Origin of the sequence: Mammaliicoccus sp. P-M59, from assembly GCF_022386135.1 — a bacterium.
GTDB lineage: Bacteria > Bacillota > Bacilli > Staphylococcales > Staphylococcaceae > Mammaliicoccus > Mammaliicoccus sciuri_A.
Window position 1 is genome coordinate 57,672 of the sequence record NZ_JAJNJJ010000007.1, and the last position, 57,671, is coordinate 115,342.

At 32.2% G+C, this 57,671-nt stretch carries 56 protein-coding genes (2 of these 56 cut by a window edge); 36 read left to right on the forward strand and 20 right to left on the reverse strand.

The features are described 5' to 3' along the window. Together LQ617_RS11400 and LQ617_RS11405 are read left to right on the forward strand one after the other, a co-directional pair. Positions 1–642, forward strand: partial view of an ROK family protein gene (locus LQ617_RS11400; protein WP_239740442.1) — the 3' portion only. It extends 228 nt beyond the left edge of the window; the window shows 642 of its 870 coding nt (coding positions 229–870); its start codon lies off the left edge, out of view; the stop codon is at positions 640–642. A 13-nt stretch (positions 643–655) separates the two neighbouring features. Next, a complete protein-coding gene (locus tag LQ617_RS11405) occupies positions 656–1,222 on the forward strand; it encodes a GNAT family N-acetyltransferase (protein ID WP_204168086.1) in 567 nt (188 codons plus the stop codon). 616 nt (positions 1,223–1,838) lie between these two features. Here LQ617_RS11405 and LQ617_RS11410 read toward each other — a convergent pair. After that, positions 1,839–2,021: a hypothetical protein gene (locus LQ617_RS11410; RefSeq protein WP_025906889.1), complete on the reverse strand. Its 183-nt coding sequence runs from the start codon at positions 2,019–2,021 to the stop codon at positions 1,839–1,841. Positions 2,022–2,105: 84 nt separating this feature from the next. Next, a complete protein-coding gene (locus LQ617_RS11415) occupies positions 2,106–2,708 on the reverse strand; it encodes a nitroreductase family protein (protein WP_037589109.1) in 603 nt (200 codons plus the stop codon). 186 nt (positions 2,709–2,894) lie between these two features. Here LQ617_RS11415 and LQ617_RS11420 point away from each other — a divergent pair, with 186 nt between their 5' ends. Next, positions 2,895–3,611, forward strand: coding sequence for a tyrosine-protein phosphatase (locus tag LQ617_RS11420; protein WP_239740443.1), 717 nt, complete (start codon positions 2,895–2,897; stop codon positions 3,609–3,611). A gap of 69 nt (positions 3,612–3,680) precedes the next feature. Here the strand turns inward: LQ617_RS11420 and LQ617_RS11425 are convergent, their stop codons facing one another. Then, positions 3,681–4,871 carry an MFS transporter gene (locus LQ617_RS11425; protein WP_239740444.1) on the reverse strand — a complete coding sequence of 397 codons (1,191 nt, stop codon included), beginning with the start codon at positions 4,869–4,871 and terminating at the stop codon, positions 3,681–3,683. A gap of 119 nt (positions 4,872–4,990) precedes the next feature. Between LQ617_RS11425 and LQ617_RS11430 the strand changes: the two genes are divergently transcribed. Further along, positions 4,991–5,362, forward strand: coding sequence for a winged helix-turn-helix transcriptional regulator (locus tag LQ617_RS11430; protein WP_025906885.1), 372 nt, complete (start codon positions 4,991–4,993; stop codon positions 5,360–5,362). A gap of 53 nt (positions 5,363–5,415) precedes the next feature. Here LQ617_RS11430 and iadA read toward each other — a convergent pair whose 3' ends face one another. Continuing rightward, positions 5,416–6,561 carry a beta-aspartyl-peptidase gene (gene iadA / locus LQ617_RS11435; protein WP_239740445.1) on the reverse strand — a complete coding sequence of 382 codons (1,146 nt, stop codon included), beginning with the start codon at positions 6,559–6,561 and terminating at the stop codon, positions 5,416–5,418. A gap of 206 nt (positions 6,562–6,767) precedes the next feature. Here iadA and LQ617_RS11440 point away from each other — a divergent pair, with 206 nt between their 5' ends. The 3 genes from LQ617_RS11440 to LQ617_RS11450 are packed head-to-tail and all read left to right on the forward strand — an operon-like array spanning position 6,768 to position 9,370. Then, a complete protein-coding gene (locus tag LQ617_RS11440; protein ID WP_159315478.1) occupies positions 6,768–8,315 on the forward strand; it encodes a M4 family metallopeptidase in 1,548 nt (515 codons plus the stop codon). Between the two features lie 52 nt (positions 8,316–8,367). Further along, entirely contained in the window at positions 8,368–8,508 is a 141-nt protein-coding gene (locus tag LQ617_RS11445) for a hypothetical protein (protein ID WP_159315477.1), read from the forward strand. 22 nt (positions 8,509–8,530) lie between these two features. Next, entirely contained in the window at positions 8,531–9,370 is an 840-nt protein-coding gene (locus LQ617_RS11450) for a helix-turn-helix domain-containing protein (RefSeq protein WP_037589104.1), read from the forward strand. Positions 9,371–9,425: 55 nt separating this feature from the next. On the opposite strand, the gene LQ617_RS11455 is transcribed toward LQ617_RS11450, so the two are convergent. Next, positions 9,426–10,061, reverse strand: a complete 636-nt coding sequence (locus tag LQ617_RS11455; protein ID WP_239740446.1) for a hypothetical protein — start codon at positions 10,059–10,061, stop codon at positions 9,426–9,428. Positions 10,062–10,220: 159 nt separating this feature from the next. On the opposite strand from LQ617_RS11455, the gene LQ617_RS11460 reads away from it, so the two are divergent. Then, positions 10,221–11,522 carry a Na+/H+ antiporter NhaC family protein gene (locus LQ617_RS11460; RefSeq protein ID WP_107577495.1) on the forward strand — a complete coding sequence of 434 codons (1,302 nt, stop codon included), beginning with the start codon at positions 10,221–10,223 and terminating at the stop codon, positions 11,520–11,522. A 96-nt stretch (positions 11,523–11,618) separates the two neighbouring features. Here LQ617_RS11460 and LQ617_RS11465 read toward each other — a convergent pair whose 3' ends face one another. Both LQ617_RS11465 and LQ617_RS11470 read right to left on the reverse strand, forming a co-directional pair. Beyond that, on the reverse strand, positions 11,619–12,854 hold the full coding sequence (locus tag LQ617_RS11465) for an ammonium transporter (protein ID WP_206166763.1): 1,236 nt from the start codon (positions 12,852–12,854) through the stop codon (positions 11,619–11,621). A 117-nt stretch (positions 12,855–12,971) separates the two neighbouring features. Then, on the reverse strand, positions 12,972–14,162 hold the full coding sequence (locus tag LQ617_RS11470; protein WP_239740447.1) for a M20 family metallopeptidase: 1,191 nt from the start codon (positions 14,160–14,162) through the stop codon (positions 12,972–12,974). Positions 14,163–14,356: 194 nt separating this feature from the next. Between LQ617_RS11470 and LQ617_RS11475 the strand changes: the two genes are divergently transcribed. Further along, positions 14,357–14,758, forward strand: coding sequence for a MarR family winged helix-turn-helix transcriptional regulator (locus tag LQ617_RS11475; protein ID WP_239740448.1), 402 nt, complete (start codon positions 14,357–14,359; stop codon positions 14,756–14,758). After that, positions 14,758–15,948, forward strand: a complete 1,191-nt coding sequence (locus LQ617_RS11480) for an MFS transporter (protein ID WP_239740449.1) — start codon at positions 14,758–14,760, stop codon at positions 15,946–15,948. Before LQ617_RS11475 ends, LQ617_RS11480 begins: the two co-directional genes overlap by 1 nt. A 540-nt stretch (positions 15,949–16,488) precedes the next feature. Here the strand turns inward: LQ617_RS11480 and LQ617_RS11485 are convergent. The 5 genes from LQ617_RS11485 to LQ617_RS11505 form a co-directional block, all read right to left on the reverse strand. Then, positions 16,489–17,961, reverse strand: a complete 1,473-nt coding sequence (locus LQ617_RS11485; protein WP_037589095.1) for a catalase — start codon at positions 17,959–17,961, stop codon at positions 16,489–16,491. A 325-nt stretch (positions 17,962–18,286) separates the two neighbouring features. Further along, positions 18,287–18,748 (reverse strand): NUDIX domain-containing protein, encoded by a 462-nt coding sequence (locus tag LQ617_RS11490; protein ID WP_037589094.1) that lies wholly within the window; start codon positions 18,746–18,748, stop codon positions 18,287–18,289. A gap of 24 nt (positions 18,749–18,772) precedes the next feature. Continuing rightward, entirely contained in the window at positions 18,773–19,705 is a 933-nt protein-coding gene (locus LQ617_RS11495; RefSeq protein WP_126477734.1) for a DMT family transporter, read from the reverse strand. Beyond that, on the reverse strand, positions 19,702–21,000 hold the full coding sequence (locus tag LQ617_RS11500; protein WP_239740450.1) for a D-serine ammonia-lyase: 1,299 nt from the start codon (positions 20,998–21,000) through the stop codon (positions 19,702–19,704). Before LQ617_RS11500 ends, LQ617_RS11495 begins: the two co-directional genes overlap by 4 nt. Positions 21,001–21,277: 277 nt before the next feature. Then, positions 21,278–22,723: a carbon starvation CstA family protein gene (locus LQ617_RS11505; protein WP_239740473.1), complete on the reverse strand. Its 1,446-nt coding sequence runs from the start codon at positions 22,721–22,723 to the stop codon at positions 21,278–21,280. Between the two features lie 220 nt (positions 22,724–22,943). Between LQ617_RS11505 and fdhF the strand changes: the two genes are divergently transcribed. From fdhF to LQ617_RS11525, 4 genes are all read left to right on the forward strand, one after another. Continuing rightward, positions 22,944–25,883 (forward strand): formate dehydrogenase subunit alpha, encoded by a 2,940-nt coding sequence (gene fdhF, locus LQ617_RS11510; protein WP_239740451.1) that lies wholly within the window; start codon positions 22,944–22,946, stop codon positions 25,881–25,883. Beyond that, positions 25,883–26,353, forward strand: coding sequence for a helical membrane plugin domain-containing protein (locus tag LQ617_RS11515; RefSeq protein WP_037589089.1), 471 nt, complete (start codon positions 25,883–25,885; stop codon positions 26,351–26,353). The genes fdhF and LQ617_RS11515 overlap by 1 nt, the downstream gene beginning before the upstream one ends. 123 nt (positions 26,354–26,476) lie before the next feature. Further along, positions 26,477–27,244: an N-acetylglucosaminidase gene (locus LQ617_RS11520; RefSeq protein ID WP_159315495.1), complete on the forward strand. Its 768-nt coding sequence runs from the start codon at positions 26,477–26,479 to the stop codon at positions 27,242–27,244. Between the two features lie 105 nt (positions 27,245–27,349). Next, positions 27,350–28,477, forward strand: a complete 1,128-nt coding sequence (locus LQ617_RS11525) for an FAD-dependent monooxygenase (protein WP_239740474.1) — start codon at positions 27,350–27,352, stop codon at positions 28,475–28,477. A 402-nt stretch (positions 28,478–28,879) separates the two neighbouring features. Here the strand turns inward: LQ617_RS11525 and LQ617_RS11530 are convergent, their stop codons facing one another. Together LQ617_RS11530 and LQ617_RS11535 are read right to left on the reverse strand one after the other, a co-directional pair. Further along, complete coding sequence (locus LQ617_RS11530) at positions 28,880–30,427, reverse strand: solute symporter family protein (protein ID WP_037589087.1); 1,548 nt, start codon at positions 30,425–30,427, stop codon at positions 28,880–28,882. Next, the gene (locus LQ617_RS11535; protein ID WP_037589086.1) at positions 30,424–30,735 is read right to left on the reverse strand and encodes a DUF485 domain-containing protein; all 312 of its coding nucleotides are present in this window, start codon (positions 30,733–30,735) and stop codon (positions 30,424–30,426) included. The genes LQ617_RS11530 and LQ617_RS11535 overlap by 4 nt, the downstream gene beginning before the upstream one ends. Before the next feature lie 261 nt (positions 30,736–30,996). Here LQ617_RS11535 and LQ617_RS11540 point away from each other — a divergent pair, with 261 nt between their 5' ends. Genes LQ617_RS11540 through gmpC form a run of 3 tightly spaced genes read left to right on the forward strand, consistent with a single transcriptional unit; the run spans position 30,997 to position 33,545 of the window. Next, a complete protein-coding gene (locus tag LQ617_RS11540; protein ID WP_037589085.1) occupies positions 30,997–32,016 on the forward strand; it encodes a methionine ABC transporter ATP-binding protein in 1,020 nt (339 codons plus the stop codon). After that, entirely contained in the window at positions 32,016–32,675 is a 660-nt protein-coding gene (locus LQ617_RS11545; protein WP_025906863.1) for a methionine ABC transporter permease, read from the forward strand. The genes LQ617_RS11540 and LQ617_RS11545 overlap by 1 nt, the downstream gene beginning before the upstream one ends. 27 nt (positions 32,676–32,702) lie before the next feature. Next, on the forward strand, positions 32,703–33,545 hold the full coding sequence (gene gmpC, locus LQ617_RS11550) for a dipeptide ABC transporter glycylmethionine-binding lipoprotein (RefSeq protein WP_037589083.1): 843 nt from the start codon (positions 32,703–32,705) through the stop codon (positions 33,543–33,545). A 46-nt stretch (positions 33,546–33,591) separates the two neighbouring features. Here gmpC and LQ617_RS11555 read toward each other — a convergent pair whose 3' ends face one another. The 3 genes from LQ617_RS11555 to LQ617_RS11565 form a co-directional block, all read right to left on the reverse strand. After that, positions 33,592–34,881, reverse strand: coding sequence for a cation:dicarboxylate symporter family transporter (locus LQ617_RS11555; protein WP_239740475.1), 1,290 nt, complete (start codon positions 34,879–34,881; stop codon positions 33,592–33,594). 232 nt (positions 34,882–35,113) lie between these two features. After that, positions 35,114–35,512: a DUF4870 domain-containing protein gene (locus LQ617_RS11560; RefSeq protein WP_037589082.1), complete on the reverse strand. Its 399-nt coding sequence runs from the start codon at positions 35,510–35,512 to the stop codon at positions 35,114–35,116. Between the two features lie 144 nt (positions 35,513–35,656). After that, positions 35,657–36,217, reverse strand: coding sequence for a CHAP domain-containing protein (locus tag LQ617_RS11565; protein WP_025906859.1), 561 nt, complete (start codon positions 36,215–36,217; stop codon positions 35,657–35,659). Positions 36,218–36,596: 379 nt separating this feature from the next. On the opposite strand from LQ617_RS11565, the gene nhaC reads away from it, so the two are divergent. After that, a complete protein-coding gene (gene nhaC / locus LQ617_RS11570) occupies positions 36,597–37,997 on the forward strand; it encodes a Na+/H+ antiporter NhaC (protein ID WP_126477738.1) in 1,401 nt (466 codons plus the stop codon). Between the two features lie 45 nt (positions 37,998–38,042). Here nhaC and LQ617_RS11575 read toward each other — a convergent pair whose 3' ends face one another. Further along, positions 38,043–38,822 carry a CHAP domain-containing protein gene (locus tag LQ617_RS11575; protein WP_037589080.1) on the reverse strand — a complete coding sequence of 260 codons (780 nt, stop codon included), beginning with the start codon at positions 38,820–38,822 and terminating at the stop codon, positions 38,043–38,045. A gap of 488 nt (positions 38,823–39,310) precedes the next feature. Here LQ617_RS11575 and LQ617_RS11580 point away from each other — a divergent pair, with 488 nt between their 5' ends. From LQ617_RS11580 to LQ617_RS11645, 14 genes are all read left to right on the forward strand, one after another. After that, on the forward strand, positions 39,311–41,323 hold the full coding sequence (locus LQ617_RS11580) for a helix-turn-helix domain-containing protein (RefSeq protein ID WP_239740452.1): 2,013 nt from the start codon (positions 39,311–39,313) through the stop codon (positions 41,321–41,323). Between the two features lie 14 nt (positions 41,324–41,337). After that, positions 41,338–42,084 carry a transcriptional regulator, SarA/Rot family gene (locus LQ617_RS11585; RefSeq protein WP_037589077.1) on the forward strand — a complete coding sequence of 249 codons (747 nt, stop codon included), beginning with the start codon at positions 41,338–41,340 and terminating at the stop codon, positions 42,082–42,084. Between the two features lie 30 nt (positions 42,085–42,114). Then, a complete protein-coding gene (locus LQ617_RS11590; RefSeq protein WP_126477740.1) occupies positions 42,115–42,663 on the forward strand; it encodes a tubby C-terminal domain-like protein in 549 nt (182 codons plus the stop codon). Positions 42,664–42,689: 26 nt separating this feature from the next. Beyond that, on the forward strand, positions 42,690–43,052 hold the full coding sequence (locus tag LQ617_RS11595; protein WP_239740453.1) for a hypothetical protein: 363 nt from the start codon (positions 42,690–42,692) through the stop codon (positions 43,050–43,052). Between the two features lie 148 nt (positions 43,053–43,200). Continuing rightward, the gene (locus tag LQ617_RS11600; RefSeq protein ID WP_239740454.1) at positions 43,201–44,253 is read left to right on the forward strand and encodes an LLM class flavin-dependent oxidoreductase; all 1,053 of its coding nucleotides are present in this window, start codon (positions 43,201–43,203) and stop codon (positions 44,251–44,253) included. After that, entirely contained in the window at positions 44,253–44,606 is a 354-nt protein-coding gene (locus LQ617_RS11605) for a DoxX family protein (RefSeq protein WP_025906850.1), read from the forward strand. Before LQ617_RS11600 ends, LQ617_RS11605 begins: the two co-directional genes overlap by 1 nt. Before the next feature lie 418 nt (positions 44,607–45,024). Beyond that, entirely contained in the window at positions 45,025–45,381 is a 357-nt protein-coding gene (locus LQ617_RS11610) for a transcriptional regulator, SarA/Rot family (protein WP_037589073.1), read from the forward strand. A 147-nt stretch (positions 45,382–45,528) separates the two neighbouring features. Beyond that, positions 45,529–46,137 carry a C39 family peptidase gene (locus LQ617_RS11615; protein ID WP_037589072.1) on the forward strand — a complete coding sequence of 203 codons (609 nt, stop codon included), beginning with the start codon at positions 45,529–45,531 and terminating at the stop codon, positions 46,135–46,137. 77 nt (positions 46,138–46,214) lie between these two features. Beyond that, positions 46,215–47,714, forward strand: coding sequence for a DUF6583 family protein (locus LQ617_RS11620; RefSeq protein ID WP_239740455.1), 1,500 nt, complete (start codon positions 46,215–46,217; stop codon positions 47,712–47,714). An 18-nt stretch (positions 47,715–47,732) separates the two neighbouring features. Then, entirely contained in the window at positions 47,733–48,899 is a 1,167-nt protein-coding gene (locus tag LQ617_RS11625) for an ABC transporter permease (RefSeq protein WP_204175177.1), read from the forward strand. Further along, positions 48,896–49,816 (forward strand): ABC transporter permease, encoded by a 921-nt coding sequence (locus LQ617_RS11630; protein WP_239740456.1) that lies wholly within the window; start codon positions 48,896–48,898, stop codon positions 49,814–49,816. The genes LQ617_RS11625 and LQ617_RS11630 overlap by 4 nt, the downstream gene beginning before the upstream one ends. Before the next feature lie 11 nt (positions 49,817–49,827). After that, a complete protein-coding gene (locus LQ617_RS11635; protein ID WP_037589065.1) occupies positions 49,828–50,496 on the forward strand; it encodes an ABC transporter ATP-binding protein in 669 nt (222 codons plus the stop codon). Positions 50,497–50,812: 316 nt separating this feature from the next. Beyond that, complete coding sequence (locus LQ617_RS11640) at positions 50,813–52,204, forward strand: L-cystine transporter (RefSeq protein ID WP_198471877.1); 1,392 nt, start codon at positions 50,813–50,815, stop codon at positions 52,202–52,204. Positions 52,205–52,348: 144 nt separating this feature from the next. Next, on the forward strand, positions 52,349–53,518 hold the full coding sequence (locus tag LQ617_RS11645) for an acyl-CoA dehydrogenase family protein (protein WP_204188425.1): 1,170 nt from the start codon (positions 52,349–52,351) through the stop codon (positions 53,516–53,518). 46 nt (positions 53,519–53,564) lie between these two features. On the opposite strand, the gene LQ617_RS11650 is transcribed toward LQ617_RS11645, so the two are convergent. Further along, positions 53,565–54,503: a DMT family transporter gene (locus tag LQ617_RS11650; RefSeq protein ID WP_037589061.1), complete on the reverse strand. Its 939-nt coding sequence runs from the start codon at positions 54,501–54,503 to the stop codon at positions 53,565–53,567. Between the two features lie 146 nt (positions 54,504–54,649). Here LQ617_RS11650 and LQ617_RS11655 point away from each other — a divergent pair, with 146 nt between their 5' ends. The 4 genes from LQ617_RS11655 to LQ617_RS11670 all read left to right on the forward strand — a co-directional run bounded on the left by LQ617_RS11655 (position 54,650) and on the right by LQ617_RS11670 (position 56,953). Next, the gene (locus LQ617_RS11655; RefSeq protein ID WP_025906841.1) at positions 54,650–55,024 is read left to right on the forward strand and encodes a YbaN family protein; all 375 of its coding nucleotides are present in this window, start codon (positions 54,650–54,652) and stop codon (positions 55,022–55,024) included. A 191-nt stretch (positions 55,025–55,215) separates the two neighbouring features. Then, on the forward strand, positions 55,216–56,148 hold the full coding sequence (locus LQ617_RS11660; protein ID WP_126477747.1) for an ABC transporter substrate-binding protein: 933 nt from the start codon (positions 55,216–55,218) through the stop codon (positions 56,146–56,148). A gap of 137 nt (positions 56,149–56,285) precedes the next feature. Continuing rightward, positions 56,286–56,471: a type II toxin-antitoxin system HicA family toxin gene (locus tag LQ617_RS11665; protein ID WP_232174430.1), complete on the forward strand. Its 186-nt coding sequence runs from the start codon at positions 56,286–56,288 to the stop codon at positions 56,469–56,471. Between the two features lie 65 nt (positions 56,472–56,536). Then, positions 56,537–56,953: a type II toxin-antitoxin system HicB family antitoxin gene (locus LQ617_RS11670; RefSeq protein ID WP_191836509.1), complete on the forward strand. Its 417-nt coding sequence runs from the start codon at positions 56,537–56,539 to the stop codon at positions 56,951–56,953. A gap of 68 nt (positions 56,954–57,021) precedes the next feature. On the opposite strand, the gene LQ617_RS11675 is transcribed toward LQ617_RS11670, so the two are convergent. Further along, on the reverse strand, positions 57,022–57,671 hold the 3' end of the coding sequence (locus LQ617_RS11675) for a sodium:solute symporter family protein (RefSeq protein WP_037589058.1). It continues 859 nt past the right edge of the window; 650 of the gene's 1,509 nt are visible here — the last part of the coding sequence; its start codon lies beyond the right edge, outside the window — the gene reads right to left on this strand; its stop codon occupies positions 57,022–57,024.

A 57,671-nucleotide genomic window follows, 5' to 3' on the forward strand; every position in this document is an offset into this window, starting at 1 on the left:
TCGACACCAAAAATTGCGTGGCAAAATTTTGATTTTATAGGAGCAGTTCAAGAACATTTCGACGTACCTGTAGCATTTACAACAGATGTAAATGCCTCTTTATACGGTGAGTATAAAAAAGGAATCGCAAAAAATATTGACTCAGCGGTTTACTATACAGTAGGTACTGGTATCGGTGGCGGTGCGATCGTTAAAGGGAAAATTGTACAAGGGTTAAGTCATCCTGAAATGGGACATATGTCTATTAAAATTCATAAAGATGATCAAGACTTTGAAGGTAATTGTCCGTACCACGGTAATTGTTTAGAAGGTTTAGCTTCAGGTCCAGCAATCGAAAAAAGAGCAGGTATTTCTGCCAAAGAAATTCATGAAAATGATAAAGATTGGGACATCGTTGCTTATTATATTGCACAAGCAGCACTTAATACTGCACTTATGTTGTCTCCTGAAAAAATCATTTTTGGCGGTGGTGTGATGCATCAAACACATTTATTAAAAAAAGTGCATGAGCAATTTGAACGATTGAATAACAACTATATTGCAGTGCCACCAGTTGAAGAATATATTGTTACACCAAGTTTAAATGATGACCAAGGTATAATCGGTTGTCTAGCATTAGCGTTGAACGAATATCAATCATAAGTAGGTGTTAAGTATGGATGTATTAGTAGAATTAGCAGAAAATCAAATATTAGAAACAGAAAGACTTATATTAAGACCTATTAATTTAAATGATGTTGAATCATTATTCGAATATGCATCTGATGTTGAAAATACAACACATGTATTTCCAACACACTTATCTAAAGAAGAAACTAAAAGTGTAATTGCGGGTTATTATATGAGAGCGCCATTAGGAAAGTACGGTATCGAATTAAAATCCGAAGATAAATTAATAGGTACAATTGATTTAAGAGTTGAGCAAGAACATAAGCGAGGAGAACTCGGTTATGCCCTTAACTTAAAATATACAGGTAATGGCTATATGACAGAAGCGGGATTAGCATTGCTATCACTTTCATTTGAAACATTAGGACTTAATCAAGTAAAAGCAATGCACAGTACAATTAATCCGAAATCAGGCGAAGTGATGAAAAGACTTGGTATGAAGAAAATAGGTGTTATGCCTAAAAACAGAATTCATAAAGAAAAAGTAGTAGACGATGTCATTTATACCATAACGGATACAGAATATGCAGAAATGGTAAAAAGTGAGAAGTAGTAGTGTGTAATAGTGTGGGTGGTGTAGGTTAGAGTCTTGGGTCTTGGCTTAAGTACTGAATAAAGCCAAGAGATCGTCCAAGTCATGGCTTAAGTGTTGAATAAAGCCAAGAGATCGCCCAAGTCATGGCTTAAGTACCGAATAAAGCCAAGAGATCGTCCAAGTCATGGCTTAAGTGATGAATAAAGCCAAGAGATCGCCCAAGTCATGGCTTAAGTACCGAATAAAGCCAAGAGATCGAGTAAGTCTTGGCTTAAGTACCGAATAAAGCCAAGAAATCGTCCAAGTCATGGCTTAAGTCCCAAGTAAAGCCAAGAGATCGAGTAAGTCATGGCTTAAGTACCGAATAAAGCCAAGAGATCGTCCAAGTCATGGCTTAAGTGATGAGTAAAGCCAAGAGAATGCCCAAGTCTTGGCTTAAGTACCGAATAAAGCCAAGAGATCGAGTAAGTCTTGGCTTAAGTACAGAGTAAAGCCAAGAGATCGTCCAAGTCATGGCTTAAGTACCGAATAAAGCCAAGACTTTCCCACCATCCACCCCCCAAACAAAAAAACAAACTGAACTTACATAAGTTCAGTTTGCTCATATTGCTCCTAATCGGAAAGCAGCTTATGGTTAAGCTGCTTTTTTCATTTTTGTTAAAACTTTGAGTCCATATGCAAAGATACCGTATCCTACTAATGAACTTGGTAACCAAGTTTTAGTTAATGTGCTATCATTTTTTCTACTGAATAATGCATATGGCACGAACGTTGAAATTAAGTAAAGTACTAGAACCTTTTGATAACGTTTGTTCATCTTAAACACCTCACTTTGTTACTTTCATTATAATACTTTTTTATGCATGAATGAGGTGAGTTTTTTACAAATTTAGAACATTCTTTATTCGAATTTCGCAAATGCTGATGCTGGTATGCGTGAGGCTCTATCATTATTCATTTCACCTTTACCAATTGAGATAAGCATTGCTGGTACTAAGTTATCTTCAATATTAAATGCATCAATTACTGCTTGTTTGTCAAAGCCTATCATTGGGCAAGTTGCGAGTCCTGCGTCTTCACTGACTAACATTAAACTCATTGCAAATAATGAAGCGCCACGTATTGCTTCGTCTCTTCTGTTTGTATCACTTTCAAAGAATTGGTGGACACTTTGTATTAATCCTGATTTCTTATCAGCTGGTATATGTTTATGGTCTATCCAGTCATCTGCGATATCACCAATTGTTTCATGTGCATTTAAGTCACCTAAAATGATAAATGTCGCGCTAGATTCTTTTATTTTAATTTGTTTATTAGCTGCGTTATATAATTTTTCTTTTGCTTCGTCTGTATCAACAACGATTACTTTCCATTGTTGTAAGTTCCAAGCTGAAGGTGATAATGCAGCTTGATCTAATAAATTATAAATTGTTTCTCTATCTAAATCGTATGGCTCATAAGATTTAACAGAGCGTCTTTTTTCTAATGCTTTTGCTAATTCCATGTTTTTTCCACTCCTTATATGTCGATATTTTTATGTTCATATAAAATAGTTTTAAAAACAACTTTTCTGCTTATTTACAAAAATCAGTCATTTTAATACTGGTTACAAACAGTTATTTGTTACAATATAGGTAATAAGGGAATAAAGTTGTATGATTATAGTTGCGTAATAAAAGGAGAGGTGCACATGATAGATATTCATAATCATTTATTATATGGATTAGATGATGGTCCATTAGATGAGGAAAGTATGCTTGAACTTGCAAGAGAAGCTGAGAAAATTGGTATAACAGATATAGTTGCAACACCTCATTATATAAAACATCGGTTTAGAAATAATGCCGATATCGTTAAAAGTAGAACTGAAGAAGTACAATCTCTATTAAATGATCATCATATTGATATTAAAGTTTATCCTAGCCAAGAAATTCATATGTTTGGCGAAGAACTTGAAGGATTAGAATCCGGTGAATTGTTACCTATTACTGAAGGTTCAAGATATGTGTTAATTGAGTTTCCATTTTTCTCGATACCAGAATTTGCTGAACAAACATTTGAAAAGTTATTTAATGCCGGATACCGTCCAATATTAGCTCATCCAGAACGTATCATTCCTATTCAAGATGATCCACAAATTTTATTTGATTTAATTGATAGAGGCGCATTATGTCAAGTTACAGCAGGCTCTTTAGTGAATAAATATGGTGAAGATGCTAAAAGAGTAGCTGAATATTTATTAGAACAAGATGCGATTCATATTCTTGGAAGTGATGCCCATAATACATCCAATAGAAACTTTCATATTAAAGAAGCATATGAATTTTTAGAACGTACGAAAGGTATTGAAACTGTCACACGATTGAAAGAGAATGCACGAAAAATATTAAAAAATGAAGAAATATGAAGTATTTAAAAAGCGAGAAACGCATGAGATACCGGTTGATATCTCATACATTTCTCGCTATTTTTATACCTAAGTTGTTTGTAAAGGTTCAGTTGTTTCATGCTTGTTGACGACAAACATTAAGATACTTGCTACAAGCACCATGATGAATGCGAAATAAGGCGTGCTAGATAATGTTAAATGATTTAATATAAATCCGCCGATAACAGATCCAAGTGTAATACCTATGTTAAATGCAGATATATTTAAACTTGAAGCGAAATTGACAGTTTCTTTACTATTACGTTCAGCAAAAAGTACGACAATGAGTTGTAATCCGGGAACATTCATAAATGCGAATAGTCCCATTAATAATATGCTGATAAGACCAGCGACATGAAAATGTATCGTAAATCCAACAAGTAATAACGTTAATGCTTGTAATAGAAAAATAATCGTTAATGATTTCGTTGGCGCATGGTTCGTTAATTTTCCACCTAATGTATTACCAATCGCAACCATTACACCATACAATATTAAAATCATAACAATACTATTTGAGTCATAACCTAATATATTCGTTAAAATTTCAGTCATATAAGTGTAAACAACAAATGTACCACCATAGCCAAGCGCTGTAATTAAATAAATAGACATAAGCGGTTTGTTTTTAAAGACAGCAAGTTGATTAATAATAGGTGCTTGCTCATATTCTGTTAAATTTTTTGGAACGAATGATATATTTGCGATTAAACTAATGAGTCCTATCAAAGCAATCGTATAGAATGACATTTCGTAACCGAAGTTTTGACCGACCCAAGTACCAAATGGGACACCTGTAATCGTTGCAACTGTTAAACCTGTAAACATCATGGCGATGGCACTTGAACGTTTATGCGCAGGGACTAAGTCAGCTGCAATGGTTGTTGCAATAGACATGAATACACCATGTGAGAAAGCACTAAGCACTCTCATAGCAAGTAATAAACTAAATGATGTTGCAAGTCCTGCAAATACATTAGCAATAATAAACACAACCATAATGAGTATCAAAACAGTCTTTCTTTTCATATTATTTGTTAAAGGCGTTAAAATAGGGGCACCAACTGTAACACCAATAGCATATAAAGATACAGTAAGTCCTGCTAATGGGATCGTCACATCAAAGGCGTCTTTAATTAATGGGAGTAATCCTACGCTAATAAATTCCGTAGAACCAATAGCAAAAGCTGAGATAGCAAGTGATATAAGTGCGAGTTGATTCGAAAATTTGTTTTTCAATTTTTATATTCCTTCCTTTGTTATAAGATATGTGATATTTTAAAACGTAATAAGACAAATAGGAAGTACGCACTTTAAAGTCATATAGGTACTAAAAAGTGCCTTAGGGAGGAATCATGATGGAAGTTACGGAATATAATATTGGTGTAGAAGCAACAATAGATGTCATTGGCGGTAAATGGAAGCCAGTGATACTGTGTCATTTAAAGCATGGAACAATGCGAACATCTGAACTTAAAAAAGCTATTCCGCATATTACACAAAAAATGTTAACGCAACAATTAAGAGAATTAGAAAAAGATGGCATTATTAATCGAATTGTATATCAACAAGTACCACCAAAAGTTGAATACGAGATATCAGAATATGGTAGTACACTAAATGAATTACTAGAGCACTTATGTAAATGGGGAGAATTCCATATTAAAAAACGTAAAGAAGACGGCGAGCAAATAGAGCTTGATTCCGTAGAATTTATAGATGGAATTTAAGTAGAAAGTGTAAACAAGCAGGGACAAATTTTTGTCCCTGCTTGTTTTGTATCTTATTCAAACATACCTTTTCTAATCATTTGATAATCTGAAAGCATATGTTGTCCTTTTGCAAATACATCTTTTATTTGTTTCTTTTTCGGATCAATTATTAATATATCTGCATCATAGTGTTCTTCGATATGACCTTTATGATGTAGTGTTAATACGTTTGCGACATTTGAAGTAAATAAAGCAATCACTTCTTCCCAGTTCGAGTCTTGTACCAATAAATTAAATAATTGGTCTGTTAGCGTACTGCAGTTTGCAACGTCATAACCTACAAGTTGATTGTGTTCATCGAATTTAGGTAAACTGCCATGTCCATCTGAAGAAACGGTTAATTTTGAAATGTCTCCTCCATGTGCTCGGTAATAATTGACGTATTCTATTGTATTTGAACTTGCTGTTAAGTCAACATACACACCTTTATGACTTAATGAAATACCTTCTTCTAACAAATCTATCCCTTTATCAAAATGTGTCACATATAGTTTGTTCGGTTTAACATCAAAATGATCGATTAGGTCATGAATTTGTTTCAGTTTATGTTTACCTGTACCTATATGAAAATGTGTGACACCAGCTTTTCCACTTAGCATTCCGCCAACTGTTGTATCAGCCACAATTCTCGCGAGTTCTTCAGTTGTAGGAATAGATGATCTGAAATCATTTATTGCTATTTCACCAGTGCCAATCACTTTATCAATTAAAAACAAATCTTCTTTGATGGAGTTTGTAATTGTAGTAACAGGTAAGTGATAATTACCTGTGTACATATATGTAGAGACACCTTCAGCTTCTAATGCTTGAGCCTTTGCATATAAACTCGTTAGTGTTCTAGAAATACCATCTGTACCTATTAAGCCAACTACGCTTGTAATACCATTTGATATTAAATTTGTTAATTGAACTTCTGGTGTTCTTGTCACATAACTCGCTTCTCCGCCACCTCCGAGCAAATGAATATGTGGGTCTATAATCCCAGGCATAACCGTATATCCTGTAGCATCGATGATCTTTAAGTTTGGATCCAATTGCTTTATTAATTCAATATCTATATCTCCGATTTTAATAATAGATCGCCCTTGAATAAGTATCGATTGCTGACCCTTATAGTTCGGTGAATATACATCACCATTTTTAATAATTGTAAACATCAGCATCCTCCTTTAAAGCTTTCATTATATATATTTTAGTGTAAGTATGTCGTTAAATCAAAATGTAGCAAATCAAATTAATATATGTCGATATTCTATATGTAATATAAATGTAATATAAAATTACACTTTTTATAATGACTTTATACTTCATGTTATATATAATTAAATTGTACTTATTCTAAAAATATATAGGGGTGGATTAAATGTATCGATCGAAAAAAATTTTATCAGTAGGTTTTACTTCAGTTATGGCTTTGACTTTAGGATTATCAAATGTGGCTAGTGCGAAAGAAAGTAGTCCTTTAGATCAAAAGGAATTAAAATCAATTCCTAAACAAGAAATAAACACAAAAGCTGAAGCGCAAGAGATTTTGAGTCAGTTACCAGGCAATCCAAATATTAAGAAAAGTTACAAACAATTTGAAGTAGCAAATGAATTTAAAGATAACTTAGGATATACGCATTATACTTTAAAACCTAAAGTAGATAACTACGTTGTCGAAGATAAAGAAGTCAAGATACATACCAACGATAATCAAGAATTAGAGCTCGTCAATGGGGATGTCAATACAGAAAAAGTTACATATACAAATAAACAAAGCTTATCTAAAGATGAAGCGGTTAATAAAGCTTTTGAAAGTATCGGCGTAAGTCAAAATGAAGTGAAAAATATTAAAGGACAAAAAGTCGTTAATAAAGATGAACTAGTGATCAATGCTGAAAAGAAAAAATTAGTCTATAATGTTGAAATTATTTATTTAGATCCTAAACCAGCACGTTGGGAAATTAAAATTGATGCTGAGACTGGTGAAGTTGTAAGTAAGAAAAATAAAATTGAACATATTGCTGGAAGTGGTGTAGGTGTTAATGGTGACACTAAAAAGCCACTCAATTTAACAAAAATAAGCAATGGCTATGGTTTACAAGATGAAACACATTCTGGAACAATCCATACTTATGATGCAAAGAATGGTACGTCTAGCTTTTCACTTATGACAGATACGGATACAAACTTTAATAGTAAAAATCAAGCTGCAGGAGTGGATGCCCATTTTAATGCTGCTAAAACATATGATTACTATTTAAACACACACAATAGAGATAGTTATGATGGAAACGGTGCAGAAATTAATTCTATTGTCCATTTTGATAGAAATTATAATAATGCCTTTTGGAATGGCCAATACATGGTGTATGGAGATGGTGATGGCAAAACATTTACATCATTATCAGCTGCAGATGATGTTGTTGCACATGAATTAACACATGCTGTGACTGAACATAGTGCAAATCTTGTATATGAGAATCAACCAGGTGCTTTAAATGAATCAATGTCAGATGTGTTTGGTTACTTCGTTGACCCTGAAGACTGGTTAATGGGAGAAGATGCATACACACCAGGTAAACCAGGTGATGGATTAAGAAGTCTTTCTAATCCGGAACAATATAATCAACCTGCACATATGAATAACTATCAGAACTTGCCAAATACTGAACAAGGTGACTATGGTGGTGTGCATATTAATAGTGGTATACCAAACAAAGCGGCATATTTAACAATTAATAAAATTGGAAAAGAAAAATCAGAAGACATCTATTATAGAGCATTAACACAATACTTAAGTTCAAACTCTTCATTCTTAGATGCTAAATTTGCGTTAAAACAAGCAGCATCTGATTTATATGGTGCAAACTCAACAGAAGTACAACAAGTGGTCAATGCTTGGAATTCAGTAGGCGTAACTGGATAAAATAATTGTATTTTCACACATTGAGACTTAAAATAAAGAGGAGGACATTAACATGCAGAATCCGAAACATATGATACATCGTAAAATGCTTATGAATCAAGGTCGTGTATATTTGACGGGACAAATATGCACAGCAACACCGATACCAGATGATATGCATAGCGTGGGTTATTCAAACATGTTAATTCGATAACTGAATACGGGGAGCGTTATATATGAAATTAGGAGAACGTGTCAAACAAAGGAGAATAGATTTAAAGTTATCTCAACAAAATTTAGCGCAAGGTATTGCGACTCAAAGTCAAATTTCAAAAATAGAAAAGAATGAATTACAACCGGGATCTCAACTACTATTTAACATTTCAAGAAGATTAAATTGTAGTATGGACTATTTATATATTGGTGATGAGTTAGATACACAATTAGAACAGAAGTTAAAAGTAATAGAAAGATTGTTAGAAGAGCGTGATTATGATGCGCTCATACCTATTATAGATGGCAATTATTTATCCAATAGTTCAACAGATGAAATTGCTGCTTCGAAGTGGGTAAGATCGATTATTACTTTTTATAAGCATGATGATGTTGAACAATCTCTACAACTAATAGAAGAAGCTTATCGTTTAATGGATCATAATATGTATGAGAAATTACAAGTTTCTATCTGTAATACGCGCGCAATTTACTACTATAGACAGAATGAAAATGAAAAAGCAAAGTCATCACTAGAACAAGGTTTAGAAATTGCTAAACGCTATAATGTAGACGATAATTATCAAATCAAATTGTTATATACATTATCTAATATTTACTCGAATGAAAAAGCTTATGACAGATGTTTAGCTTATGCACAATCTGCATTAGATATTACGATTAAATCGAATAGATATATGTTATATAGTGAATTAGTTTATAATATTGTGCAATCACGATTAGAGATGGGCATTCTAAATGATACAGATAAGAAACAATTAGACATTGCACTTTTCTTAAGTGAACAATCTAAAAAACATAACATCACAATATTAATTAGAGATTTAATGAAAACTTTATAAACAAAAATACTTTCATAACCAATTCTTTTAAACGAATAGGATATGAAAGTATTTTTTATTTTTGAACGACTTGAAGTATGGTCTCTGTCGTAAATTCAGATTCAAGTTTAGAAGCTAATTGTTGAATGTCTTTAAAGTCATGTCTGTCTTTATAAGGATATGTATAATTGAGCGTCTTTAATATATGTAGGACAATCGCTTCTTCTAATATGACATGTTTATTGTTCAAAATAGTCGTCGTAATCGTTTCAGGGTAGTATTCTTTAATGATTTCATATATGTATAACTTCGCTAAATAGTAGGCTATCACATCGTATAATAAATCATATTTATGACATAGAGATTCTATAAATAAATATAAATGTGCGTTATCTTCTACTTGAATTGAAGCATCTTCTTTATATGTCCCAACAAGAAAATAAATATCTGGCTTTAAATATGTTTGATATTGCTTTAGAAATTTCAGCCTTACTTCAAAGATAATATGAACCAATTTCGTGTTTATTTTTAAAATTAAGGGAAGATCTTGTTCTAATTTTAGAAGTGTTGGATGGATATTTTGACATAGTAAATGTTCATCATATCCTGCATGCTTAAACTCTGTATGATACTTTGTAAAATATGAAAGCCTCGACTGTTCATTTAAATGAAAGTTATTGAAAAAATCATTAATTGTATTACTAATAATCATAATTGAACCCCTTAATATTTGCTTTAATCTTATGATAGTTATATTACCTGATTTTGATGATTTAATCATCAAATGGTAAAATTAAAAATTAATATTTGACGAGAAACAATATGTACTGTACCCTTTTAAAGTATTCAAGATATATAAGAGGAGAAAATAATGAATCAAATTAATCATAAAGGATCATTTATAGCTTTATTACCGTTAATCGTATTTGTAACGCTGTTTATAGGTACTGGATTAATCATGAAAGATTTTAATTACTTACCTTTAAATGTAGCGATTCTGATTGCAGCAGTCTTTGCATGTGCCATGTATCCAAAGACGCCTTTAGCTAAAAAATTAGATATATTTACAAAAGGTGCAGCTCATCCTAACATTTTATTAATGGTATTTGTCTTTTTAATGGCAGGTGCATTTAGTCAAACAGCTAAAAGTATGGGGGCTGTAAGTTCAACTGTTAATTTAGGATTATCTTTAATTCCCGGACAGTTTTTATTAGCAGGTTTATTCATTGTTGGTGCATTTATTTCAGTAGCGATGGGTACATCAATGGGAACGGTAGCAGCATTAGCACCAGTAGGCGTAGGTATCTCAGAAGCAACAGATATCTCACTTGCTTTAACAACAGCAACTGTCGTAGGCGGTGCAATGTTCGGCGATAATTTATCAATGATTTCAGATACTACTATCGCGGCAGTTAGAACACAACAAACGAAAATGAGCGATAAATTTAAGATGAATTTCTTAATTGTATTACCAGGTGCTATCTTAACAGTGCTTATTCTATGGTTTGTTACAAAAGATGCAGGTATGACAGATGCCAGTCAAGGTGGCTATAGTGTCATTAAAGTCATTCCATACTTATTTGTATTAATTAGTGCGTTATGCGGAATGAACGTATTGATGGTATTAGTACTTGGTGTCATCGTAGCAAGCTTAATAGGATTATTAGACGGCTCATTTACGCTAGCAGAAAATTTAAAAGCAATCTCAGATGGACTTATCGGCATGCAAGATATTTCTATGATTGCATTATTAATCGGCGGTATGATTGGACTAATAGAATACCATGGCGGAATAAAATGGTTGCTCAATACCGTAACGAAACGCTTGAAATCTAAACGAGGTGCAGAATTTGGAATTGCCAGTTTAGTAAGCGTGACGAATTTAGCAACAGCTAACAACACAATTTCAATCATTACAGCAGGACCACTCGCAAAAGAAATAGCAGATGATTATCAAATTGATCGCAGAAAATCAGCAAGTATATTAGATATATTTGCAAGTACAGTACAAGGAATTATTCCATATGGCGCACAAGTATTAGCAGCAACAAGCGTCGCAGGAATATCAACAGTATCACTATTACCATATTCATTTTATCCATATTTATTAGGCATATGTGGTATCGTGTCTATTATAATAGGCTATCCACGTAAGAAGAAAGAAGCGGAGTAAGCTTAAATAGTAATATTTTAAACAAAAACAAGCATATCACATTATGACTGAATGGTTCAGTTAAGTGATATGCTTGTTTTTTATAGCTATATATTTTTATGCTTTTTCTTGTTTGAGTTCGTAACCATATGCGGTTTCGCCATGGAATACGGCATCTAAGCCTTCTAGTTCTGCTTTTTCGTCTGTTCTTAATGTTGTAAAGATACTGATGATTTTAGCGATGATGTATGTCATGATGCCACTAAATGCGATTGTTACGACGACGGCAATGATTTGTACGACTACTGGCATAATGCCACCACCAAAGAATACACCGTCTGCTATTGTTGAGTTGACGCTAGAATTTTGGAAAAGACCTGTTCCTATTGCACCAACGACGCCTCCAAATCCGTGTAAACCGAATGCATCTAATGCATCGTCATAATTAAGTAAGACTTTAAGGTGCGTGATAACATAGTAACAAACGAATCCACCTAATATTCCTAGAATCATTGCACTTCCGTAACCGACAAAACCTGCTGCTGGTGTAATCGTTACGAGTCCTGCTAACATTCCTGATAATGTTCCGATTAACGTAACTTTTTTCTTTTGAATATATTCAAAGATAGACCAACCGGCAATACCTGCACATGATGCTAGTATTGTATTAACAAATGCGAGCATGGCAACTGAATCGAAAGTGAGTGCTGATCCTGTATTAAAGCCAAACCAACCGAACCATACGAGAATACCACCGATTAAAGTAATGACTAAATTATGTGGTGGTTTCTTATTACTAGGTTTTCTAGAACCGAGTAGTAGGGCAAGTACGAGTCCAGAAACACCAGATGAAATATGGACAACTGTACCACCAGCAAAATCTATTGCACCAAGTTTGTGAATCCAGCCGCCACCCCATACCCAATGTGCTACTGGGCTATAAACTAGAATGACCCATAAACTCATAAAGATTAAAAATGGTCCGAATTTCATTCTTTCAGCTACTGAACCAGTAAGAATTGAAACAGCAATGGTACAAAATGTTAATTGGAAAAGCATAAATAATGCGAATGGAATGGTTTCACTAAAATTACCATTAGGTGTGAATCCAACACCGTTTAATAATGCGTGTGAGAAATCACCTATCCATAAATTGTTACCGCCAAAACTAATAGAAAATCCTATTAATACCCATGTGAATGTTACAACAACAATTGCTGAAATACTGTGCATGGAAGTATTTAAAACATTTTTAGATTGAACTAATCCTCCGTAAAATAATGCTAATCCAGGTGTCATTAACCAAACTAACAACGTACAACCGAATAATAAAAGTGTATCTGTCTGACTCATCTTCCCTCAACTCCTTATTTTTTTAAAAGTATAAAATATAAAATAAGAAAAAAGAAATATGAGTCAGGTAAATTTACACTTGGTGTGATATTACTTAACATCTGTTAAGTAATTGGATTATTGAACACCTAAATAATCGAACGTAACAGCAGCGACTGATTTAGCTGCAATAAGTAGAGAACCTTCATCAATATCAAATTTAGGATGGTGATGAGGGAATGTTTCTTTATCTTTAGGACTTGCGCCTACATAGAAGAAGGTACAAGGCAATTCTTTTGCATAGTAAGCGAAATCTTCTGATGGTGGTTGTGGTTCGCAACGTTCAACACTTTTAACTTCAGGAATATTAGCCGCTTCAATTGCTTTCGCAACTTGTTTCGTTAATTCAGGATCATTATATAGAACCGGATAATCTCTCGTATATTCAAGTTCACATTGAACACCATACATAGATTCTAAACCTTTAGAAAGTCGTTTAACTTCTGATTCAATCAGTTGTAGAGTTTCTTCATTCATACCTCTAACGTCACCTTCTAATGTGACTTCATTTTTAATGATATTAAACTGTCCTTTACCATCAAATGAACCGATAGAAATAACGCCCATATCAAATGGATCCAATCTTCTTGAAACGATTGTTTGTACAGACATAACAAAGCTACTTGCTGCAACAATTGGGTCATTTGCTAAATGTGGTGAAGAACCATGACCACCACGTCCTGTTATTTTTAATTTAAAGATATTTCGACCTGATTGAACATTGCCTTCTCTATAATAAACGTGATCACTTTCAAGTGCGCTCATGACATGGACGCCGATAACATTATCAACACCATCAAGAATGCCATCTTTAATTAAGTATTGTGAACCACCAGGTGGCTTTTCTTCTGCAGGTTGGTGAATGATGACAATCTTACCTTTAAGTTGATCTTTTACTTCAATTAAAGTTTCAGCAAGCACCATCATATATGCAGTATGCGCGTCATGACCACAAGCATGCATGACACCTTCATTTTTAGAACTGAAAGGTAGGCCAGTATCTTCTTTTATAGGTAAAGCATCGAAATCAGCGCGTAACGCTAATGTCTTACCTGGTTTACCAGAATCAATGGTTACTTTAATACCGTAAATGCCTTCTCCTCCGATATGCGTTTGTAATGTGACATCCTTATCTTTATAAAAGTCAGCAATATACTGGGCTGTCTCTTTTTCTTCAAAAGATAACTCAGGATGCTCATGTAAGTATCTTCTGATTTCAATCATTTTGTTTTCTTTCTTAGATAATCTTTCATAGAAATCATTTAACATATCATGTTCCTCCTTATATTTGTTTAATTTTATTATAATAGAAATTTTTGAAAAATTGTTGTTAGAAGCGTAAATGGGTGTTGACATAACATGACAATGGGCGTAGAATGATTGAGTATTAGTTAGCAAAGCTAACTATATTTTTATGAGAAAAGGTGAAAACAATGAAGAACTTTTTATATTCCTACACAAATTTGTATCGACCATATATTCATCATATTAATGAAATATTGGAACCTTTTGATTTATATGCTGCGCAGTACAAAGTGTTACATGATATCGCATATAATCAACCAACCACACTTGTTCAAGTATCTAAGCGTTCTTTTATTGAGAAACCTACGGCTCGTAAAATTATAAAAAAATTAATCGAACGGGAATTGATTCAAGCAGTTAATAGTAAAGAAGATAAAAGAGAAAAATTCCTTACATTAACTGAGCAAGGTCAAAATCAATTCGATGAAATTCATCATAGAATTGGTGTATTTCAAGAAAAATGTCTGCAAGCAGTTGGTGTCGATGAAGCAGAACTTAATAAGGCACAAGAGATTTTAGAGAATTTGAGAAGTTATTTAATAGAGGAGGAAACAGAGTAATGGACGACCAAATTAAGAAACCGATTTGGACAAAAGATTTTATATTTAATTTTGTTATTAGCTTTTTTATATTTTTATCAATGTACTTACTATTAGTAACAGTAGGTGGTTATAGTAAAGAAACGTTCGGTGTTTCAGACAGTATGGCTGGTCTAGCATCAGGTTTATTCATAGTTGGATCATTAGTAGGTAGATTTTTAACAGGTAAATATATCAATATAGTAGGTAGTAAGAAAGTGTTAGTCATCGGTGGTATTCTACTAGTTATCACAAACGGTTTATATCTTGTGACTGCATCATCATTCGTATTGTTATTAATCGTACGTATTCTAAATGGTATTGCAAGTGGGGTAGCAAGTACAGCTACAGGAACAATTGCAGCATTTATCACACCAGCACAACGTCGTAGTGAAGGTATCAGTATGTATAGTTTAAGTATGGTACTCGGTACAGCAATCGGACCATTTATAGGCTTATTACTATATCAACACATTCCAATGTCTGGACTATTTACAATTTGTACGATACTTATTGTTGTAGCATTTGTTATGTCACTATTCATGAAAGTTGAAACACCTGTTATGGCGAGTGTTAAAACAGAAGAGAAAAAAGGATTTAAAATTACTGATTTCTTCTCAGTACATGCCTTACCAATTGCAATCGTAGTTGTGATTGTTAGTATTGCATACTCATCAGTATTGTCATTTATTCAATTCTTCGCACAAGAAAATCATTTAGTAGATGCAGCAAGTTTCTTCTTTGTTGTATATGCAGTAGCAGTCTTAATTACAAGACCATTTACAGGAAGAATTATGGACCAACGCGGTGAGAATATCGTTACAATACCAGCATTTATATGTTTAATTCTTGGTTTATTCCTAATTAGTATTGCAAGCAATGGTGCGGTCTTATTAATCGCAGGTGCATTTATAGGATTAGGATTCGGTAACTTACAATCAATATTCCAAGCATTAGTCGTTAAAGTATCACCAGTAGAAGCGATGGGATTAGCAACATCAACATATTTCATCGGCTTAGACTTCGGATTGGGATTCGGACCATATGTATTAGGTAACTTCACACATTCAATCGGATATTCAGGATTATATCTAGCAATGTCTATCGTAGCCTTATTAGGATTAGTCGCATTCTATTTCTTACACATGATTAAAGCTAAAAAAGTAAGTTAATTATAATTAGTTGATGATATGAAAGGACAGAATTCTGAGAAATGTCCCTGACTGAGTACATTCTAATTACCAGAATTCGAAATAATGGAAGTTAGCGTATTCTAATTACCAGAATTCAGAATAATGATAGTTAGCGGGTTCTAACTACCACAATTCAGAATAATGGAAGTTAGCGCATTCTAATTACCAGAATTCAGAATAATGGAAGTTAGCGTATTCTAATTACCAGAATTCAGAATAATGGAAGTTAGCGCATTCTAATTACCACAATTCAGAATAATGGAAGTTAGCGATACTCAATTACAAAACTTCATAATAATGTAGAGGCTGGGACATAATGTAATGTCTCAGTCTTTTTTAGTATCTAGGCAGTAGCTGACTGAATTGAAAATGCGCTTGTAACAAGCTTTTTTCAACTCTAGTCATCCTTGCCGGGGCGGGACTACGAAATCTTTTTATACATATTAGATTTCTGTCCCGCTCCCACTATATAAAAAAATAGCGTATAGGACAGTCATTGTCCTATACGCTATTTATATATTATCCTTCTAAATCAACTGAGTTGATATCAATGCCTAATGCGTCTGCTACACCTTTACCGTAGTCTGGATCTGCTTTGTAACAGTTACGGATGTGACGGTGTTTTACTTCGTCAGTAGTGCCTTGCATTTCGTTAGCTGTATTTTGGAAAATACGTTGTTGTTGTTCTGGTGATTGTAGACGGAATAATTTACCTGGTTGTTCATAGTAATTATCGTCATCTTCACGGAAGTCGTGTTCGTATAATTCACCTTCAAGTTCTAAACCTGGTTTTTTGTATTCTGGTTGTGATTGATGTGCTTCATAACTATTTGGATAGTAGTTAATGCCGCCACCTTGGTTACCATCTACTCTCATTTGTCCATCTCTTGAGAATGGGCAAACATTTGTTGCAGCTTTTGGTGAGTTTACTGGGATTTGCCAGTGGTTAACACCTAAGCGGTAACGTTGTGCATCTCCGTATGAGAATAAACGACCTTGTAACATTTTATCTGGAGAGAAGTCTATACCAGGGATGATGTTTGTAGGTGCAAATGCAGCTTGTTCAACATCTTGGAAATAGTTCTCTGGGTTACGGTTTAATTCGAATTCACCAACTGGAATTAATGGGTATTCGTCTTTGAACCAAACTTTAGTTAAGTCGAATGGGTTATCTTTATGATTTCTTGCTTGTTCTTCAGTCATAACTTGAATGTACATTTTCCATTTAGGGAAATTGCCTTCTTCAATCGCGTTGAATAAGTCTCTTTGACTTGATTCACGGTCTTTAGCAATTACTTGTTCAGCTTCTTCTGCTGTGTAATTTTCAATACCTTGTTGTGTTCTGAAGTGGAATTTAACCCATACACGTTCACCTGCATCGTTGTACATTGAATAAGTGTGTGAACCGAAACCGTGCATGTTACGGAATCCTTTTGGAATACCTCTGTCTGTCATTAAAATTGTAACTTGGTGTAAAGCTTCAGGTAATAATGTCCAGAAGTCCCAGTTTGATTGTGGGTTATGCATGTTTGTTTTAGGGTCACGTTTAACAACATGGTTTAAACTTGCAAATAATTTAGGATCGCGGAAGAAGAATACAGGTGTGTTGTTACCAACTAAGTCCCAGTTACCTTCTTCAGTATAGAATTTAAGTGCGAAACCACGGATGTCACGTTCAGCATCTGCAGCACCACGTTCACCAGCAACTGTAGAGAAACGTGCAAACATTTCAGTTTGTTTACCAATTTCAGAGAATATTTTAGCATTTGTATATTGTGTTATATCATGTGTAACAGTAAAAGTACCGAACGCACCAGAACCTTTAGCATGCATACGACGCTCTGGAATCACTTCTCTGTCGAAATGTGCCATTTGTTCTAAGAAATAAATATCTTGCATAGCAAGTGGTCCGCGTTTACCAGCAGTTAATGAATTTTCACGATCTGATACTGGCGCACCAAAAAGTCCTGTAAGTTTTGATTTATTACTCATATCATAATCCTCCTCAAGAATTCTTAATTATAATAATTCTAATTTCATATTAATTATAATTTAAAGTAAGCAAAGTGACAAGTAAAAGAATAAATAATACAGAAAGAATTACGGTGCTACTTTGTTATATATTTAGATATAATAACCTAAAAGTGTAAAAACTAAACATTATATAGGGCTTTTTGACTAAATTTTACGGTTTGTACACAAATTGTTAATAGAATATATTTTGTTTAAAATGAGAATTGGACAGATTAATTGATTATAAGAACTATAAATAATAAAAAAAGAACGCGTTTTTTCGCGTTCTTAATAGAAATCAATATTATTTAGGTAAATCCCTGTCTATAAATAGTGGCTCGACATCTACTCTTTTTAATATGATTTCTTTTGCTTTTTGAGGTAGCAGTTTAATTTCAGGAATTTCTGAGACTCTTAATGATACATATTTAACTTTTTGATCGAATGGAATGGTCAAGTCTTCTATAGATTCATTAATTGTAGCATGGTAAATAAATAATATTTCGTGATAAGACGTACTTTCATATTCAAAGAAATTTTGAACTGTTGTTAAAAAGTAAATATCATCACATTCAATATTGAGTTCTTCTTTGATTTCACGTTTAATAGCTGAGTCTGAGCTTTCGAAATATTTAACTCTGCCACCAATTAATGCATAATAATCATGTTTTTTATCATAGTGAAAACAATAACCATGCTTATCTTTGATGATTGCGCCAACTCTAATGTTCAACATACCATCGCCTGATTTAAGAGAAAGATCCATCACAACGACCTCCTTAGTATTAAATTAGAATAATTTAAGAATGACAATGCCGACAAAGACTAATATCGCACCAATTAATCGTCTCGTTGTAATTTTAAATTTTGGTGTATTAAATAAACCGAAGTGATCAATTAAAAGTCCCATTAACATTTGTCCAAATATAACGACCATTAATGTCAGTGCTGCACCGAGTTCAGGCATAAGTAATATGTTCGTCGTAACAAATACAACACCTAATGCACCACCAATAAAGTAGATCGGTTTAATCGTACCTTGTTCAGGTTGATGGAAGCTAAAACGAATTCTACGAACAAGAATAAGTGAAAGAATGAATAAAGCGATTGTCCCAACTGCGAATGATATAAGTGCTGAAAAATAAAATGAATCTACTTCATATCTAAGTGCACTATTAATAGCTGTTTGAATAGGGGGAAGACAACCCGTCATAATACCGAGAATCATCCAATAATTAGTATGATTAGATTGCGTTGTAATAACACGTGATGATTTCTTTTTATAATTCATTAATAATATACCCAGTAACATCAGAATTACGCCAGAAATTCTGCCGATATTGATTGTATGAATGTCAGCATCAAATAATCCGAATTGGTCGATGATCAGTCCCATTATAATTTGACCGGAAACTGTCATCACGACTGTTAATGCTGCGCCAATTCTTGGAAGTAATAATAAATTACCTGTTAAAAAGACGACGCCTAATAGACCACCTGTAAACCAAACGTATGAAAAGTCTTGATTCATTATAAATGAAGGTGTTAATTTTTGTGGGTTCATAATGGTATTCACAATGATTAACACGATCGTTCCGATTAAGAATGAATAAAATGATGCAAGTATAGGTGATTTCGTGTAACTACCAAGTTTCGTGTTAATAGATGTTTGTAATGGTACACATAACCCTGCTAAAATGCCTAGAATAATTAATAAAATCAATCTTCATAACCCCTTTTTTCTATATCTACAGCTTCTTGATAATAAATCTTTTGTTCATTTTCTGGCACCATGTTACCGCCTGTTGACCAAACGAGGTGCGTGGCATTTTCGGAATCATAATTTAAATCATGAATATATTTTAAACCTTGGAAACCTGAAGTAGCAGAAGGTTCTATAAAGATATTCTCATGATCTTTTAATGATTTTAAATAAAGATAAAGTTGATGGTCATTTACTGTACATGAACCAAATAATAATGAAGTCATAATGTTGCCGACTAATTTCGATGGACGACTAACTGCTAAACCATCTGCAATTGTTTTCCCGGATAAACCTATATCTTGAACGGAAATTTGATCATGTAGCTGTGTAATCATGCCTAAAGTCATACAAGGTGCTTCAGTAGGTTCGATAAAGATAGGATGTACATGGTCACCGTAAATGAGTTTTAATCCAAATGCGACACCACCAGGACCACCGCCGACGCCACATGGTAAATAGACGTATAACGGATGTGCTTTATCTACATGAATATTTAAATCTTTCAATTGATGTTTAAGTCTTAGCGCACTAACTGCATATCCTAAAAATAAATCTTTAGATGCTTCATCATCAACAAAGTGACAATAAGGATCATTTGCTGCAGCTTTACGACCTTCTTTTACAGCATAACCGTAATCTTGTATATGTTCTACGACTTCGACTCCTTTAGAACGGAGAAGATCCTTTTTCCATGTCTTAGCATCTTGAGACATATGAACCGTTACTTTGAAACCTAATTTGGCACTCATAATACCAATGCTTAATCCTAAATTACCAGTAGAACCAACAGCAATTCTATATTTAGAGAAAATAGATTGATATTGTTCAGTAGCAAGAAGGCGGTAATCACTATTAATCGTAAAATCAGTTTCTTTCATAGCTGTTTCTTCAGCAAACTTTAACACTTCATAAATGCCACCACGTGCTTTAATAGAACCAGAAATAGGTAAAGCATGGTCACCTTTAAGAAATAAACGTCCCTTTAAATGACTGAATCGTGCATTTTTAAAATGATCTAATGAAAAAATTTGAGATTCAATTTTTCCATTGTTTTGTTTCGTTTCAGGAAAGACTTCTTCAATATACGGTGCAAAACGAGCTAATCGTTGTTCAGCATCTAATACATCATCCATCGAAAATGGTAAATCAGTAGTCGTTAAATAGTCAGGATTTTTCCAAAATACTTCTTCTCCATTTTTAATATTAGAAATAATAGGATATTTATCTTCTAATGATTTTATGTCTATAGACATGAATAATCTCTCCTTTTTAAAATATGATGTAATACAATAGTACAACTGTTTGAATATTATAGATAGATTGTGAGAATAAAAAATATATGATTATTTGTAATCTTTAACAATAATAGAAGGTTTAGAAGTTTTGGGATGCCAAGAACGACATGTTTGTAGTGGGTGAGTTAATTACAAAAGTGGTCGGAATTGTAACTAAGAACCCCGCTATCATCACACCAACATACTCATAAAAAAGACTTCCGACGTATTATCGGAAGTCTCCATATTCTACATTTTAAGATGTATATAAATCTCTTGTAGGTGTTGCGATTCTGCTTGGGTCTGCATGTTTAATAATTGCACGTACATATAATGAAGCGACAATTAGAAATACCACTGATCCGCCAATTACAGATGTTTGATATGGTAATGATAATCCTTCGGGTGCATATAATACATATACACTAATTGCAGCAGTCATGAATAACGCTGGTATTCCGGCTACTAAATGTTTCTTGCCATATCTTAATAAGTAACTTACACTTACCCACAACATAACGGTTGCGACGATTTGATTTGAGAACCCTACATATCTCCATAAGAATGAATAATCAATTGTTGATAGTAAGAAAGCTGGTAACCCTACCGCAAAGCTTGCTGCGATCATTAATACTTTTGGCTTAATTTTTACTTTATCTCTCATGAAATCTTCTATAATCATTCTTGAACTTCTAAGTGCAGTATCACCAGTTGTAATAGGTAGAATGATGACACCAAGTAGTGCAAGGATACTACCGAATGGTCCTAATAGTTCCATTGAGATTTGGTCAACGACACCAGCTGGACCGATAGATTGTAATTTTGCTGCTAATCCCTCAGTACCACCGAAGAAAGTCATACCAGCTGCTGCCCAAATTAATGCAATAATACCTTCTGAAATCATTGCGCCATAAAAGACTTTTCTACCTTCTGATTCATTTTTAACTGTTCTTGAAATGATTGGACTTTGCGTACAATGGAAACCTGAAATGGCACCACAAGATATTGTCACCATAAGTAATGGCCAAACAGGTAGTTCTTTAGGATGCATATTATGAATTGTAATTTCAGGAATATGCTTACCACTGAATATTAAAGCAACGGCTACACTAACTGCCATAACGATTAAGATAACACCGAATATTGGATAAATACGTCCAATAATTTTATTGATAGGAAGTATAGCTGCTAGTATAAAGTATGTAAAAATGATAACTAATGCTACGAAGAACGATATAGGTGTCTTGCTTGATAATAATTGAGCTGGACCAGCAACAAATGCAGCTGCAACGAGCACCATCAAGACGACAGACACAACGTCTGTAAACACTCTAATAACCTTACCTAAATAATGTTGTACAAGCATAGGGAACTGTGCACCGCCATGTCTCAAACTTAACATGCCTGAGAAATAGTCATGTACACCGCCAGCAACGATACATCCTACAACAATCCAGATAAATGCTACTGGTCCATATAAAGCACCAGCTACAGCACCAAAAATCGGCCCCAATCCAGCTATGTTGAGCAGCTGAATCATCCATCCTTTCCAAGCAGGCATAGGTACAAAATCCATATTATCTTGTTTACTATACGCTGGTGTTTGTTTATCTGGATGTATCTCGAATACACGTTCAACATATTTACCGTAAAAGATATACCCCAAAATTAAAATAATAATACTAGAAATAAATGTAACCATTGTAAAACCTTCTTTCAAACTAAGAATATTCATAGATTAGCAAATATTTAACAGTGTATCAATAATGTTTTTGAAATTTCTGAAAATTTATCAATATAGTATGTATAACAATTATTTGCAATTGTAAAATTACAAAATTATAATCAAAAGTAAGCCGTTTCATTTAATTATGAATATATTTGGCTTTTTTGGGCATAATTTCATAGAGGGGGTAATCAATATGCAAGAACATCAGGTTATAACAATTGATGGTAAAGATTTTCTTGTAGAAGAGGGCATGAGGCTATTAGATTTTATTAAAGCTGAAAAGTTATCCTTTGTTCCGTCTATATGCTACAACGAATCTTTAGGACCAATTGAAACGTGTGACTCATGTGTCGTCGAAGTTAATGGGCAACTTCAACGTGCATGTAGTACGATGATTGAGAATGGCATGGTTGTGAATACACAACTTGAATCCGTGAAATCAGCTCAGAAACAAGCATTGGACAGAGTGCTTGAACACCATGAATTATATTGTACAGTTTGTGATTATAATAATGGCAATTGCGAAATTCATAATACAATGGGTGAATTTGGTTTAGAACATCAATCTAATCCATTTCAATCTAAAGGTTATGAAAAAGATTTTGGGGCATTTTATAGATATGATCCAGATCAATGTATTCTATGCGGTAGATGTGTAGAAGTATGTCAAGATGTACAAGTGAACGAAACGTTGACGATTGATTGGGAAAGAAAACAACCTAGAGTTATTTGGGACAATGATCGCGCGATTGATGAATCAAGTTGTGTGAACTGTGGACAATGTGTAACAGTATGTCCTTGTAATGCTTTGATGGAAAATAACATGCTAGGTAATGCAGGCTATATGACTGATCAAGAACCTGGCTTATTACGTTCGATGATTGAACTCACTAAAAAAGCTGAAACTGGATATGGACCACTGTTTGCGATTTCTGATTCAGAAGCGGCGATGCGAGAAGATGTCATTAAGAAGACGAAGACAGTATGTACTTACTGTGGTGTAGGTTGCTCATTTGATGTTTGGACAAAAGATAGAGAAATATTAAGAGTGTTACCACATGAAGATTCTCCAGCAAATCATATTTCTACGTGTGTTAAAGGGAAATTCGCATGGGACTATGTGAATTCTGAAGATAGATTAACGAAACCTTTAGTTAGAAAAGAAGGTTATTTCCAAGAAGTTGAATGGGATGAAGCTTTGAGAGTAATTAGTACACGATTTTCGCAAATTAAAAATCAATATGGTAAAGATGCATTAGCGTTTATTTCATCTTCTAAATGTACAAATGAAGAATCATATTTAATGCAGAAATTAGCGAGACAAGTTATCGGAACGCATAATGTCGATAATTGTTCTAGATATTGTCAATCACCCGCTACTCAAGGATTGTTTAGAACTGTAGGTTACGGTGGTGATTCAGGTTCAATTGAAGATTTAGAAAAAGCTAAAATGGTCATTACTATCGGTACAAACACAGCAGAAGCACATCCAGTTATCGCGAGTAGAATTAAACGTGCGCATAAATTATTAGGACAAAAACTATATGTATTTGATATTAGAAAACACGAGATGGCTGAACGTGCAGATAAATTTTATCAACCAAATCCTGGTACAGATTTAGTTTGGCTATCAGCTGTAACAAAATATATTATCGACCAAAATTGGCACGATGAAGCTTTTATCAATAAATGGGTTAATGATTTTGATAGTTATTATGACAGTCTTAAAACATTTACGTTAGAGTATGCAGAAAGTCTAACGGGCATTAGTCAAACAGAACTTAAACATATTGCTAAACAAGTTGCAGAAACTGAATCTCTATCCATATGTTGGGCAATGGGGGTAACGCAACATCGTATCGGTAGTGATACAAGTACAGCTATTTCTAACTTATTATTAGTAACAGGGAATTATATGAGACCAGGCACAGGTGCTTATCCACTAAGAGGTCACAACAATGTTCAAGGATGTAGTGATATGGGCAGTATGCCTAACACATTCCCAGGATATCAAGATGTGTCTGATGATGAAGTAAGACATAAATTTGAACAAGCTTGGCAAGTTTCGCTCGATTCAGAAAGAGGTTTGGACAACCATCAAATGATAGATAGTATACATGAAGGGACATTACACTCACTTTATATTAAAGGTGAAGATACAGGTGTTGTAGACGCTAATATTAATTATGTCAGATCAGCATTTGAGAAAATTGATTTCTTAGTCGTTCAAGATTTATTTTTATCAAAAACAGCCGAATTTGCAGATGTTGTCTTACCTGCATCTCCTTCATTAGAAAAAGATGGTACATTTACAAATACTGAAAGACGCGTTCAAAGAATCAATAAAGCATTAGACACGCTTGGAGATTCTAAACCAGACTGGGAAATCATTCAATTAATTGCTCAGTCACTTGGCGCAGATTGGGATTATCAACATCCTAGTGAAATATGGTATGAAGCACAATCTCTTATGCCTTTAGTTAAAGGTATTACGTATGATCGTTTAGAAGGATTTGATAGTTTACAATGGCCAATGAATGATGATGGCACTGATACACCATTATTATATACAGAAAGATTTAATTTCCCTGATGGCAAAGCTAGACTTTATCCATTGTCATTTAATGTTGAATCTAAAAAGACTAAAGAAATGTCATTACACGTTAATAATGGACGTGTCTTAGAACATTTCCATGAAGGTAATATGACTTATCAAGTACCAGGTTTAAAATATAAATTACCTAGAAACTTCTGTGAAATTTCTAAAGAACTTGCTGAAGAACATGGTATCGAAAATGGTGCGAGAGTTAAAGTAACTTCTAAAGTAGGTACAGTAGAAGTGAATGTACAAGTAACAGACAGAGTAGCAGGTAATAATATTTATATTCCGTTAAATGATCAGAATGAAGGTGCACCTAACTTTGTAACAGATAGTGATGTTGATAAAGATACAAATACACCAGCATATAAAGATAATTATGCGAAGTTAGAAGTTGTCACTAAAAAAGGCAAATCACCTATACCTAAACATAATTCACGTTTTGGTAATAGACAGCCACAGATTAGTGTGAGAGTACAAGATAAGTGGGCGAAATCAAGTTATACATTCCCTAGTAAAGGTGGCGATTTATAATGGGTGAAAGAGTTAAAGTGATCAAGAAAATTCATAAAAGTAGAGAATATATAATTGAAGAAAATATGAATGACATTAAATCACGATTATCAGATCGAAAAATTGCCATTGAAAAAGGAATTGATATACTCGATGCACTGGAAGAAGCGGAGGCGTTGGATGCATTTCACGCAGCCATTGTGCAACGTAAAATCATTACGAAAAATATCGTCAATGAACTAAATAAAGAACAATATGAAGGTATTTTAGGAAATCTTGGACAAGTTCTATTTCTATTAGGAGAATTGGATATAGAAGAAACATCGACTTTCGTGAGAAGAATTAATAACGGTATGAAAGTAGCAAATAGGGCTAATCCTTATAAGAAGACTTCCGTAACAGATTTATTAGGCGCACTTAAAGATCCAGAAATTAATCAAAGTGTAACGCTATTATTGAACTTTTTAAAAGGTATGAGTAGAGAAGAGTGAGACTGATTTCTGTCTCGCTCTTATTTTTTGAAAACATTTCGTTGAAATTTAAGAAAATATAAGATAAGTTAAAACAGTAACAATGCTTATACAAATAGAAGAGGTGTGAATATTATTAACTTTTTGAGAGAAAGGTTTTCTTTAATTTTAGGGCTCACAATTATTATTATATTTATTGTTTTATTATTTATTTTTGAGTCTCCTTTTTTTAAAAATCATCAAACGCATACTTATGAAGAAGCGCTTGAAATTCAAACGCAAAGTGATGCACCAGCTGTTACACAAAAGGACAACAAATTCGTGTATGCTGATAAAAAAGAAATCGATAAATTTATGGATATCGACAAAAGTCAGACAGACTTTCAATTCATAGATATATCTAAAAAAGTAGATGTATCAGAAAAACAAGTTAAAGAAATTTTAAAAGATAAAGGCATATTAAAAGGTAAAGAAAAAGCTTTTATAAAAGCTCAAGAAAAATATGATGTCAATGTCATATACTTGATGAGCCATGCTTTTATCGAAACTGGCAATGGTAATTCTGAATTGGCTAGTGGTGTCAAAATGTCCAATGGTAAAACATTTTATAATTTCTATGGAATCGGGGCATTTGACCAAGATGCTGTAGAAACGGGTAGTAGTTATGCACGTAAGAAAGGTTGGACTTCTCCAGAAAAAGCTATAAATGGAGGCGCTGAATTTATTAAAAAGGATTATCTTAACAATGGGCAAGACACATTATATAAAATGAGATGGAACCCTTATAATCCTGGACAACACCTATATGCAACAGATGTGAATTGGGCAACAAGTATCGGTAAAATTATGGAAGGCTATTATGATGACCATAATTTAAAAAAATCAAAAGTCCATAAAGACTATTACAAATAAAGGTTACCCCTAGTTCAATATGAACTGGGGGTAAAGATATGTAAGGATTCATGTTAAAATAAAGCTTATAATCAAATTTTTATTTCAAAGAAAGTAGTGAACAAAATGAAAATTGCTGTAATTGGGGCAGGCATCGGTGGATTAACGACTGCTGGATTACTAACTCAAACGGGACATGAAGTTTATGTATATGAACAACGTGAAAATTTAGACCAAGATGGTGCCGGTTTAGGTATTGGAAGTAATGTCCTTAAAGCATTGAAACAATATAAAATGGCATATGCAATTGAGCAAGAAGGCCAGCCATTAAGAAAAATAGAAATTAGATCTGATTTAGATGAATTTTTAAATTCATTAATGATGAATCAAGATGAACATAAAAATATTACGATTCATAGAAAAGTGTTACATGAAATCTTAAAAACTCATGTACCAACAGATAATATTTATTTAAATCATGAAGTCAAAACATTTAAGCAAACAGCTGACGATGTACGACTTTATTTTACAAATGGTTTAGAAGAACAATTTGATTTAGTAATTGCAGCAGACGGCATACATTCAAAAGTAAGAACACAACTTTATCCAAAATCAGCACCAAAGTATGCTGGATATACTTGTTTCAGAGGTGTAGTAAACGAGAAGTTAAATATCGAACAAGACGTAACTTTAGAATATTGGGGACATAAAGGAAGATTTGGCATTGTACCTTTAAAAGACAACGAATTATACTGGTTCTGTACAATGAATGCTAAAGAAAATGATTTGCAATTTAAGTCATTTGAGAAACCGCATCTTCAAGCATACTTCAATCAATTCCCAAATGAAGTAAGAACTGTATTAGATGCACAAGAAGAAACAGGCATATTACATCATGATATGTATGACTTAGTTCCATTGAAATCTTTCGTTTCAAATAGAGTAGTTCTATTAGGCGACGCAGCACATGCAACAACACCAAACATGGGACAAGGTGCAGGACAAGCAATAGAAGACGCCGTAACATTAGTTAATTTAATTAACGATCGAGATATAGAATCAGCCTTAAAACGATATGATAAATTAAGAACGAAACATACTAAAAAAGTCATCTTAAAATCAAGAAAAATCGGTAAAGCAGCACAATCATCAAGTACTTTAAAAATTAAAATAAGAAATAAAATACTTAAACAAAAATCTTCAAAATCACTTAGCAAAAAAGTGAAATTCTTACAAAAAGCAAAATTAAAATAGGAAAAAACCGCTTAGGCACGATGGTTGTCTAAGCGGTTTTTGACATTTAATGCGTTAGTTGGTTGATCTAATTACCAGAATTCTGAATAGTGGTAGTAAGAACTGTCTAATTACCAGAATTCTGAGAAATGGTAGTAAGAACCGTCTAATTACCAGAATTCTGAATAGTGGTAGTAAGAACCGTCTAATTACCAGAATTCTGAGAAGTGGTAGTAAGAATCGTCTAATTACCAGAATTCTGAAAAGTGGTAGTAAGAATCGTCTAATTAGGGACATTATTTGTAATTGTGTCTCTAACAGCACCCGTTAGGGACATTATTCGTAATTGTGTCTCTAACAGCACTCCTTAGGGACATTTCTCAGAATTGTGTCTCTAAATACTTCCACAACACTATCGAATTTTTAATGTGTAATATCTGAAGTTGATATTCCGGTTGCTGATTTAACTTGAACTTCTTGGAATTTATCATGTGATTCTGATTTACCTAGGAATGTTCCTAAAAATGCACCAATAAAGCCTGCTGGTACTGATATGATTGCAGGGTTTGATAATGGGAATATTGGCGACATTGTTATAAATGCTGTTCCTGCTGGATTCATGACATTTGGACTTAAAATAACGAGTATAAGTGACACAATTAAACCAACAGCGATTCCTGTGATGGCACCGTGTGTGTTAAATCTCTTCCAAAATATCGTAAATACAATGACAGGTAAGTTAGCACTTGCTGCGACACAAAATGCTAATGATACTAAGAATGCTACGTTTAAATTTTGAGCAAATAAGGCTAATATAATAGATACAACTGAAACGGTTAATGAAGCTAATTTTGCTGCTTTCATCTGTTCACGTTCGCTTATTTTACCTTTTTTAATAACTTGCCCGTAAATATCATGTGCAAATGCAGAGGCACCTGTTAATACTAAACCTGCTACTACTGCTAATATCGTTGCAAATGCAACGGCAGAAACAAATGACATTAAGAAATCTCCACCTAATTTTGCTGCTAATAATGGAGCTGCCATATTACCTGCAGGGTTAGCTGCAATAATTTCTTCACGTGTTAATAATGCTGCTGCACCAAACCCAAGGAATATCGTTAAAATGTAGAAGATACCGATAATCCATGTTGCCCACATTACAGAAGATCTTGCCGTTTTAGCATCTTTAACTGTAAAGAATCTCATCAATATGTGTGGTAAACCAGCTGTACCAAACAGTAACGCAATAATTAATGAGATGTTATCTAACGGTGGTTTACCTTGTGAACCTGGATTAATAAATTCACCTTTGAAATCTGATGACTTAATGTTATGCATTTCACCAAACATCGTAGAAAGATTGAAGTCAAAATGTAATAACACTAAAAATGAAATAATTACTGTACCTATCATAAGTAATACCGCTTTAACCATTTGTACCCAACTTGTTGCTGTCATACCACCAAATAATACGTAAATAGTCATCATAATACCAACTAGAATAACAGCGAGTGTATAAGGAATACCAAATAGTAATTGAATAAGTGCACCTGCTCCAACGAGTTGTGCAAGCATGTAGAATATAACTATTGTAATAGAAGAGACTGCAGCCATAGCTCTTACTTTTTTTAATTCAAATCGTGCAGCAATCATATCTGCTAAAGTATATTTACCAAGATTTCTTAACGGCTCAGCTACGATGTATAACACAATAAGATAAGCTGTTAAATAACCAATACTATAGAAGAAACCATCAAACCCCCATAATGCGATGGCACCTGCTATACCTAAAAATGATGCGGCAGATAAATAATCACCTGCAATTGCCAAACCATTTTGCCAACCAGTTAAGCCGCCACCAGCAGTGTAGAAGTCATTTGCTGATTGCGTTCTTTTAGATGCAAAATATGTAATAAATAATGTGATCCCGACAAATATTAAAAACATAACGACAACGATGACATTCATAAGTTTTGCTCCTCTCTATATGCTTTTAATAGTTCCTCAGCATCTTTATCAAAAGATTTTGCTTTTCGCATGTACAAAGTGACAAGTGTCCAAACCATAATGAATAATAATAAAGCGTAAATCCATGCCCATGAAATATTCCAAAATGCAATATTATTCAAGATGTTTGTATAACCAGTCAACACTGGAAATAGGAGTGTTGCCAAAATAAAGAATATAGAGATAGGAAATATAAAACTATTTCTTTTTTTCAGAAGTTCTTTAAACTTTGGATCTGCTGCTAAACGCTTGAAATCATGCTCTGCCATACTCATAACCCCCTTATTTACAGATGTAAAAATACATCTTAATTTTCATTTTATTTGTTGTTCACAAAGTTGTCAATAATTTATTGATAGCGCTTACATTAATAAAAATTCATTAAGAAAATGTTAATCAATCATTAAAGAGAAAAAATACAATCCAAATAAATGAATATTTAGAAAAATTTGATTATAAGTATTGACGATAAATGGAAACACCCATATAATTCTTATCATATTAATAAGAATTCGGAAGGGATAAATAAGATGATTGAATTTAAAAATGTAAATAAAATTTTCCAGCAAAAGAATTCTGAAATCCAAGCTTTAAAAGATGTCAGTTTTAAAGTCGAAGAACAAGATATTTTTGGCGTAATTGGATATAGTGGTGCAGGAAAAAGTACGTTAATAAGACTTGTTAATGCTTTGGAAGAGAAAACAACGGGAGAGGTCATTGTTAATGGCCATGACATCAATCAATATTCAAAGAAAGAATTACAAAGCGTTAAGAAGAATATCGGCATGATATTTCAACATTTCAATTTATTAAATTCTAAGACAGTATTTAATAATGTTGCGATGCCACTTATTTTGCAAGGTACAAGTAAAGAAAAAATTAAAGCTAAAGTAGATGAACTATTAAAGTTTGTTGGACTAGAGGATAAAGGGAAGCAATATCCTAATGAACTATCTGGAGGACAAAAACAAAGAGTGGCTATTGCAAGAGCACTCGTGACAGATCCAAAAATATTATTATGTGACGAAGCAACTAGTGCACTTGATCCGGCAACGACAGATTCTATATTGAAATTATTAAAAAATGTCAATGAAGAATTTGGAGTCACAATTCTACTGATTACACATGAAATGAGTGTGATACAGAAGATTTGTAACAAAGTTGCAGTCATGGAAAATGGAAGAGTTATCGAAATTGGACCTGTATTAGATGTCTTTAGCCATCCTAAAACAGCAACAGCTAAGAATTTTGTATCTACCGTTATTACAACAGATATATCAGATAATTTAAGAAAGTTAATACCGACTGATCAACATGCAACAGACATTAAATTATACATAGATGGAGAGAAAGTGACACAATCCATCATTAATGATTTAATTACAAAATATCAAGTTCAAATTAATGTCTTGTTTGCTTCAATGTCAGATATTCAAGGCACACCAGTAGGGTACTTAACGTTACGTCTGAAGGGTGACGATAGTGCAATTAGAAGAAGTTTTGCCCATTTAGATTCATTAAATATAGAATTTGAGGAGGTTGGTGCATAATGTTCGGATCATCATTAGATTCTTCACTATTGTTAGATTCTATATATCAAACTTTATATATGGTAACTGTGTCACTTGTATTAGGTGCATTAATCGGTATTCCATTAGGCATTTTGTTAGTGATTACTAGAAAAAACGGTATATGGGAAAATGTCATCATTTATTATTTACTTAATCCAATTATTAATATATTTAGATCTTTACCTTTCATTATATTATTAATTGCGATTGTACCTTTTACGAAATTAATTGTAGGTACTTCAATAGGTACATCTGCAGCAATTGTACCACTGACTGTTTATGTTGCACCTTACATAGCAAGATTAGTTGAAAACTCATTATTAGAAGTTAATTCTGGTGTTATTGAAGCTGCACATTCAATGGGTGCTTCACCCATTCAAATTATTAGATATTTCTTATTACCAGAAGCACTAGGATCATTAATCTTAGCATTAACGACTTCAATTATTGGTTTAATTGGTGCTACTGCAATGGCCGGTGCAGTTGGTGGTGGCGGAATAGGTGACTTAGCACTTGCATACGGCTATCAAAGATTTGATACAATCGTCATCGTTATCACCGTTATTATACTTGTTATTATGGTACAAGTTATTCAATCTCTAGGTAATGTCTTATCTAGATTAGTACGCAGAAGTTAAATATTTTAATATAAAGGAGCAATTCAAATGAAGAAAGTCTTAACATTATTAGTAGCATTAGTATTATTACTCGCAGCATGTGGAGATAAGAAAGACGACAAGAAAGTAACAATTGGTATCGCATCAAATGACACAGCAGTTTGGGACAAAGTAAAAGAATTAGCTAAAAAAGATGGTATTGAAGTTGAAATCAAACAGTTTTCAGACTACAATGTTCCAAATAAAGCTTTATCAGACGGAGATATTGATTTAAATGCCTTCCAACATTTCGCATTTTTAGATCAATTTAAGAAAGCAAATAAAGGTACAGAAATTACACCAATAAGAACGACAGTGTTTGCACCATTAGGTATATACTCGAAAGAATTGAAAGATGTTAAAGATTTAAAAAATGGTGCTAAAGTCGTAATTCCAAATGATGTTTCAAACCAAGCAAGAGCGTTAAAATTATTAGAAAAAGCAGGTTACATTAAATTAGATAAGAACTTCGGTTTAAGTGGTGGACCTAAAGACATTGTTGAGAATAAAAAGAATTTAAACATTAAAGCTGTAGATGCACAACAAACAGCGAGAGCATTAGATGAAGTGGATATTGCTGTTATCAATAATGGTGTAGCTTCAAAAGCTGGATTAGATCCTAAAAACGACCCTATCTTCTTAGAAGATCCAGATGCTAATGCAGCTAAACCTTATATCAACTTTATCGCAGCAAATACAAAAGACAAAGATAATAAAACATATAAGAAAATTGCGGAATTATATCATTCAGAAGAAGCTAAAGATGCTTTAAAAGAAGATACTAAAGACGGAGAAATTGTTGTTGATTTAAAACAAGATGAAATTAAAGAAATTGTGGATTCACTTAAATAAATTAAAATAAAAAGATTCGGCTCCCCTTAGCCGAATCTTTTTTATTTTATGCTTTTTTTAATGTTTTTAAATATTGTTGACCTTTTTCGTGATCATATTTGTTTTCCCATTTAGAGATTACAATTGTTGATAACGCGTTACCTACAACATTGACACATGTTCTAGTCATATCTAATAGTCTGTCTATACCGATAATTAATGCAAGTCCTTCTGGATTTAATCCCATAGACCCTAATGTTGTAATAAGAACAACTATAGAAGTACCAGGTACAGCTGCCATACCTTTAGATGTAATCATTAATGTAAACATTAATATTAACTGTTCAACAAGCGTTAAATGAACACCATACATCTGAGCAACAAATAATGCTGCGATTGATTGGTATAAAGCTGATCCATCAAGGTTAAATGTATATCCTGTTGGTACTACAAATGAAACAATATCTTTTGGTGCACCGAACTTTTCCATTTTTTCCATGACTGATGGTAGAACCGTTTCTGAACTTGAAGTTGAGAACGCTAACAATAAGTCGTCTTTTAATATGCGAATAATAGAGAATACGCTGATACCACAAATTTTTGCGACAATCCCTAATACAACAATAATAAAGAATACCATTGCACCTACAACAACAGCTAATAACTTAACTAATGGAATTAAAGCAGATAATCCAAATGTCATAATCGTTACACAGATAAAAGCAAATACACCATATGGCGCTAATCGTAATATTCTATGTATCATCCAGAATACAGCTTCTAATGTTCCGCTTAATACATCTTTAACTGGTTGACCTTTTTCACCAACAGCAGCGATTGCTAATCCGAAGAATACTGCAAAGAATATAATAGGTAGTAATTCTCCAGCTGTTAAAGCTTCAAATATATTTGTAGGTATGATGCTAACTATAGTATCTATCATATGGTTACCATAAGTAGACTTTTCTGCAGCATCAGCAGTTTGTTCATATTTAGAAATATCACCTTTAGGTAATTTGTTTGCGTCTATACCTAATCCAGGTTTGAATAAGTTTCCGAATATAATGCCCAGCCCAATTGCAATTGTCGTGATAATTTCAAAGTATAAAATCGTTTTCCAACCATATCTACCAACTGTATGCATATCACCAACGTTTGAAATTGATAATGCTAATGAACAGAATACAATTGGAATAACAATCATTTTAATAAGATTTAAAAAGATATCTCCAATAGGTCGAATGAATTTAATTAAATGGTCTTGTCCGTGTAAAAAGTATCCTACCACAACACCTAATACTAAAGCGATTAATATTTGTGTCGGTAAGCTTATATATCTTCTTCTCGGTTTTTTAATTTTTTGATCCAAAAAAACTCCTCCTTTAAAGCACTGTAGTGATAAAGTACAAAAAAAATTATGCCTTTCCATAAAAATGGAACTGCACAAATAACGTTTAAAAAGGGGATTCATAAAATACGTCACTCTTAAGATTATAAGAGTATACGTCATTCTATCACGAATTTTAATTTTAGTATTTAATCAGTTTTACTATAAAAAAGGAAAATAACACTTTCAAAAATTGAAAGTGTTATTTGATCATACGAATTGATAATGGTGGTAAATAAGTTTCTCCATTGTATGCTTTGATAGCACCAATAACCGTAAAGACAAAAGCTAAAATAGCTAATATTGGTATTAAAATAAAACCTACTAATATTAAACATAATAGGGAAGCAACAAGCCCCCAAATCGTATATGAAATAAAGAAGTTTAAATAATCTTTACCAATTCTATCAACGAATGGAGAGTTCTCTCTTTTAATTAACCAAATGATAAGTGGCGCAAAGAATGAAGCAAAGAAACTTGTTAAGTATATAAGCATACCGAATAATCTATCATCATCAGTTGTATCAACGTGTTGTGATACTTCTTCATATGTTGAATGTGTTGAAGTTTGTTGAAATGGATTTTGTTCGTTTTCACGCATGTATAATCCCTCCTAACTTAATTCAAGTATACATTTTTTTACCGTTGCCGCCAAACAATAATATAAATTAATTATTTTATAAACAAAAAAGGAGATCTAGACAATAATATGTCCAGTCTCCATATACATGATATTCAATTAATCTTAGTGAATGTAGTTGTAAGAACCAGCTTCTGAAGCTGAGATAGTACGAGTTGATACGACACCTTCACCTTGGTAGTTCATTTCAGAAACTTCAACGCTACCGTCAGAGTTTACATTTTCAACGTATGCTACGTGTCCGTAAGCACCAGCTGTTGATTGTAAGATTGAACCTTTTTTAGGTGTGTTATTTACTGTGTAACCATCTGCTGCTGCGTTTGCTGCCCATTGGTTAGCATTTCCCCAAGTTGAGCTAATTGGTTCTCCAGCTGCTTGTCTTTTATCAAATACATAATAAGTACATTGTCCAGCAGTGTATAAGTTAGCTGATGAACTTGTAGTTTGAGTTGCAGTTTGTGTTACTGATGAAGTAAATGATTGACTCATGTTTGAAGTGTTGTAATTTTGGCTATAGTTATTAGTATAGTTAAAGTTTTGAGTTTGAGTTTGGTTTTGGACTGGAGCTTGAGCGTTATCGAAAGTATCTGCTGAAGCTTCACCATTTCCAATTATTGTTGTTGCTAATCCCGTAGATAATACTGCGAATGCTGTTAATTTTTTCATTATAAATAATCCTCCGTAAATTTCGTATATGTTTTAAATTTAAATTTTAGTTTTGTTTGTGTCGTTTTCCGACGACAAATAATACTTTAACAGATGTTTTTATGTTTGTGTGTGTTTTCATACACTTGTTACTTAATCATAATCAGATACAATATTTTAGTAATATTTATGACCAATTATGACAAACAGTAATATAGAAAATATACCGATAATATAAGGTTTTACGGTGAATTTTTAGAAAATTAATGTCATTTGCTTGTAATATTTATGTTAAGGATTAAAACATTGAAAAAGAGTAGTTAGCAAATTATTTGCGACTACTTTTTTCATATATTAAATAATATGGTTAGTTTTCTAAGTATATTGAAGGGGGCATTATATGAAGAGATTACCAACTTTATTTGAAGCAATTTCTACGATTTTATTTATGGGGCTAGTCGTATTGATTGGTTTTGGGATTTTACATTATCCAATTCAGCCTTTATTAATTATTGCAGCGGTTTATGCGAGCTTTATAGCCATTAGAGTAGGCTTAACTTGGGAAGACTTACAAGATGGTATTACAAAGAGGCTAGCAACTGCAATGCCAGCTATATACATAATATTTGCAGTCGGTATTTTAATAGGTACGTGGATGTATTCAGGCACTGTACCTGCTTTAATTTATTATGGTTTAGAAACGATCAATCCGACATACTTTTTAGTAACTGCATTTGTCATAACAGCCGTTACATCTGTCGCTACAGGTACTGCATGGGGATCAGTAGGTACAGCTGGTATAGCATTAATGGCGATTGCCAATGAAATGAATATTCCGATAGGTATGGTTGCAGGTGTTGTAATAGCAGGTGGTGTGTTTGGAGATAAAATGTCACCACTTTCTGATACGACCAATTTAGCTGCATTAGTAACGAAAGTAAATATCTTTAGGCATATCCAACATATGATGTGGACGACAATACCTGCATCAATTATTGGGCTTATTATATGGTTTATAGCAGGCTTACAATTTGATGCTAAAAATGTAGAAAGCAAAAGAATAAATGAATTGCTGAGTAATATTGATACAGCTTTTAATTTAAACTTTTGGGTATGGGTACCAGTTATTGTTATAGTCTTAGGTATTAGTATAGGAAAACCTACTGTACCGATGATGTTATTATCTAGTTTAGTCGCAATGTTTGTAGGTGTGTTTAATAATGGATTTGAAATAGTAGATGCATTTAATGTAACGATGCAAGGTTTCAATATCAATATGACAGGCTTAGCTGAAAGTGATGCATCAAGTTCAATGGTAGAACTGTTACAACGAGGTGGCATTATGAGTATGACTGAAATTGTTGTAACGATTTTCTGCGGTTATGCATTTGCGGGTATTGTAGAAGCATCTGGCAGTTTAAAAGTTATTTTAACGACAATATCTAGTAAAGTCTCTAAAGATTCACATTTGATATTAGTTACGATAGCGGGAAGCTTAATACTGGTATTTGCAGCTGGTGTTGCATCTGTCGTAATTATTATGATAGGTGTATTGTTAATGGACATGTATAATGAACGTAATTTAGATCGTGTAAACTTATCAAGAACGCTAGAAGATTGTGGGACGATGGTATTGCCATTTATCCCATGGGGAACATCAGGTATATATTATCGTGATTTATTGGGTGTTTCGTTAGGAGATTTCTTCTGGTGGGCTGTACCATGTTATTTATGTGTGTTCTTTGCAGCATTTTATGGTATAACAGGTATCGGTATCAAAAAAGTAAAAACAAATGCATAAAAAAAGAGCAATCATTGCGATTGCTCTTTTTTATTTATATTCATCTTAGTGAATGTAGTTGTAAGAACCAGCTGCTGAAGCTGAGATTGTACGAGTTGAAACAACACCTACACCTTGGTAGTTCATTTCAGAAACTTGGATAGAACCGTCAGAGTTTACTTTATCTACGTAAGCAACGTGACCGTATCCACCAGCTGTAGTTTGTAATACTGAACCTGCAGATGGTTTGTTATTTACTGTGTAACCAGATTGTGCTGCTGCGTTAGCCCAGTTATTAGCATTTCCCCAAGTGCTACCTAAGTCAGGACGTTTGCTGAATGCATAGTAAGTACATTGTCCTGCAGTGTATAAGTTAGCTCCTCCACCAGTTGATGGGCGAGAAGTTGATGTAGTTGTAGTGCTTACATTTGAACTTGAGTTTGATGTAGTTGCTGTATGGTTGCTAGTTGATGGTGCTTGTGTAGTTGTTACACGAACATTGTTTTGGTTTGAAGATGTGTTATGAGAATCTCCTAAACCACCACCATTTGGTGCAGCATTGAATGCTGGTTGTGAATAATTTGTATTTGAAGCTGCTTCGTTATTTGAAGAAGCAGTGTTAGTTGCTACTTGTTGTTGAGCTTGGTAACCGTAATGAGATGATGGATTCCAGTTACCTTCCCAAGTGTAGTGGTAGTTACCTTGTTGGTCAATTGTGTAATTGTAAGAATAAGAATATGGATCGTTTGGATTATATCCTTGTGTATTTTCTGCTGCATCTGCGTCATGTGCCATAAATGTTGCGATTCCTGCTGTTGCGATTGCTGCTGTTGCGATTTTCTTCATAATAAATAAATCCTCCTAGATAATTTAAAAATAATTTTTTCGTATATGTTTTATGTTTTTTTTCTAATAAGTTTTTTCTTCGCTGTTAATCAACAAAACCTACTTTATCAGAAATAGTTTAGTTTGTGTTGAATGTTAAAGCTTTGTAATTTAATTTAAATATCTAAAGATTTCATGTAATAATTCCGAACATTTTACACTGAATAAAGAACGTTATAATACCAACGTTTTTAAGCACTTTTAGTTACTAAACAGGATTCTTTGTTACACGTTTGTAATATTTAAGACATAATAAAATAATTGACTTTGGATAATAATACGAAAAATTATATCCAATAAATAAAAGAATATTGCTTCTGAAGGATTAAAATAAGTACAAAATTTCATAATAAAAAGTCAAGAATAAAGTATTTTTAGTAATATTTGTTGAATTATAATTATCGTGAATAGTAAATAAAGATGTTTCATAAGGAATTGAGGTGTTTGACATGTTATATGATAGTAATTTTAAAATTTACCAACCTTTAAATATTAAATCTGATTTTAATATGGGGTTATTACTTCTATTTGTAATAGAAGGAAGTAGTAAAATCTATATCAATGGAAAAATAAGAGTTTATCGAAAAAATGAAATTATCATCATTAATGATTTAGAACATTATCGTATTTATTCTAAAGAGGATACTGTTATAGCAAGTTTATATTTATCAAGATGTGAACTAGATTACTTTTTTCAATTTGATAAAAAGTATTATATTGATGTAGATAAACTTGATTACAAAGCGCTTAGGTTTTATATGAACAAGGTGCTGGTCAATTACTTTAAATATAAAAATAATAAAGATAGAAATGTGATTAATGCAATTAAGCAATTGATGATGACATTGAGGTTATATAGGATTGTAGATGAAGATCATGATTACTTTTTAAATAATGATATACATAAAGCAATCAATTATATGTATGAAAATTATAAAGAAAAATTATATATAGGTGAAGTTGCGACGAATTGTATTTTATCAGTGAGATGGTTTTCAGAAAATCTAGAAGAAATAACGGATATGAGATTTATAGGACTTAGAAAAAGTATACGTTTATCTTATGCCGTATTTGACTTGATCTATTCAAAGAAATCTATTACACAAATTGCGGGGGATAATGGATTTACTTACGAATCGAACTTTATAGAAAGTTTTAGAGAAAAGTATCACATAACGCCAGCGAAATATCGAAAGCAACTGACCAATGATCAGTACTATCCATTTAGTAATGAACGAACAATTCTTCTTAAAAATTATGAAAATATATCTCATCGTATAAAGGAGTTATCTACCAATGTTGTAGATTATGTTAGTTCAGATATTCATATAGATACACAATCAACATCAAAGATTCCAACTTCAAATTTATTAATATATATCAGTAACATTGAAACATTAACTAATAATTTTCAGCAATCAAAGTTATTAACGATGAGAAGAGAAATTGGGCAATTTGGATTATTGTTTTCGCATCACTTACTTAATGGACTTTTAAACGAATCGAATTTTGAAAGTAATAGATTGATGCATCAAATGTTTTCATTCTCAATGGAACACCAATTTGAGATTTCATTTGAAATAAATTTATCTAGAACTGAAAATTTAGAAGTGTTTACAGATAAATTTAAGCGACTATTAAATTATTTAATTGATTGTACGTACTATTATGGACAGAGGCAGTTTCATTTCTATTTAAATATGACATATTACCAATATAATCATGTTTATAAAATGATAAATGAAACATTGAAAGATTCAAAAGTAACGTTAATTTTGAATGATTACGATAAATACTTAGCTAATCAAATGACACATATAATAGATGGAAATAACCAAATTGCATGCAAAGTTTACAATGAATTAGTCTCCGACAGAGAAATAACTACTATATTAAAGAATAATTCTTCGTTAAATATCTTATATCAACCGACAACCCCTAATCGAATCGAATCACTTATTGAAACATTTAAATGGTGTTTAGAGTATAAGCAAAGAATTTCAATTATTATAGATGATACTTGGATTGATAGTATGATACCTTCACAGAGCAGTCACCTTATGATCAAAGAATTACAATTAAATAAAGAAAGTCAGTATCAGTTATTTGAATTAATCTTAACTTTAAAAAGATTAAGAGGAAATATCGTGTTTTTTAATGACAATATTGTAATTACGCATTATTTAAATGAATATCAGCTATTAATTTTTCCAAATAATAAACTGTTTAATAAGCTGCATCAAAAACTAAATATTACTGGATTGAACATTGAGGATATTGAGTATAGAATTCACGATATTTGTATTAAACGTAATAAGCCAATTAATCAGCATTTTAATGAAGAAACTGGTAATAAGATAAATACAATAAATTTTGAGAAAGAGTTAAGAAAATTAGTAATAGATTATGATTCTTCAGCTGATGTCATTAAGCATATCTATATAAAACAAAAAATAAAATAAGGTGGTATTGAGCTATGACTGAATATAAGAACGAATTATTGAAATTAAATTATTTAAATTTTCAAGTGAAGAAAATACTAAAGAAAAATTACGCATTAAATATTTATCATTTAAAAATTTTGCAGTTTATTAACGATAATCAAAATAGAAGAAAATATACAGCTCTAGATTTTAAAGAAGTACTTCGTATTAATCAAACGATGTTAACTCATGTCATATCCTATTTACATGATTTGAACTATTATAAAAAAGAACGATTAAAGCAAGATGAGAGAAAAATCATTATAATAGTAGAAACTCGTCACAAATCGAAAATATCTCAATTAATTAATCAAATAGAAATGGATCTTCAGCATAATTTAAATGAGATTTATCCAGACTTAAATATGGATTGTTTCGTTGATTATGTGATAGAGGTTAATCGTGTGATGAATGATATACATCTCAGTATCAATCATGAATATAGAATGAACATCGATCAATTTATGATTTTATTATTTATAGAGATGTCTAAAAATGGATGTAGAACATTAAAAGATATTAAAGATCAGTTTGGATGGGATTTAGTAAAAATCAATAAATCTATAAAGGCACTTGTAAAGTTAAACTATCTTGATAAAGAAAGATCAAATACAGATGAACGAATTGTATTAGTTTCAATTAAGAAGGATAAAGAAAAGTTGATTAAATTAATGATAGAAAATGTACTAAAATCACAAAATATTAAAGATGGTGAACAAAATTTAGCTATGGTAGAATGAGCATAATAACAACTCATTCAGGAGGTTAATATGTCACATTTTCATTTCAAAGAAAACTTTTTCGGTGCATCAACAAAACCAATCGAAGTCTATGATGAACACAATAATCCTGCATTTATACTAAGCTTATATTATACGTCCACTAGACAAGAAACATTTGCGTTGTTAGGAAGAAAGAAACATAATTTTATGATTGAATTTGAAGGCGGCACTTTTAAAGTGTTACAAGAAAGATCGATAGAAGGAAAGTTAAAGACACCTTTTAAAACTGTTTGGGAAGTATTTAAGAACGACACTAAAATAGGTACATTCGAAACAAAAATTGGATTTAAACCTAGAATAATATTTAATGGTGAAAAAAACGATACTTTATTGTTTGAATCAGGGTTTATATCTAGATCTGTAAAAGTAACAGATGAAGCAAATAATTTAGTCATGGAGACTAAGTCTGAAAGATTTAAAATTGCATCCAATCATAATATTGAAATTGTTAATTCAAAATATCATCCTGCAATGTTAATCATGCTATTCCAAGTATTTTTTGAGTATCAGGAATATCAAAGAAGTAAATCTAATTAATTGATAAATGAAGGGGATCGTTTACGTTGTTTAAATTTTTTAAGAGAGAACAACTGAATCAAGATATTACGCATGAAATATCTGAAATAGATGGCATGACTATTGTTGATGCGTATTATATACAAGATGATCAAGTTGAATTATATAAACAAGACCGTGAAAGATATAGTGATGCATTAATTTATATTTTGAGTCAATATTTTTCAGACGTTGATAGAATGTTTGAAGGTAGTGAAGATGGAGAAGCAATTGTTGCATTTCAAAATGGAGAACCTAAAAAATGTATTTATTTAAATCCAGAAACAATCGATCAGTTAAGGATTTATGAACAAGAGATGCCTTTAAAACAGTCTATTATCAAGTTATGCAATTTAGAAAATAATCTTTAAACAAAAAAAGTAGCACATAAACTTCTGCAGAAGTTTATGTGCTACTTTTTTATTTTGATTAATAATATTGACAAATGACAATTTAGTACTATAATTATATCTAGTATAATAATTATATCTAGTATAATAATTATATCGAGGTGAGAACATGAAATTTGAATTAGGATTATCATCATTTGCTGAAATCTCTCCAATTAATGGTGTGGACAAACCTTTCCCTGCACATGAAAGAATAAATCAAATTGTTGAAGAAATTAAGCTAGCTGATCAAGTAGGATTAGATGTTTATGGATTAGGGGAACATCATAGAGAAGATTATGCAGTATCAGATCCAGTTACAGTGTTAGCAGCTGCAGCTAGTCAAACTAAAAACATTAGATTGTCATCAGCAGTAACAGTATTATCATCTGACGATCCTGTTAGGGTCTATCAAAGATTCGCTACATTAGATGCGATTAGTAATGGTAGAGCAGAAATTATGGCAGGTAGAGGTTCATTTATTGAGTCATTTCCACTATTCGGATATGACTTAAAAGATTACGATTTACTTTATAAAGAAAAATTAGATTTATTAATGCAAATTAATGAAAATGAAACCGTGACTTGGCAAGGACAAACAAGAGCTGCAATTGATCATTTAAAAGTATTTCCAAGAGCAGTTCAAGATAAATTACCTATTTGGTTAGCAACTGGAGGTAATCCAGAATCTTCTATGAGAGCAGGAAAATTGGGATTACCTATCACTTATGCTATTATAGGAGGGGCGCCAAGTCGTTTTAAACGTAATGTGGCAATGTACAAAGCTGTTGCTGAATCAAATGGTTTTGATACATCTAAATTACCTGTAGCGACACACTCATGGGGTTACATTGCTGAAACTGATGAACAAGCTATGGAAGAATATTATCCATCAAGTGCATATGTTATAAATCAATTAGGCCGAGAACGTGGATGGCCACCGTATTCAATGGAAAAATTCGAACAAGAAATTGTTCATGGTGCATTGTTTGTTGGAAGTCCTGAAACAGTTGCATCTAAAATTATTAAACTGCATGAAGATTTAGGTATTAATCGATTTATGTTACATTTACCAGTAGGCTCTATGCCACATGAAAAAGTATTAAAATCTATTCAACTATTAGGTGAGCAAGTTAAACCGATTGTAGATGAATATATGAAAAATAAGGAGGAAATTAAGTAATGTTAAGATATTTATTAAATGTATATGTAGGTAAACAAATTTTTGATTCAAGTCAACCAAAAGTGAAAGATGACGACGGTATGGCTCAACAATTCGAAGAAGGATTCGGCCTTTCAAGAAATGCTATGAAATTAGCTGGTGGACTTGAATTAGTAGGTTCTATCTTCTTATTCTTAAGTGCTTGCAACAAATCTTTATCAAGATTAGGTTCAGTACTTGTAGGTTCGGTTATGACAGTTGCAGCATATAAACACTATGAAGCTGGACATGGCTTTAAAGGTGCTAAACATGCTTTAACACTTTTAGGTTTATCTGCATTAAGTTTCGTTGATACATTAGGTAAGAAAAAATAATATACAATCTTTAAATCTGGTACATTAAGATGTACCAGATTTTTTGTTTTAAACAAAATTAGGAAAATGCAAAAGAAAATCTGCCATCATCATTATTATATATTATTCAATTTATGGTAGGAATTCTTTATATTTAAAAAGTAATATTTTTTTAAAATGTCATAAATAAAAACTATATACACAGGTAATTTTTTTGTAAAATGTACGCTGTAAGGCTTGATATATAAGGGTTTTTCGTAAAGTTGGAAATGTTGAAAAGTGATTGTTTGAAAATTTATTGAATGTTTTTAAAAGTCATTATAAAATAATAAATATTATTAAATCATTGTGTTGAAAGGGAAAAATGCTATAGATACTAAAGATTGCACAATATACCAATTCAACTATTTATTAGATTATTTTAAGGAGTTGATTTGCAATGGAATCAGTATCAGTACCAATCAGAAACATCGTTGAATTAGTTGTTACAACTAGGAAATCAAAAGATTATATCGCAAATATCAAAAGTCAATTTGCACTCTCGTTCGAAGAAATATATATTTTAGTTTATATATATAAAGGAGAAAAAGATTGTTACAACGTTAAAGATATCATTAAACAATCTAAATTTAAGCCATATTATATTTCAAAAGCCGTGCAAAACTTAAAAGAAAAAGGACTTATTTCTAAAAAGAGAAATGATCAAGATGAGAGAACAGTTGCGTTACAAGTATCAAAAGTTCAACATAAAAAGATAAAAAAATTATTAATGGAGATTGAAGCTGAAATACTATAATAATATCGAGAAGCGGGATAAAGAAATCTTTTTAGTAAAAGATGCTCTGTCCCGCTTTTTTATACTATGTAGTTAAATGTTAAATGATATATTATATGTATAAACAAACGAATTTATTTAAGAAGATATCGTAAAAGGAGAACCTCTATGGGCGAATTATTAAATGTTAAACCGAAAAGTCAATTATTTCCTATACCAATGGTTATGGGGTGTGAAGGTACGGCAAGTTCGATGCTGCTTAATTTCTATAATAAAGATATTAATGCAACGACTATTATGAGTAAGTGGCCAACACATTCAGATAACCCAGAAAAGGGATATGTAGGCAATCATTTTCTAATCAAATTTGGCCATCACCAAACTATTTTTCCAAATGTACTTGCAGAATTTCTAAATAGATATGATTCAGAAATTATTGATGGTACGGGTACTGAACTTGAAGATCTAGAGAAGATAATTGATAAAGGTCATCCGGTTGTAATATATCATACGACATTAGGAGCTAAACCGATTCGCAAAATTTTTAAAATCGGTGATAAAGGTAAATCCTATGTTACAAATATCCATGTAACTTTATTAATTGGATATGATGATGAGTATTACTATTATATAGATCCTTTATGGAAGCAAATACTGGGATATGCATATATACCAGCATTATGGCCATCCAAATATCAAATTATCAAAATGAAAAAAAATAAAATGAAGATGAGTTATAATACGCCAGGAAAAATGTGTATTTACAAAAAAATATAATTATTTTTAAAATATTATGTCATAATGTTGTAACATTTGTTATGATATGGTTATAAATTTTAAAAAGAGGTGTTTAAATGTCTACTAAATTAAAGTTACTAATTATAGGAATTGTAGTAGCCTTTCTTGCAATAGTAGGAATTGGTGGCGCAGCAACATATTATTTTCTAACAAATACGCCAAAGAATACATATTTATTAAGTGAACAAGAATCAGCAAAATCTTGGAAAGAATACTTTAACGACAGATTTGAAAACGAAACTGAATTCCAAGATAAAATGAAAGATGAATCTTATGAAACATCATTCAAATTTGGAGCAGAAGTATCAGATTCATTAGTTTCTCAATTAGGCATACCAAAGTCAGTTATCGACTCAACGAATATTGTCTTTAATGTTGGGCATGATCCTAAAGCGAAAAACTCTAAATTAGGTATTGAACCTACAATTGCAGACAACAAGATTGGTAACTTCCAATGGAGCGCAGACAAAAATAATCAATATTTAGAAACACCATTATTTAAAGACATATATAAAGTAAAAAATAATGAAATTAAAAAAGGAATCGAAAAAGCTACTGGTGAATCATTAGATTCAACAGACGGACAAGAAATTACAAATGATTCTTTAAATTTAAATACGATCTTATCTAGCTCTCAAATCTCTCAAGATCAAATCGACAAAATCTCAAAAAGATATAGTGACTTATTTGTTGATCAATTAGATGACGATAACTTTGAAAAAGATAAAGAAAAAGTTAAGATTTTTGATGATGAAAAAGAATTGAAAAAAGTAACAATGAACTTAAGTGAAAAAGATACTAAGAAAATCGTTGTAGCAATTCTTGAAGAAGCTAAAAAAGATGAAGATATTAAAAACATCGTAGAAAAACAAGGTAATGTAAAAGAGTACGATAAAGAAATTAAAGATTTATTGAAGAAAGCTAAAGACGAAGATGTAAAAAATTATCCTAAAGTGAAATCTATCATCTACGTAGACGGTAAAGAAATCTTGAAACGTGACTTAACAATTACAAATAAAGATAATGAAAAAGTTAGAATTCAAGGTACAAATGTTATCGATGATGGCGTACAAGTAGATTATAAAGTATCAGCACCAGGTGAAGACGGTGAACTTACACTTAAAGGTAAATCAACTGGTAAAGATGAAATTAGCGATAAATATGATTTAGAAATCAAAGAAAATTCATACTCAACAACAACATTAAAATTAGATAATAAATCTAAAGTTGATGGAGATAAACGTACAGATAAAGGTAAAGTGACGATTGCACCATCTAGCGGTCAAAGCTTAGACTTAAATTACGACCATAATTTAACAACAGACACTAAAAACAATCAACAAAAACAAAAATTAAATGTTGATTTCGATGTGAATGGTGAAAATATTAAATTAATTATGGATGGTAAAACTGAACTGAAAAAAGACATTAAATTCAAGAAAGATGGCGCGATTGACTTTAATACATTATCAGACTCAGAAGTTGATGATTTAACAAAAGAAATAGAAGATAAGCTACAAGATTTAGGAGAAGATCTTGCGAAAGATATTCAATAATTAGAGAGGAGTGGTTATATGTCGACAATAAAATTGTTCAACATATACCACTCTTTTTTAATTAAAAAGTGGTATTTGATTGCATATATTTTATTATTATTTTTAGCTGTGTTGGCCGTTATGATTGGGGTTAACCAAGTAAATGAAAAAGATCAGGCGTTTACAATTGGAATCGTAGATAAAGACCAATCTAAAGAAACAAAGTTAATTTTAAATGCGATAGGTGATGGGCAATCACTCGGAAATGATTTGTCTATAAAGCATTATAATGAAGAGAAAGCTCGACAACTATTATCAAAAAAGAAAATTGATGGCTACTTTGTCTTTAAAGATGGCATGACGAAAGCATTTTATAAAAATGGTGAATTACCAATAGTTGTGAATACATATGATAAACAATCAGTTGAAAGTATTATTATTTTGCAGTTAACAGATTCGGTATATAGCAGGTTAATGTTGTCGATGGGTGGGGCGATGTCATATACATCTCTTTATCCTAGTGCATCCGAAAATGAATTGTTAACGATGATGACAGATATGTTATTTACTGGGTTAAATAGAAGCGGCTCCTTTGACGATGAGCCTATCAAAGTATTTGATACGTTCAGTTATTATACAATTTCAACTTATTTTGTATCTATCTTTTTCTTTTTCTTTTCAATTTTTAGCATTTTAAAAATGAATCAAAAAGATGCATTAAAAGAACGATTAAGTATGTATCATTTTTCTTATGAAAAGTTAACAATTGTAAGAGGTGTGTTTAGTCTTTTCTATACAACACTTTGGAGCATACTTGGTTTATGGGTCATCATACATTTTCTTAAACCAGAATTTGAAATGTATAATATTGGGCAACTTATCTTAGATATTGCTTATTATTTAGTCATGATATTTTTAGTATTTCTCTTTATAGATATTGCGTTTAGAAATATATTGAATTATTTGTTTAAAGTTTTATTAACGCTAGTAATCTTATTGTTATCTGGCGCTGTGATTCCAATCATTTATTTGAAAAGTTTGAGTGCAGGATTGATTGAAGCATTACCATTTTCAATTGTGTTTAATCAGCTAGTAGAAATGCTTTTAAATAATTACATCATTGACACACATCCAATGTATTATTGGCATTTAGGTATTATGCTCGTATTAGTAATCTCTGCTTTGTATTGGAGGTATCGCCGATGAAATCAATCTTTCATTTAGTTGTTAAAAAGCAATGGAAACAATATGTAACTTTAGTGGCGTTACTGTTAATAACAATATTGATCATTGTAGGTGTTCAAGCATCTAGTAATCAATTATTTAAAATGCCAATAGCAGTTCAAGATTTGGATGAATCTCAATCTTCAAAAGAGCTAGTGCACACTTTAGAGCAAACAAAATATTTAGAAGTTATACGTTTGCCAAAGAATGAGGCATATACTGAAGATGTCATTCAAAAAAAGCAAGCAATCGTAAGCTTACAAATACCTGATGATTTTAGTGAACGGTTAAAGGAAAATCGTTTGCGTGATAGCATTCCGTTATATTACAAAGATGATTTCATTGGAGAAATTGCATTAGAAGTGACGAGTAAAGCTTTATACAAACAGCAAATACCCGTCATTATTGAGGATCATTTGAAGAAATCTAAACAAGATGTATCGATGCAAGAAATTAAAAAAGCATATATTAAACATACACCTCACTCTAAAATGGAACACCATGCAGTTCAAAAGCATTCAGATGTTTCGATTGGTGCAGCAGTATATGTTGCATTACTCTTAATCGTAAGTTGTAGTCAAATTGTATTGCATCAACGACTGAAACAAAATGCTGCACTAGAGCGATTAATGATGTTTAATGGCACAAAATTAAAATTATTTACGTATTATATATTGAGTCATGTCATATTATTATTCGCGATTGTAGTCATCACGAGTTTACTACTATCATGGTCATTAAGCATTGTATTTTATTTAGTCTTATTGATGACATTGTTTATATATGAAAGTGTCTTAAGTATATTCTTATTTAAAATAAATACGCTTAGTCATAAATTTTTTATGTCTATCATATGGTCTATCGCAATAAGTTGTCTATATTTGTATTTTCAAGTTTAGGAGGTGTATACATGATTACAATAGAGCATTTATCAAAGAAGTATAAAGATAAAGAAATTTTCCATGACTTTAATACAACATTTAAGGATAAAACACTTACTGTATTATTAGGGGAAAATGGTGCGGGTAAGTCGACATTGCTAAGAATGATTACAGCATTAGAAAATCCAGATAGTGGAGATATCCGTTATTTTGGGAAAAAGTTAAGCAATAAAAAAATCAAAGAAATCATAGGTTATATACCTCAAGATATTGCACTATTTGAACATATGACAGTTAACGAAAATATAGAATTTTTTAAAGCATTAAATAAACAACCTATATCTTCAGAGCTTATAGAAGATTACTGTAATCAGTTAAATTTATATGAAAGAAAAGCAAAAATTTCTTCGCTTTCTGGAGGAACAAAACGTAAAGTTAATTTATTAATCGGACTGCTCGGAAATCCAAGTATATTAATTTTAGATGAACCAACAGTAGGTATTGATTTGAAATCCAGATTTGATATTCATAAATTATTAAATCATTTAAAAACAACAAGACTCATTATATTAACAACTCACCATTTAGATGAAGTCGAAAGCTTAGCAGATGAAATTAAGTTAATCGGTAAAGATCCATTCTATAGAAATATATTAACCGATAAATCTTGGACATTTGAAGACAGTCTTGTATTGTGAATAAGGCGGTCGTTAGTAACAAAAGTCGGTGGAATTGTAACTAAGAGCCGCCATAGTAACAAAAGTCGTCGGAATTGTAACTAAGGACGCCTATAGTAACAAAAGTCAGTGGAATTGTAACTAAAGCGACCGTAAGTAATTAAAAAAATCATCATAATTTAAAACATACTAAGGTTATTCAAACAATGATCTTAGTATGTTTTTTTGATTGTATTTATCTGAAATTTTAGAATAAGAAAAACGTATTGCAAAACATATTTTTAAAGTGTATTCTTATTTAATGTATCGGAATTAAATGTTTTTGGGAGGTCCTTTAATGGAAACACTTTGGGTAGTTATTAATATTATTGTTTTCTTATTATTTATTGGTTTATTAGGTTATTTAAATAAGAAACATGTAAAGTTCTCTAAACGTGTTCTTATAGGTTTAGGAATAGGGATTGTGTTTGGTTTAGCTTTACATCTTATTTACGGTGTAGATTCTAAAGTAACAGAGTCGACAGCTTCATGGTTTGATATTGTAGGTACTGGTTATGTAAAACTATTACAAATGATCGTTATGCCACTTATCTTTATATCAATTGTTTCAGCATTTACTAAAATAACAATTGGTCAAAACTTTGCTAAAGCTGGCGCTTGGATATTTACATTCTTATTAGGAACAGTTGCTGTTGCAGCTTTAGTTGGTATTATTTATGCGATGCTATTCAATTTAGATGCATCACAAATAGATTTAGGTAGTGTGGAAAATAGTCGTGGTCAAGAAATAGAACAAACTTCTAAAGATATGACGGCTAATAATTTACCATCACAAATTCTTGAATTGTTACCTGCAAATCCATTTTTAGATTTCACAGGTGCTAGAGGTACTTCAACAATCGCGATTGTTATATTTGCCGGATTTGTTGGATTTAGTTTCTTACGTGTGATGAGAAAAGAACCTGAAAAAGGTAACTTAATTAAAAGAGGTATTGATGCAATTTATGCCTTAGTTATGGGAATTGTTACTTTTGTATTAAGATTAACACCTTACGGAATTTTAGCGATTATGACTAAAACGGTGATGACAAGTAACTTTGAAGCAGTATGGACATTAGGTAAGTTTGTTGTCGCATCTTATGCAGCATTAATTACGATGTTCATCATACATTTAATCTTAGTATCTGTTGTTGGTTTAAACCCAGCTACTTATGTTAAAAAAGCTAGTGAAACGTTATTATTCGCGTTTACGTCTAGATCAAGTGCAGGAACGTTACCATTAAATGTTCAAACACAAACAACTAGACTAGGTGTTCCAGAAGGTATTGCTAACTTTGCAGGTTCATTCGGTTTATCAATCGGACAAAATGGCTGTGCGGGTATATATCCAGCGATGTTAGCTATGATGATTGCGCCAAGTGCAGGTATTGACATTGATTTACCGTTTATCTTATCTGTAATCGGTGTTGTAGTCATCAGTTCATTTGGTGTAGCAGGTGTAGGTGGCGGTGCAACATTTGCCGCTATACTCGTACTTTCAACATTGAATTTACCTATTGCTTTAGCAGGGGTATTAATTTCAGTTGAGCCATTAATCGATATGGGTAGAACAGCATTGAATGTTAATGATTCAATGTTAGCTGGTACAGCTACTGCTAAAATTACAGGACAATTGGATGAAGAAAAATACAATGACCAAGACTTCAATGAACTTGGAGAATCATATTAATCATTAATTTTATACAGGCACATACTGATACCAATCGTAAATTTCAGTATTGCCTGTTTTTTATAAAAACTTATAGGTATGCTCGGATATATATTGAAAGCAAATAAATACAATGATAAAGTGATAATAAGGAGTGTGGACACGATGAGTAGAGATTTATTTATTAAGAATGAATTCCAACAAAAATGGGTTAATAAAATAGAAAATCATAAAGCGTCATTACAAAAACACGCTGAAAAAAATGATTTAAATTCAGAATTTCCATATGAAAATATTAATTGGTTAATTGATGAAGGCTATACGAAAATTGTACTTCCAAAATCATATGGTGGCGAAGGTGCGACACCAGAAGATATCATTTTATTCCAAGAAACGCTAGGTAGAATTGATGGTGCGACGGCATTAGCCATTGGTTGGCATATGGGTGTAGTTGGTCAAATTTATCAAGAAAAATTATGGACACAAGAGTTATTAGATGAATTTGCAGAAGAAGTATTAAATGGTGCGATTGTTAATAGAGCTGTAAGTGAAGCGGAAACAGGCAGTCCAACTCGAGGTGCACGTCCAAGTACACATGCTGATCGTGACGGAGATCATTACATTATAAATGGTGTTAAGACATTTACAACAATGAGTCAAAGGTTAACGCATTTTCTTGTTGGTGCATATGTACCTGAAAAAGAAGCACTCGGTTTCTTTTTAATACCAAGAGAATCTGAAGGTTTATCAATAGCAGAGAATTGGAATATGGTAGGTATGCGTGCTACTGAAAGTCATGATTTAGTGTTAGATGATGTTAAAGTACATGAGAAATACTTAGTAGAAGTTGCGAATGGCCCAAGAGGCAATAATATCAACCCGTGGAATTTACATATTCCAGCAGTATACTTAGGTATTGGCCAAGCAGCACGAGATTATGCTGTTGATTTTGCAAATGAATATAGTCCTGGAAGTATCGATGGCGTAATTGCTGATATTCCAGCTGTTCAACAAAATATTGGTCAGATGGAATTAGAATTAACGACAGCAAGACATTATATATATAGTGTAATCAATAAATATTTAAATCCTTCTATAACAGATGCAGTTATAGATGTTGAATTAGGTGCAGCTAAACATGTTGTTGTGAATCACTCTATTAAAATCATCGATATCGCGATGAGAATTGTAGGTGCGAAAAGCTTACAAATGGAAAGACCGTTACAACGCTATTATAGAGATATAAGAGCTGGCTTACACAATCCACCGATGGATGATGTAACCATTACAAAATTAGCTAAAAAAGCTAGAGAAGAAAGAAGTAAACTTAAATAAAAGGATTGGGTTGGGACATAACATCATGTCTCAACCCAATTTTTTATTATAATTGATCTGTTTGTATGACTTTTTTACGTTTTTTACGTCTTGGTTTCATGCCTACTGACATATATAGTACGACAACCAAGATGACAATCATGCCAATAAGTTGCCACAATCCAAATGGTACTTTTAACCATAGAACTGAAGATATAACTGCTGTTACGGGTTCAAGCACACCAAATAATGCAGTTGTTTGTGGGCTAATATACTTCACGCTTTCTAAATACATCCAAAAAGCAAACATCGTTCCGAAAGTGATCACAAAGATGAAATAAATCACACCTTGAACATCTAATAAATGCCAAGGAAATGAGAAGTCTAAGTTGATAATTGAAAGTGCAATACCGCCAATAAACATTGACCAACCGATAACAACAAGAGATGGCCAATTTAAAAATAATTTAACAGCATATACAGTATAAAAAGCAGCTGCACAAGCTGTTAGTAATCCCCATACGATAGCATTTGGAGGGACTGATAATGTGGCATAATCACCATTTGTTAATAATAAGCTCGTTCCAAATAGTGAACACACAATAATGATGATATCTGTTATTCTAAACTTACTTTTTCTAGTAATTAGTAAATAAAGTAATATGACGACTGGTGCTAAAAATTGTAACAAAGTAGCGATCGCAACATTACCTTTATCAATTGTCGCCATAAATGTGTATTGCACACCTAACATGCCGAATAAAGCATATATAATCAATTGAAATAATGAATGTTTGACTCTAAATATATTTGTTAAAGGATGTTTCTGAATTAATTTTGCAATGAGCAAAAGGAAAAATCCACTTAATATCAATCTTTCAGCTACAAATAATGAAACAGGTAAATGATATTCTGTAAATAACTTTTCAGTAACTGTTCCACCTAATCCCCAAAAAGTAGCGCCAAGCATCACTAATAAAGTACCTTTTAGTTGTTTGTTTTGCACTTATAAGCCCCTCGATTCTAAAAGATGTTAATTAATTAATTTTAGCATTTGATAAATTATTAAACAATAAGTTGAAATGTTTTACTTGCAATTTTATAATATGCGTTCTTATAATGAACATAATGAGTTAAAAGTGAGGTTTCCGCATGAAATTTGTATTAATATCAGTTGGTATACTTGCTACTATATTAGGATTTGCTGGCGCTGTATTGCCGTTATTACCTACAACACCTTTTATATTATTAGCAGTATTTTGTTTTGCTAAAAGTTCAGATAAATTCCATAGTTGGTTAGTAAGCACAAAAGTTTATAAAGAATATGTAGAAGATTTTCAAAAATATAGAGGGTACACTTTAAAGAAAAAATTTGAACTGCTTATAAGTGTATATATCGTTGTAGGCTTTTCAATTTGGATGGTCGATCATTTTTATATTCGCATAGGTCTTTGCATCATGTTATTCTTCCAAACTGTTGTATTATTCACTTTTGTTAAAACTTTACCAAGTAAAAATAAATCATAATATTAAAATATCGATAAAATGACGTAACGTCTTTTATCGGTATTTTTTTGTTGTATTTGCAAACATCATTATTATTGTAAAATAGAATAAAAAAGTTATATAAATTTAAAAATTCTATTGCTATATATATTGAAGGGTTATATAATAGACAAAGATGAAAATGAGAGTCATTATCAATTGGGAGGATAATTATGAAGAAACTTTTAGTGTTTATTATGGCTTTAGCATTAGTTGTTGCTGCTTGTGGCAATAAATCTGATGAGAAAGAGAGCAGCAGTAAAACAAAATCAAGTAAAGATACAGTAAGTTATAAATTAGATGACGGTAAAAAAATAGATATCCCGAAAAACCCTAAACGTATTGTTGTATTAGCACCATCATACGTTGGTGGCTTATTACACTTAGGTGTTAAACCTGTGGGTGTACCAGCTTCTACAGATCAAACACCAATACTTAAAGATAGAATTAAAGGTATTGAAAAAGTTAGTGAAGACAATGTTGAACAAGTAGCTAAATTAAAACCAGACTTAATCATTACATATAACGCAGATAAAAACTTAAAGAAATATAATAAAATCGCACCAACAATTCCTTACGACTATGCAAAACACAATTACTTAGACATGCAAGTAGAATTAGGTAAATTAGTTGGTAAAGAAGATAAAGCAAAAGAATGGGTAGAAAAATGGAAGAAAGAAACTTCTAAAGACGGGAAAGAAATTAGAGATAAAATCGGCGAAGATACTACAGTATCAGTTATTGAAGCATTCCAAAAAGACATCTATACTTACGGTGAAAACTGGGGTAGAGGAACAGAAGTATTATACCAAGCATTCGGTTTAGCAATGCCAGAAAGCATTGAAAAAGATGTTAAGAAAGACGGTTGGAAAAAAATCTCTCAAGAAGAAATTGAAAAATATTCTGGAGATTACTTATTCTTACCAGTAACAAAAGGACAAGCAAAACCAGAATTCACTAAAACTGAATCATGGAAATCAATTCCAGCAGTTAAAAATGATAAAGTCATCGAAATTGATGCACAAACATTCTGGTATAACGATCCATATTCATTAGAAATGCAACGTAAATACTTAAAAGATGAAATTCTTAAAAAAGCTGAATAATCAATAGCAAATGCTATAACACCGATTCTCATTATCAGAATATAAAAAGCAGGGACGTCAGTCTCTGCTTTTTTATTGTCTTGGAAATTTACATATGTTTAAACATATGTTTTAATGTTTATAGGAGGTAAGTCACATTGAGTTCATCAAAAGAAGTTATCAAGAAAATTGAGAGAGATGGATGGTACCTGGTTAAGGTTGTAGGTAGTCATTATCATTATAAACATGATAAAAAGCCAGGGAAAGTCACAGTACCACATCCAAAAAAAGATTTACCTCGAGGTACTGAGTACTCAATTTTAAAACAAGCAGGATTATTATAACCTGCTTGTTACTTCTTTGATTTATAATTAAAAATACGCAAGATTTTATAATAGGAGTGGATGATATGAAATACCATTTTTATGCCTTATTAGAAAAAGAAGATAAATTTTACAATGTTTCATTTCCTGATCTGCCTGGAGCTAATACTTTTGGTGAAAATATAGAGGATGCTATTGATATGGCTTCTGATGCTCTAGGAGGTCATTTATTAGTAATGGAGGATGACCATGATTATATTCCTAATCCTACTAACTATCATGATCTTGCAAGAAATTTAAAAAGTCAGCAACAACTTCAGCTAGTTAAAGTAGACACAAATATTGTGAGGTTACGTGAAGAAAATAAGACGGTAAATAAAATGGTAACTCTCCCTAAATATATGGTAGAGTTAGGCAAAAAAAAGAAAATTAACTTTAGTCAGACTTTACAACGTGCACTTAGAAAGGAATTAGAATTAGGGGAAGGTCATAAAGAAGATTAAAGAACATTATATAAAAAATAAAAAATAAAAAGCAGGGACCCCGATGTCCCTGCTTTTAATATAGTTCATTATTTTGTTTCTTTCACGTATTGATCGTTAATTGTATGAATGGTTAAGCCTACGATATTCTTGTTGTGTTTTGCGAATGGTAAGCTTGCTAAGTAACCTACAATAAATGCGATAAAGAAACCGATAACGGATACTGTAAATGGTGTGATATCTGTTTTTCCTACAAAGTAAGAAACGATTGCTGCGACGATTAGTCCGATGATAACACCATAAGTATTGGCTTTCTTAGTGAATATACCTACTGCAAACACGCCGGCGATTGGTACACCGAATAGTCCTGTTACAAGTAAGAATAAATCCCAAGTTTCGTTTGTCTTTTGATTAATTAAGTATAATGATGCTAATGTACCAAAGACACCTGCAAGAATAATGATGATTCTTGCTAATAATACATCATTTTTAGCGTTATTTGTTTTAGAAAATCTTTGTTTTAAATCGACAACTACACAGGCTGAAATTGAGTTCAAGCTTGAAGAAATTGTTGATTGTGCTGCAGCAAATATAGCAGCGATTAATAATCCGCCAACAAATGGTGGAATTTGTGTCAGAATGAAATAAGGTACGATAGCTGATGTATTAAATCCTTCTGGTAAAGATGTAACATTATTATAGAAGGAATACAACACAGTTCCCATTCCGTAGAAGATAG

Excerpts from the sequence above, each read along its gene's own strand:
- LQ617_RS11445 (WP_159315477.1), top strand. The coding sequence starts at position 8,368 with ATGCAGAATCCGAAACATATGATACATCGTAAAATGCTTATGAATCAA.
- LQ617_RS11640 (WP_198471877.1), top strand. The coding sequence starts at position 50,813 with ATGGAAACACTTTGGGTAGTTATTAATATTATTGTTTTCTTATTATTT.
- gmpC (WP_037589083.1), top strand. The coding sequence starts at position 32,703 with ATGAAGAAAGTCTTAACATTATTAGTAGCATTAGTATTATTACTCGCA.
- LQ617_RS11515 (WP_037589089.1), top strand. The coding sequence starts at position 25,883 with ATGGGTGAAAGAGTTAAAGTGATCAAGAAAATTCATAAAAGTAGAGAA.
- LQ617_RS11530 (WP_037589087.1), bottom strand. The coding sequence starts at position 30,427 with ATGAATGTCATCGTTGTCGTTATGTTTTTAATATTTGTCGGGATCACA.
- LQ617_RS11645 (WP_204188425.1), top strand. The coding sequence starts at position 52,349 with ATGAGTAGAGATTTATTTATTAAGAATGAATTCCAACAAAAATGGGTT.
- LQ617_RS11630 (WP_239740456.1), top strand. The coding sequence starts at position 48,896 with ATGAAATCAATCTTTCATTTAGTTGTTAAAAAGCAATGGAAACAATAT.
- LQ617_RS11440 (WP_159315478.1), top strand. The coding sequence starts at position 6,768 with ATGTATCGATCGAAAAAAATTTTATCAGTAGGTTTTACTTCAGTTATG.
- iadA (WP_239740445.1), bottom strand. The coding sequence starts at position 6,561 with ATGTTTACAATTATTAAAAATGGTGATGTATATTCACCGAACTATAAG.
- LQ617_RS11415 (WP_037589109.1), bottom strand. The coding sequence starts at position 2,708 with ATGGAATTAGCAAAAGCATTAGAAAAAAGACGCTCTGTTAAATCTTAT.
- LQ617_RS11525 (WP_239740474.1), top strand. The coding sequence starts at position 27,350 with ATGAAAATTGCTGTAATTGGGGCAGGCATCGGTGGATTAACGACTGCT.
- LQ617_RS11540 (WP_037589085.1), top strand. The coding sequence starts at position 30,997 with ATGATTGAATTTAAAAATGTAAATAAAATTTTCCAGCAAAAGAATTCT.
- LQ617_RS11405 (WP_204168086.1), top strand. The coding sequence starts at position 656 with ATGGATGTATTAGTAGAATTAGCAGAAAATCAAATATTAGAAACAGAA.
- LQ617_RS11490 (WP_037589094.1), bottom strand. The coding sequence starts at position 18,748 with ATGGATCTTTCTCTTAAATCAGGCGATGGTATGTTGAACATTAGAGTT.
- LQ617_RS11575 (WP_037589080.1), bottom strand. The coding sequence starts at position 38,822 with ATGAAGAAAATCGCAACAGCAGCAATCGCAACAGCAGGAATCGCAACA.
- LQ617_RS11580 (WP_239740452.1), top strand. The coding sequence starts at position 39,311 with ATGTTATATGATAGTAATTTTAAAATTTACCAACCTTTAAATATTAAA.
- nhaC (WP_126477738.1), top strand. The coding sequence starts at position 36,597 with ATGAAGAGATTACCAACTTTATTTGAAGCAATTTCTACGATTTTATTT.
- LQ617_RS11480 (WP_239740449.1), top strand. The coding sequence starts at position 14,758 with ATGGACGACCAAATTAAGAAACCGATTTGGACAAAAGATTTTATATTT.
- LQ617_RS11605 (WP_025906850.1), top strand. The coding sequence starts at position 44,253 with ATGTTAAGATATTTATTAAATGTATATGTAGGTAAACAAATTTTTGAT.
- LQ617_RS11625 (WP_204175177.1), top strand. The coding sequence starts at position 47,733 with ATGTCGACAATAAAATTGTTCAACATATACCACTCTTTTTTAATTAAA.
- LQ617_RS11560 (WP_037589082.1), bottom strand. The coding sequence starts at position 35,512 with ATGCGTGAAAACGAACAAAATCCATTTCAACAAACTTCAACACATTCA.
- LQ617_RS11460 (WP_107577495.1), top strand. The coding sequence starts at position 10,221 with ATGAATCAAATTAATCATAAAGGATCATTTATAGCTTTATTACCGTTA.
- LQ617_RS11430 (WP_025906885.1), top strand. The coding sequence starts at position 4,991 with ATGGAAGTTACGGAATATAATATTGGTGTAGAAGCAACAATAGATGTC.
- LQ617_RS11635 (WP_037589065.1), top strand. The coding sequence starts at position 49,828 with ATGATTACAATAGAGCATTTATCAAAGAAGTATAAAGATAAAGAAATT.
- LQ617_RS11655 (WP_025906841.1), top strand. The coding sequence starts at position 54,650 with ATGAAATTTGTATTAATATCAGTTGGTATACTTGCTACTATATTAGGA.
- LQ617_RS11620 (WP_239740455.1), top strand. The coding sequence starts at position 46,215 with ATGTCTACTAAATTAAAGTTACTAATTATAGGAATTGTAGTAGCCTTT.
- LQ617_RS11500 (WP_239740450.1), bottom strand. The coding sequence starts at position 21,000 with ATGTCTATAGACATAAAATCATTAGAAGATAAATATCCTATTATTTCT.
- LQ617_RS11615 (WP_037589072.1), top strand. The coding sequence starts at position 45,529 with ATGGGCGAATTATTAAATGTTAAACCGAAAAGTCAATTATTTCCTATA.
- LQ617_RS11660 (WP_126477747.1), top strand. The coding sequence starts at position 55,216 with ATGAAGAAACTTTTAGTGTTTATTATGGCTTTAGCATTAGTTGTTGCT.
- LQ617_RS11545 (WP_025906863.1), top strand. The coding sequence starts at position 32,016 with ATGTTCGGATCATCATTAGATTCTTCACTATTGTTAGATTCTATATAT.
- LQ617_RS11585 (WP_037589077.1), top strand. The coding sequence starts at position 41,338 with ATGACTGAATATAAGAACGAATTATTGAAATTAAATTATTTAAATTTT.
- LQ617_RS11455 (WP_239740446.1), bottom strand. The coding sequence starts at position 10,061 with ATGATTATTAGTAATACAATTAATGATTTTTTCAATAACTTTCATTTA.
- LQ617_RS11505 (WP_239740473.1), bottom strand. The coding sequence starts at position 22,723 with ATGGTTACATTTATTTCTAGTATTATTATTTTAATTTTGGGGTATATC.
- LQ617_RS11410 (WP_025906889.1), bottom strand. The coding sequence starts at position 2,021 with ATGAACAAACGTTATCAAAAGGTTCTAGTACTTTACTTAATTTCAACG.
- LQ617_RS11420 (WP_239740443.1), top strand. The coding sequence starts at position 2,895 with ATGATAGATATTCATAATCATTTATTATATGGATTAGATGATGGTCCA.
- LQ617_RS11670 (WP_191836509.1), top strand. The coding sequence starts at position 56,537 with ATGAAATACCATTTTTATGCCTTATTAGAAAAAGAAGATAAATTTTAC.
- LQ617_RS11610 (WP_037589073.1), top strand. The coding sequence starts at position 45,025 with ATGGAATCAGTATCAGTACCAATCAGAAACATCGTTGAATTAGTTGTT.
- LQ617_RS11485 (WP_037589095.1), bottom strand. The coding sequence starts at position 17,961 with ATGAGTAATAAATCAAAACTTACAGGACTTTTTGGTGCGCCAGTATCA.
- LQ617_RS11565 (WP_025906859.1), bottom strand. The coding sequence starts at position 36,217 with ATGAAAAAATTAACAGCATTCGCAGTATTATCTACGGGATTAGCAACA.
- LQ617_RS11590 (WP_126477740.1), top strand. The coding sequence starts at position 42,115 with ATGTCACATTTTCATTTCAAAGAAAACTTTTTCGGTGCATCAACAAAA.
- LQ617_RS11470 (WP_239740447.1), bottom strand. The coding sequence starts at position 14,162 with ATGTTAAATGATTTCTATGAAAGATTATCTAAGAAAGAAAACAAAATG.
- LQ617_RS11450 (WP_037589104.1), top strand. The coding sequence starts at position 8,531 with ATGAAATTAGGAGAACGTGTCAAACAAAGGAGAATAGATTTAAAGTTA.
- LQ617_RS11465 (WP_206166763.1), bottom strand. The coding sequence starts at position 12,854 with ATGAGTCAGACAGATACACTTTTATTATTCGGTTGTACGTTGTTAGTT.
- fdhF (WP_239740451.1), top strand. The coding sequence starts at position 22,944 with ATGCAAGAACATCAGGTTATAACAATTGATGGTAAAGATTTTCTTGTA.
- LQ617_RS11600 (WP_239740454.1), top strand. The coding sequence starts at position 43,201 with ATGAAATTTGAATTAGGATTATCATCATTTGCTGAAATCTCTCCAATT.
- LQ617_RS11535 (WP_037589086.1), bottom strand. The coding sequence starts at position 30,735 with ATGGCAGAGCATGATTTCAAGCGTTTAGCAGCAGATCCAAAGTTTAAA.